We start from the raw sequence: 57,671 nt of genomic DNA, 5'->3' as shown, positions 1-57,671 counted from the left end.
TGCTATTTTCTGTTCTTCAGATTCTCCCTCCTGATTGCGGGCTATGGAGAATGTGTAGCGCATGAATATAAGGAAGAAAGCCAACAGTACAAGTCCGTCGGCACGGCCTATCACATTGCTGCTTCCACCGTCAAGCCAGATATCATTGGCCATAAAGGCAAGTACAAACGAAGAAAGAATAACCAGAGGTATCTCCTTGCTCATTGTGCCTTGTCCCACCTGTATCGGGAGTACCATAGCCGTACAGCCTATAATCATAAGTATGTTGAAGATATTGCTACCCACCACATTACCTATCGCCATTTCCGCGCTACCCTGTATTGAAGACAGGAGGCTTATTACCAACTCAGGTGCTGATGTACCGAATGCTACGATAGTAAGACCGATTACGAGGTCGGATATTTTAAATCGTTTAGCCACCGATGCGGCTCCGTCTGTCAGTGCGTTGGCCCCAACCAATATCAATGCCAGACCTGCAACCAATATAAAGATATTCCAAATCATAACTTTTAGTTTATTGTTTTTTCCGGTTGCAAAGATATAGTTTAATATTATATTCCCTCAGCCAACCACATTTTTATTGCAGTAACTTTCTCGCGGCTTATCTGTATTGAACCTTCAAACTCGGGGGATGCGCTGACTGTATGATAAGATTTTAACTTTCTGAAATGTCTTTTTGACTTACTGAAATGAATGAGGTGTTTCAGTTTTCAGAAATACAAAACTGGTCTGTCTCCACACGCTCGTGTCAAGATCTCCACACGTTCGTGCGGAGTTCTCCTCACGTTCGTGTCGAGTACTCCACACGGCCGTGTGGAGATAAACATGTAAGGTCTTTCTGCATGATGATTACGTACGAAAAAGAATAAAAACAGGTTTTTTTGAGAAAAAAAACGGGAAATGTATTGTCGGTTAAAAAAAAAGTAATACCTTTGCATCGCAATTGACAAAGAGACCTTTTCGGGCGTTTAGCTCAGCTGGTTCAGAGCATCTGCCTTACAAGCAGAGGGTCGGCGGTTCGAATCCGTCAACGCCCACTCCGATTAAATCTCTTTATCAATTTGTTTTAGGGGCGTTTAGCTCAGCTGGTTCAGAGCATCTGCCTTACAAGCAGAGGGTCGGCGGTTCGAATCCGTCAACGCCCACTCCTAAAAAATAATTGATCAAATTTCCCCCTTTCGGGCGTTTAGCTCAGCTGGTTCAGAGCATCTGCCTTACAAGCAGAGGGTCGGCGGTTCGAATCCGTCAACGCCCACTTCAAAGAAATAATTTGATCAAATATTCTCCTTTCGGGCGTTTAGCTCAGCTGGTTCAGAGCATCTGCCTTACAAGCAGAGGGTCGGCGGTTCGAATCCGTCAACGCCCACTTTAGAAGATATTCTTTCTTTAATCTAGTTTATTCTCAGAAAGTTAATTTCATTCATTTATATTTCTTTAGTATAGTATTTTGACGATTTATAATAAATCGTTATCTTTGTGTTACTCGTATTTCATTTTATAAATATATGACTATTGATATAAATATGGAACAGGATATACGTTGGCTGCAAAGATATGATAGCTATCATCGTGCGAATAAGCGTATTCTGGATTTAACAGAATCTGAAAAGAGGGCGGATGATTTGTCTGAACTGGAAATGGAAGGGTTGATACAGCGTTTTGAGTATACTTTCGAACTTGCCTGGAAGACTCTTCAGGATTTGATGAGGTATAAGGGCTACGAGTTTGTACAAGGTCCGAATGGTACACTTCAGATGGCGTTTGAGGATGGTATGATTTCAAACCATGATGGTTGGCGCAGAATGGCTAAGGCACGGATAACCACTTCGCATACTTATAATGAGGGAGATGCCATTGAGATTGTACGCAAGATATATGATGAATATTCTCGTCTGCTGAAACAGTTGGATGATAAACTCGAACAGGAGAAACTCCGCTTGGGGTTGGCTTAACTGATAAACTAAATTGATAAATACATTATGTACGGCTTGAGTGATACGGTTGTAGCGGATATATGCAGTGTCTTTCAGCGTTTTCCGAATATTGAAGAGGTGCTTATTTTTGGTTCCAGAGCCAAAGGCTCTTATTCGGAAGGGTCTGATATTGATTTGGCGGCTATAGGACATGATCTCACATTTAATCAACTGATGGATATAAATATTCAGATAGAGGATTTGGGATTGCTTTATAAGGTTGATGTGGTTGATTATAATAAGAATGTGGATACTCCTATAGGTGAGCATATAAACCGTGTGGGAAAGATTTTTTATAAGAAAGAGAGTTGATAGTATATAAGAAAAGCCTCGCATTTGCGAGGCTTTTTTGTTATCTGTCGAAAAGTTCTGTAGAGAGATATCTCTCACCTGTATCAGGTAGCAATACTACAATGTTCTTTCCTTTGTATCTGCTTTCCTGAGATAGTTTCATTGCTGCGTATGCAGCCGCTCCGGATGATATTCCGCAAAGTATTCCTTCTTTATTTGCAAGCTCGCGTGCTGTTGTCATCGCATCATCGTTTGCTACACGATATACTTTGTCAATAATCTTTGTGTCAAGTGTGTCAGGAATAAATCCTGCCCCAATACCTTGTAGCTTGTGTGGTCCGGGTTTGTCTCCTGATATAACGGCTGATGAGTCAGGTTCTACGGCTACCAGTTCTATCGCCGGATTTTTTTCTTTCAGCTTACAGCCTGTTCCGCTTATTGTTCCTCCTGTGCCAACTCCGGCCACGAATACGTCTATTTTGCCTTCAGTGTCTCTCCATATTTCTTCGGCTGTAGTATTATAGTGTGCCTCAGGATTTGCAGGATTGCAGAATTGCTGCAATATTACTGAGCCGGATATTTCCGAATTCAGTTCCTGCGCTTTTTCTATTGCTCCGCTCATTCCTTTGCTCCCTGTTGTCAGTACAAGTTCAGCACCGTATGCTTTCAGCAGGAGCTGACGTTCGCGACTCATGGTCTCCGGCATTGTCAGTATCAGCTTGTATCCTTTGAGTCCGGCAATCCATGCCAACCCTACACCTGTGTTTCCGCTTGTAGGTTCTATTATTGTTGCTCCTGGTTTGAGTATGCCTTTTTTCTCGGCATCGTTTATCATGTTGAGTGCAATCCTGTCTTTTGCGCTTCCTCCGGGATTGAACATTTCAAGCTTGGCTATAACTGTTGCTACCGAATTATGAGCTGTCTCTATATTGTTGAGTCTAAGCATCGGAGTGTTTCCTATTAGTTCTGTCAGATTGTTCTTTATGTTTTGCATGATTTTTCGGTTTTTATTGGATAAAAAAAGAGTTCATGTGTTTCAGCAAAGAAATTCATGAACTCTTTTATCTCATAAATGTTTATCTTTTATTATCGGAGTATTTCCTGTATTCATCCTTCCTTTTAGGATTCATGGGGAACCATCCTTTAATGACTCTTTCCCTTTGTTCGAAAAGTTCCTTTATCGTCCAAAAAGATGAGAAAGAAAATACACCAAGAAGTGTGGAAACAAGGATGTTGTCGGTTATAACAGAACCTGCTATACCTAATATTCCAAGAAGTAGAAAAATCCACCAGCACTTTGTACCCCAATAATATTCCGCTTTTACCACTATGGGATGGAAAAGTCCTATTATAAGGAATGTACACAGGCCGATTATAATGCCTCCTGCGTTAAGTTCGGTTATGATTTCCATTATTTATCCAAATGAATGGGGATTTCTTTCTTGATACTTTGTTCCAAAGAAATCAGTGTCTCTGTGGCGGTAACACCGGGAATTTCCTGAATGCGTGAGTTCAAGAGGTCCATAAGATGTTCGTTATCTGTTGAATACAGCTTTGTAAGCATAGTGTAAGGGCCTGTTGTAAAGTGACATTCTACAATTTCAGGTATCTTCTTTAACTCTGCTACTACGCTTTTATACATAGAACCTTTTTCAAGCTTTATACCTACGTATGTGCAAGTCATGTATCCAAGGCTCTTAGGATTTACATTATAGCCTGAACCGATGATTACACCAAGGTCTATCAAACGCTGTACACGCTGGTGAATTGCTGCACGTGATACTCCGCATTCTGCTGCTACGTCTTTGAAAGGAATACGTGCATTCTGAGAGATAATTTCCAGAATCTGTTTGTCTAATTTATCAATCTTTTCCATAATCGTGTGTATTGTTATATCATTTTGTAAGCAAATGTAGAAAAACTTTTTTATTAATTCGTTATTATAGTCAAAAAAACATTCTTTTTTTAATAAAAAGAGCATATTAACTGTTAGATAACAATATTTTTTATAGTTTTGTTTTGTAAAACATATATAAACTAACTAAATGTTATAAACATTAGTATAAGGCAAATTGTTCTTTATGTCAGAATTGTAACATATTATCATTATTTCTGTTAACTTTGCCACTGTAACTAAACTTGTGTGATTATGCACCCTTTACATCTATTCAATTATTGCCCTAAATGTGGTTCGGCTCATTTTGAAGAACATAACTTTAAATCAAAGAAATGTGCTGATTGCGGCTTTGTGTATTATTTCAATTCGAGTGCCGCGACTGTTGCCTTTATTCTTAATTCCAAAAACGAACTTCTTGTTTGCAGACGTGCCAAAGAACCTGCCAAGGGTACACTTGACCTGTCAGGAGGATTTATAGATATGTACGAAACTGCGGAAGAAGGTGTGGCTCGTGAGGTTAAGGAAGAAACGGGACTTGATGTGGTGAGAGCCGAGTATCTGTTCTCTTATCCGAATACTTATCTTTATTCGGGATTTCTTGTACATACGCTTGATATGTTCTTCCTTTGCAGGGTGGATGACGATTCGGCATTGGGAGCGATGGACGATGTGGCGGCAACTTTCTGGATGCCTATGGATAAGATAAACCCAGAGGAGTTCGGATTGGATTCTGTACGTAAAGGGGTTGAACGTTTTATTAAAGAACATACAAAATAATTATATATATGAAGAATAAGAGGAATGCATTGATGGCAGGATTGCTTCTTGTTATGCCTATGGCTGTAGGAGCGCAACAGGTCCAGCCGTTGACGGGTTCGTGCAGACTGTTTGATGATGGTAAGCAGTTATTCCTGCGTCATGATTACGCGGCGGCACGCCAGACGCTGATGCAATATGTAAATGCCGGCGACTGTTCCGAGTTTATGGACGAAGCGGAATATATGTTGGCATGTACCGCATACGAACTGAACTTGCCTGACCGTATGGAAAGGCTTGAGTCATATCTCTCCGCCCATCCTGAATCAAGATATAAGAATAGAGTACAGGCTCTTGTGGCGTCGGTCTATTTCTTCGACAATGATTACCTTAAAGCTATAGCTTCGTACAGAGGTTGTGATTTCGATGCATTGGGTAACGAGGAAAGGGATGACAATGTTTATCGTTTGGCGCAGTCGTATCAGCAGATAGGAAATACAACTGAAGCCGCGGCCTGGTTTACTGTCCTTAAATCCGGCAGCAGCAAGTATGCGGATGATGCTACATACAATTTAGCATATATAGACTATTCAAACGGCAGATACTCACAGGCGATGAAAGGTTTTGTTGCTGTTTGTGGAAATAAGAACTACGCCCAGCTTGCTCCTTATTATATGGCCGATATAAGTCTTATTACGGGAGACTATGCAAAGGCCCGTTCTGTCGCTGACGAATATCTGAAAAATTATCCTGGAAATGAGAAGACTGTAGAAATGAGGCGTATAGCAGGTGAGGCTGCTTATGCCCAAAAGAACTATAGCGATGCTGTCCGTAACCTTTCGGCATATTGCAATGAGGTGTCAAACCCTCAGCGTAATGCTCTTTATAAACTCGGAATGAGTTATTATTATACACAGGTTTACTCTGAGGCTGCGGCTTCTCTTGGCAGAGTTACCGGTCCTGATGACGATATGTCGCAGAATGCTTATCTTCACATGGGACTTGCATATCTAAATTTGAAAGAGCGTAATCAGGCACGAATGGCTTTCGAACAGGCGGCTGCATCCAACCGCAATATGCTGATAAAGGAGCAGGCTCTGTACAACTATGCTTTGTGTATCCACGATACATCGTATTCTCCTTTTGCTGAGTCGGTGACGGTTTTCGAACGTTTCCTGAATGAATTCCCTCATTCTCAATATACCGACAAGGTGAATGATTATCTTATCGAGGTGTATATGAACACTCGCAGTTATATGGCTGCCTTGAACTCCATTGCTAAAATCAGCCAGCCTGGAACGCGAATATTGGAAGCAAAACAGAAACTGCTGTTCCGTCTTGGTACACAGGCTTTTGCCCAGGCTTCGTTCGAGAATGCCATAGACTATTTCTCTCAGTCGCTTCAGCTTGGCAGATATAATGCACAGACCAAAGCTGACTCATATTTCTGGCGTGGTGAGGCAAAATACCGTCTTGACAGGTTTGCACAGGCGTCTGCCGACTATAGACAGTATATGGAATTTGCCACAGACAAGAAGAGTATGGAGTATGGTCTTGCTCTTTATAACATGGGATATACATCGTTCAAACAGAAGAATTACGATAAGGCTCTGACATGGTTCGTGAGATGTGCAGATACGGATGCTGCCATAGATGCTTCTGTTAGGGGGGATGCCTGCAATCGTGCCGGCGACTGCTATTTCTATGCACGCCGTTTTGATGAGGCTCGCGCACAGTATGCCAAGGCTGTATCTATCGAACCTTCATACGGTGACTACTCTTTGTTCCAGGAAGCTTTCGTAAAAGGATTGCAGCGTGATTATACAGGAAAGATAGAGACACTGAACACCCTTTTTTCTAAATATCCTTCATCGCAGTATATTGACGATGCTTTGTATGAACAGGGACGTGCATTCGTGCAGATGGAACAGGCGGACAATGCTATAGGACGTTATAAGATTCTTGTTGAGAAATGGCCTGAAAGCCAGTTGGCCCGCAAGGCGGCAAGCGAGATAGCATTGCTTTATTATCAGAATGACAAATTCAATGAAGCTATCGCAGCATATAAGAAGGTAATTGCAGACTATCCGGGAAGTGAAGAGGCAAGGATGGCACAGCGTGACCTGAAATCTGTATATATAGATATAAATAAGGTGGACGAATATATGTCGTATGCATCGTCTTTGCCTGGTGGGGCAAACTTCGATGTGAACGAACGCGACTCACTCACCTATACAGCTGCTGAACGTGTTTATATGCGTGGAAACATTGCTGAGGCCAAGAATAGCTTTACTTCGTATCTGCAGTCATTCCCGCAGGGCGCATTCAGCGTGAATGCTTCGTATTATCTTGGTATCATAGCATATAACGAAAAGGATTACCAGGGGGCTACAACATATCTGAACAAGGTCCTGGAATATCCTGACAGCAAATTCTCTACAGAGGCTATGACACTGTGCGCACAAATGGCTTACAACGGTAAAGAATATGGCCGATCACTGGAACTTTATAAACGCTTGGCTGACCGTGCCGGAAACCAGGAAGAACGTCTTCAGGCACAGACCGGTGCTTTGCGCAGCGCATATATGGCTGGAGATACAAACGAAACTATCAGTGCCGCATCGGCTATGATGGCTCACAGCAAGCTTGCACCTGAACTGGAAAACGAGGCAAGATACTATAGAGCAAAGGCATTCATCAAGAACGGACAGAGCAATGAAGCTCTTGCTGACCTGAAAGCCCTTGCAGGAGATACTAGAAATGTATATGGTGCCGAAGCCAAATATCTGGTGGCACAAATTTACTTCGATGAAGGAAAGACTGAGGCAGCCGAGAAGGAAATACTGCAATATATCGAGGTAAGTACACCGCACGCCTACTGGCTTGCAAGAAGTTTTGTGCTGTTGAGTGATGTGTATGTGAAACTCGGACGCAAACTGGATGCAAAACAGTATCTGTTGTCTCTGCAGCAGAACTATCAGGCAGACGATGACATAGCGGAAATGATAGAAACCAGATTGGCTAAACTTAACCAGTAACGACAATGAAGAAATATAGAAAACAGATTTTGATATGTGCCGGACTTGTCACACTGACTAATGTGGCGGCACAACAGCAACAGAAGAATGATTCTACCGTGAACCGTACGGTGGTGGTGGAGAACCAGTATAATCCGGAAGTGATGGATGCTTTCAAGGTAAATGTATTGCCCAAAATTGAAGAACCTGCTGTGGCAAAGACTCAGATTGACTATGCTTCGGCAATACATCCATTGGGAAGTTTTCCTGTAACCCACATGGATGCTATGGAAAGGGAGCTTTCACCCGAAAAGGCCAGGAGAGGTTATGTGCGTCTGGCTTACGGAAACAGAAACAATACAGACTTGAAGGGGGCGTATTTGTGGAATATCACTGATCGTGATGTGCTTGATGTGATGGCTACATTCCATGGCTATTCAGGCAATATAGGAGCAGGATATGATTTTGATCGGGTGACGGATATACCGACTCTTAATTACGATGGTGAGTGGAAACATCGTTTCTTTCGCACAGGCGCTTCGCTTAAATATACTCACGATTTCGATAAGGTGAGTATGTATGTAGGCGGTGATTTCGCATCACAGGTGTTTAGTTATATGCCAAATCTATTTGAATCATTTTTACAGAGCGAAGAAAAGACAGAAGCTCCTTCATTCGGACATCAGTTATTCATGTCAGGTGGTGGATATGTAGGTGTATCTTCAGTGAAAGATGCTCTTCCGGTGGAATTCGCTTTCCAGACTGGATATAAGATGTTCAACCGTAAACATGGAATTTATATTCCCGGAGGTATATCCGAAAGTGTTGTAAATACTAAGGGATACATCTCTGCCGGAATTGATGACAGACAGGATATTGGAGTAACATTTGGAATGGATAATGTGTTTTATGACAAATCGTTCAGTAGCTATTCATTAATCAAGCTCCGTCCTTATTATTCTGTAAAGACAGAGTCTGTATCTTTTACAGCCGGAGTGAATGTGGATTTTCAGATTTCGAACGATGGCGGACTGAAACTTTCGCCGGATGTAAAGTTTGATTATACATTTGCCGACAATTATGTGCTTTATGTTCATGTTACTGGTAATACCCGTCTGAATGATTTTGGAACAATAAACGGTTTCTCTCCGTTCTGGGTGCAATCTCCAATTTATAATTTCCCTTTGCAACTGAATACTTCATACACTCCGTATGATGCTAAAATTGGTTTAAAGGCATCGCCACTTACAAATCTTGGATTTGGAATATATGCCGGATATCGTGAGACGAGAAACGAACTCTTCTCTATGCCATATTCGGACGAAGGAGGTATTTATAATAGGATAGCACAGGCAAAGGCCCGTGTGGCATACGCAGGACTTTCTGTTGATTATTCTTTCAGAGATATTTTGGACTTTGGTCTTAACGGTAATTTCTACAGCTGGGATGTACAGAAGGAAATGGAGAAACTGTTATGGTTGAAACCACTTTACAGCATCGGATTCAATGCCCGTGCCAAGGTGTTCAAGGGCTTTCATGCAATGGCACAATATAATTACGAAGGTCGTAAAAAGACATTGGGTATAAAGGCTGATGCTGTGAATGAACTGAATTTAGGCGCGGAATATCTGTTCAACGACAGGGTGAATGTATTCCTGAAGCTGAACAATATCTTGAACAAGAATTATGTGACGGAAAGCGGATATCCTGTTCAGGGCTTCAATGTCATGGCGGGATTGAGTCTGAATTTCTGAGAATAATACTTTTATAATATGTTTATCCCCTGTTTAGATACCGTTTAGTAAACACTTGCTAAACAGTATCTAAACAGGGGATAATTGTTTTCTCTCTTTATTGGTTGTTTCTAGACTGCAGATACTCAGTCTTTATCCTTCTATGGGAAGCTGGTGTTATGCGAAACGCAGAACTGAGTTTATATCAGCTTCTGTTTCTTTAATTCCTCTGCCACATTCTCCAATTCATCATACCATGCCTGACCGAACTTTCTTATCAAAGGTTCTTTCAGAAATTTATAGACCGGCAGATTTTCTTTCTTTCCAAGCAGAACCGCAGCATTACATACGTCCCATCTGTGATAGTTTACAGCCCTGAAAGGGCCGTAATCGCCTATTCTGATAGGGTAGAGATGGCATGACACAGGCTTGTAGAAATTGCATCTGCCTTCGCGATAGGCTTTCTCTATTGCGCAATAACAGTATCCTTTCTCGTCGTAACATGTGAATACACAGTCTTTGCCGTTTACGATTGAAGTCACCAGGTCACCGTCCTGGTCTGTATAAACTACTCCCTGCTTGTCTATAACAGCACGTGCTTCCGGCGAAAGTTCGTCCCATATCACCGGAAGTACTTCCTCCAGTTTTTCTACCTCGTCGAGCTCTACCGGTGCGCCGGCATCTCCCTCTATACAGCATTCTCCCTTACATGCATCAAGATTGCAAAGGAACTTCTCGCGGAATACGTCGAGGCTTACTACTACATCGTCTATCTGAACCATAAAGTATATTTTTTATGCAAAGATAAGTCATAGTGGGTATATTCTTGTTATCATACAGAAAAAAAACTAATGCGATGCCTGCTATCCGGTTTTCACGATATTGTGCCCAAGCGCGGAATAAATGAGACATTAAATGATAAAACGATGCGATATTCACATTTTTTTTTTTTTTTGTGACATCTTAATGAAAAAACACTATATTTGCTTTTGATGTTTCATTTATAAATAAATTGAATATGAAAGCAATTACAACCTTAAACACCGAGACCATACGAGGAGCCTACGAGGCCCCCAAGTGCGAAATCATCGAGATGCAACAGGAAGGCGTGCTCTGCGGAAGCTACGGCAGCACGCACAACCCTTATGAAGAAGACCCCTTTACATGGTAATGCCTTATGAAAACACTACGTATCCTTACACTGGCCGCCGCGGTACTGACACTGGCCGCCTGCGGCAACGAAGAGTTCATCGAGAACAATCCGGGCAACGAGGCCGCAAAGCCCGTGCCCATGACCTTTACCGCCGGCATGCCGCAGACACGCACACAGCTGGCGGCCGGTAACGAAGTGCACTGGACGGCAGGCGACCAGATAGCCCTGTGGGACGGAGTAGCCAAGCGGGAATTCACCGCTACAACCATCAACGGCAGCAACGCCACCTTCACGGGCACTGCTACCCCGAGTTCCACCTATACCGCCTTCTACCCCTTGTCAGCCGTAACAGGCATGACCAAAAAGTACGTCACTTTCAACCTGCCCGCCGAGCAGACCGCCGTGGCAGGCACCTTTGCCAACCAGCTGGCGCCCTCGCTGGCCAAGGCCACAGGCGGCAGCACCGACTTGGTGTTCAACAACCTCTGTGCCCTCGTGAAGTTCACCGTGACCGCCGACATGGCCGGTGAAGGCACCTTCACCCTCGTGGGAGGCAACGGCAACGACGTGCTGGCCGGCCCGTGCCATTACGAAGACGGCGTGATATCCCCCGGCATAGAGCGTACAAATCGCGTCACCCTCAAGGGCGACTTCGTGGCCGGAAAGGACTACTACTTCGTCGTGCTTCCCTACCAGCTGGCCAACGGCTTCAGCCTGCTCTACGAAGACAGCACGGGCAAGCTCTACCGCAAGGCCACCGACAACTCCGTGACCCTCACCGCCGGACGCATCCTAAACCTGGGCACGCTGGCATTGACCGGCTTCGAAAAGGCCGTTGTCAAGGAGATATATGCCAAACTCGGAAGCGGAACTGCAACCGAGAATGCCGACGGCACAGTCACGCTGAGCGACGACGATTTGACGGCTTTGGCAGCGATGACCACGCTGGAGCTACCTTCGGGAGGTGTGACCTCGCTGGCCGGCCTCGGCTACTGCACCGAGCTGACCACACTGAAATGCGCCAACAATCAGTTGACCGAGCTGAACCTCAGCGGGCTGACCAAGCTGACCACGTTGTGGTGCCAAATGAACCAGCTGACCACGCTGGATGTCAGCGGGCTGACCCAGCTGACGGAGTTGTGGTGCTTCAGCAACAATCTGACCGCGCTGGACATCACCCAGCTGTCCGGTCTGAATAAAATTTATTGTGGCAATCAGAATGACGACCGGATACTGACCCTGACACTGACGACGGCACAGGAAGGAGGAGTGTGGAACAGCTGGAGTTACGACTCTGATAACGTAAGAGTCACCCTCGATGTGAAATAGCTGACCGCCTACTGCCATTATCTTCCATCCATCCTTTTCACTTTAGGGCACCACCGGTGGCATTATATATGTACTATGTAAGCAGTGTGAGGATTATCCCAATTTGAAAAGAGTATGCTCTTTCCGGAAAAATAACACCATTATCCGGTACAGATATCAGAGCGGAAGATTATTCTATGTATATGTAAATAACAAACGGACACGGACAGAGATTCATACAATCTCACGTCCGTGTCCGTTCGTTTTATATTAGATTAACTTAAGTTTCGCAAGTATTAAAGTACTATCAGACAGCAAGCTGTCTTAGAAGGTAAAGAAGGTAAAGCTTGATACTTTACAACTTTAATGCTTTATCTCCTGAAGCCCACATTTAGTGGGCTGATACCTCCTTTATTACTTTAATACAGCAAGTTTTGCAAATGCGAAACTTGAGTAGATTAATTACTTAATCAGGTCTTTTCCTGTCATATCAGCCGGCTGGGCCATACCCATGATGTGAAGGATAGAAGGAGCAACATCTGCCAATACACCGTTCTCAACCTTGGCGTCCTTGTTTTCTGTTACGTAAACAAATGGAACAGGGTTCAGTGAGTGAGCAGTGTTAGGAGTTCCGTCTTCGTTCAATGCGTGGTCAGCGTTTCCGTGGTCGGCGATGATGATTACTTCGTAGTCGTTAGCCTTTGCAGCTTCTACTGTATCTTTCACGCAGTTGTCGATGGCAACAACAGCCTTTTCGATAGCTTCGTAGATACCAGTGTGACCTACCATGTCACCGTTAGCATAGTTAACAACGATGAAGTCATATTTCTTGGTGTTGATAGCTTCTACCAGTTTGTCCTTAACTTCGTAAGCGCTCATTTCAGGTTTCAAGTCGTAAGTGGCAACCTTTGGAGAAGGAACGAGGATACGGTCTTCGTTGTCGTATGGAGTTTCACGTCCGCCGTTGAAGAAGAATGTAACGTGAGCATACTTTTCTGTTTCAGCAATGTGAAGCTGAGTCTTTCCGTTTGCAGCAAGGTATTCGCCAAGAGTGTTCTGTACGTTTTCCTTAGGGAAGAGGATGTGTACACCCTTGAATGAAGCATCGTATGGAGTCATACAGTAGTACTGAAGTCCTGGGATAGTCTTCATACCAGCTTCAGGCATATCCTGCTGAGTAAGAACGATAGTAAGCTCTTTAGCACGGTCGTTACGGTAGTTGAAGAAGATAACTACGTCGCCTTCCTTTATAGTACCGTCGAAGTTAGCGTTAGAGATAGGTTTGATGAATTCGTCAGTAACACCTTCATCGTATGATTCCTGCATAGCCTGAACCATGTCTGTAGCTTTCTTTCCTGTACCGTTAACGAGCAAGTCGTAAGCTTCTTTCACACGTTCCCAACGTTTGTCGCGGTCCATTGCATAGAAACGACCTACAATAGAAGCGATTTTACCTGCTGATTTAGCGCAGTGTGCAGTAAGTTCTTCGATAAATCCTTTACCGCTCTTAGGGTCAGTGTCACGACCGTCCATGAAGCAGTGGATGAAAGTATTTTCGATTCCGTATTCTTTAGCGATGTCGCAAAGGCGGAACAGGTGGTCGAGTGAAGAGTGTACACCACCGTTTGAAGTAAGACCCATGAAGTGGATGTTCTTACCGTTTTCCTTAGCGTATGTGAAGGCAGAAACAACTTCAGGGTTCTGCATGATGCTTCCGTCGGCACAAGCACGGTTGATTTTTACCAAATCCTGATAAACGATGCGTCCGGCACCGATGTTGAGGTGACCAACTTCCGAGTTACCCATCTGTCCGTCAGGAAGACCTACGTTTTCGCCGCTTGCCTGCAACTGTGAGTGAGGGTAGTTAGCCAACAGACTGTCCCAATAAGGAGTAGGAGTGTTAAAGATTACATCGTCTTTTTGATGGTCGCCGCAGCCCCATCCGTCGAGGATCATTAAAAGTGCTTTCTTTGCCATAATTGTAATATGTTTTAGAAGTTTGAAATCCAATTTGTTTTCCGCTTGCAAAAGTACAAAATATCTGCTTTTTGAGCGAATGTTTTGAGTATTTTTAATATGCCGGATTGAGGCTGTAGCTTCATCTTCAACTATTTTTCAACTGTGTGAACAGTTCTTTCTGCTTTTCGCTTAAAGATGTAGGTATATCCACATGATATGTCACAATCAAATCGCCGAATGTGCCTTCTTTTTTATATACAGGGAATCCTTTGCCACGCAGTCTGACTTTAGTGTCGTTCTGAGTGCCCGGATTTACTTTCAGTTTGACCATTCCGTCTATGGTCTTGACATTAACACTTCCTCCAAGGACGGCTGTGTAAAGGTCGATATCAACATCTGTAAACAGGTCGTCGCCCTCACGTTTGAACTCTGGATCCGGAGCTATCTGGAAGGTGATGTAAAGGTCTCCGTCAGGTGCTCCATTGCTGCCTTTTTCGCCGTGGCCTTTCAGTTTTATCATTTGTCCGTCGGCAATACCGGCAGGTATGGTTATACGCAGGTTCTCGCCGTTCACGCTGAAAGTCTGTTTGTGCGTAACGGCTGCATCGCGGAGTGAAAGGCTCATCTGTGCCTCTATGTCACCTCCGCGGCTCATCATATTGTAACTTCTTCCGCTTCTGCCTGATGAGGCTCCATGTCCGAACAACTGTTCGAAGAAATCGGAGAAGCCGCTTGCGTTTCCTCCGAATCCATGCGCGTTTCCTCCGAATCCGCCCATGAAATCGTCGCCATTCACGGAATACCAGTAGGCCGACTGTCCGCCTCTTTCCTGCGCTCTCTGGTATGCTTCACGTTCAGCCTTGAATTCATCGGCATGTTTCCAGTGTTCGCCATATTCGTCGTATTTCTTTCTTTTTTCAGGATCGCTCAAAACTTCGTTAGCTTCGTTTATCTCCTGAAACTTGTCTTTGGCGTTAGGGTCGTCTTTGTTCAGGTCAGGATGATACTTTCTGGCCATCTTACGATAGGCTTTCTTGATATCATCTTGTGTGGCATTACGTTCTACGCCTAATACTTTGTAATAATCTATAAAAGCCATATATTTTGAGTTTTTAAAGTTGGTGGTTTATAAATGTTTTCTTCACATAAAAACAGAGCCCCCCGTTGACTGTTTGCGGGAGGCTCTTATTTGGTTTACCAATGATTAATGTATCTCAATAACACGATTAACCTTAGCTTTTTCTTCAGGTGAATACTTCGGCAGTTCGATAGTCAATACACCGTCTGAAACATTAGCACTTATCTTTTCCTTATCAACATTGTCAGGCAAGTAAAGTGACTGTTGGAATTTTGTGTAAGAGAACTCACGTCGCAAGTATTTCTTGTTTTCTTTATCTTTATCTTCGTTTTCAACTTTCTTTTCCATTGAGATGACAAGTTCGTTGTCGTCTCCCAAGTGGATGTTGAAATCGTCTTTGGTCATTCCCGGAGCTGCAACCTCTACTTTGTAGTTCTTTTCGCTCTCAATTACATTGATAGCCGGAGCTGTAGCATTAGTTTTTTCCATCCAGTCATTATCAAAGAAATCGTTAAAGATACTTGGTAACCAGTTCTGATTGTAATACTTTCTAATCGGCATCATAGTTTTAATCTCCTATATTTAAGTTATACATTTTCAATTGTTTCCGAACTTTTGGTTTTGAACCTCAAGTTCACTATTGATATTGCAAACTGTATGCCGATGTTGGAAGCTTGAATTTTTGTCAGATGGTGTTTAATGTTTATAATCTGATTTTAAACCTTCAGGCCATCGTTTTAAATATGTGGAAACATTATTAATATATTAACAGGTGTTGATAAACTTATAGATTGACAAATTGTCATCTATAGGTGCTGGTTTTAATGTCAAATTGTCCTCTCGTGGACTTTGGTGTCCGTGTTTAGTGTTTATATGCTGGAAAAATGTTATAATTATTACCGGATGATTTCCAAAGAGAAAGTGCATGGAAACATGGTTATTAACAGGTCGTTAATAACGTAGGTTTTCAACATGTTGTTAATAACGTCTGTTGAAGTTAAAAATCCATGATTTGATTTAGAAATCTAATGAAAGCTGAGTGTCGCCTAAAAGGTTGTAACTCAGGCGGTGATAAGGCGAAGTGCCGAATTCCTTTATGGCTTGTCGGTGTTTCTTTGTCGGGTATCCCTTGTTCATATCCCATGCGTACATTGGATATTCACTGTGTAGCCTGTTCATATAGTCATCGCGATAAGTCTTTGCAAGTATCGAAGCGGCTGCTATTGAAAGATATTTTCCGTCGCCCTTTACTATTGTGGTATGCGGAATGTTCTTGTATTTGTTGAAACGGTTGCCATCTATCAACAGATGTTGTGGAGTTATTTTCAGTTGGTCAACTGCTCTGTGCATCGCAAGGAACGAAGCGTTCAGAATGTTGATTTTATCAATTTCTTCAGGTTCTACAATACCAATTGCCCATGCCAGTGCTTCCTTTTCTATAACTTCTCTAAGCTGATAGCGCTGTTTTTCAGACAGTTGCTTCGAATCATTCAGCATTTCATTCTTGAAGTCCTTCGGCAGGATTACGGCTGCGGCATATACAGCTCCGGCAAGACATCCTCGTCCTGCTTCATCACATCCGGCTTCTATAAGGTTTTCATTCAAGTATGGTAAAAGCATCTTTATGGGGTTTTAAAATTTCCGGGTGCAAAGGTACGCATTTTGTTTTTCATAGAGCACTATTTATATGTGGAGTTATTAATGTGTTATCCACATGCGGTGTTAAAAAGAGCAGTGTTTAAACAGCTTTTAAATACTGTTTAAACACTGCTTAAATACTGTTCAGGTGTTGAAAACCTGATAGCTTATTAGGAATATGTTTCTTTAGATCCTTCCGCTTTCAGAAATCATGTTTCTTATCTGTTCGTTGAAGTAGTCATTCTTCATAAGGTCTTCCAGAGTGATGTGCATTCTCCATCTCCAGTAGTGGCGTGGGTTTGCAGGAACGTTGATGCGTTCTATCTCAATGTCCGGATTGCGCAGGCTTTCATCAATTGAGGTCCAGTCTTGCCATGTCAGGATACATAATAGTGACGGGCAGTTCAGATGATGGCTTACAACTTCACGGCATAGCCATCCCGGTGCATCCTGTGGAACTTCACCCCAATGGCCAAGCTCATAATGATAGTAACGTTCTGTAATCTGTGCATCTTCCTTCCAGTAACCACGAAGTGTTGACATATCGTGAGTGCCTATAGTACATACGGAACGGAACGGATAGTTATAGACATGTCCGAACTCGTCTTTCGGGTCTTTAGGCATTCTCTGTATTTCGAGAGAGAGAATCTGTAACTGGTTCATTACCCAAGGAACACAATCAGGAACCATTCCCAGGTCTTCACCGCAAACAAGCATTGAAGTTGACTGAGTAAGTACAGGCAGTTTCTTCATCGCCTCGTCGTACCAGAACTTGTTGTGTCGCTGGTAGTAGTAGTGGTTATACAGTCTGTTGAATGCTTCCTGTTCCTGCCAGTTGAGTTGTCTGTATATGAAATCGTTCTGTACAGATATCCTTGGATGATACATCTCCGGGTCCTTTCTGTCCTTAACGAACAGCACATCGCTTATCAATGCATAGAGTCCCTCCTTCATGTTGAGACTTTCTTCATCAGTTTTTCCTGCAAAGTAAGCTTCAACCTTGCGCTGGGTGTCGAACTCAGGACGCATGCGGTAGATGTCATGATGAACATGTTCCACGAATGTGTTGCGTACCTCGTCACTCTTGTCGCCAAACATAGTGTTAAGCATATAGTCGTTTATAAACGGCTCAGTCATGAATTCTTTCTGGAAGTTCAATCCGAAGCCTTTTATTTCGTCCTCGCTCATTGGTAGTGCCGGAGCAAATTGTCCCAACAGTCCGTGTACGGAGTGTATAGGTATTTCCCAAATACGGAAGAATCCAAGTATGTGGTCAATACGGTAAGCTGTGAAGTATTCTGCCATTTTTGAGAAACGCTTTCTCCACCATTGGTAGTTGTCTTTCTCCATCACGTCCCAGTTGTATGTAGGTAATCCCCAGTTTTGTCCTTTGGTAGAGAAAGCATCTGGTGGCGCTCCTGCCTGGCCGTTCATATTGAAGTAATATGGCTCCACCCATGCTTCCACGCTGTTGCGGCTTATTCCGATAGGTATGTCGCCTTTAAGTATTACGCCTTTTTCGCGTGCATGGCTTGTTGCTGCTAGCAATTGTATGTGCAGAATGTACTGAATGAAATAATAGAATGCTATATTATTATATGTTTCGGATTCTGTATTGCACAATTTGTTTATTTCTTCAGCATTGTATTCCTTGTATTCAGGCCATGTATTGAAGTCGGCTGTGCCATATAAATCTCTTAGGTAGCTGAATGCAGAATATGGTTTAAGCCATTCTTCATTCTTTGCATAAAATGATTTGAAATCTTCCGATGAAAGTATGTTTTCGGCTTCTTGGGCGAATATGTCTTTCAGATATGCCCGTTTGGTGTTGTTCACTCCTTCGTAATCAACCTGCGACAAACTGTTCAATTTGACACGTTCCTTTTCGTATTCAGTAGCTTTTTCACTGTCTTTCAATGCAGGCAATTGCCTTAAATCTATAAACATAGGATGGAACGCATATATGGATATGCTGTTGTATGGATATGAGTCCGTCCATGTGTTTGTTATGGTAGTATCATTTATAGGCAATATTTGTACGGCCTGTTGGTTGGTATCGGCAGCCCAGTCGATGTATGTTTTCAAATCGCCGAAGTCGCCAACTCCGAAACTGCCTTTTGAACGGAGAGAAAATACCGGTATTGCGCTGCCTGCGATTTTTCTTTCCGGCAGGTTGAAGAATACTTCCGTTTCCATAGGGAAATATGTCTCGCCGCGCATGAGTGGCTGGATGTTGAATGTACGGTTACATCCGTTTTCCCATTCTTCTACAGCTCCGTTCTTTGAACTTACCGCAACAAACTTATATTCAAAAGGGAATGTCAGTGAGGATGAATCTATAGAGATATACCATACGTCAGGCAATACTTCCTGCATTCTGAGTGGACGGTAATATTCCCAGCTGCCGAGTATGTTGCAACTGCCTATAATTCCAAGTTCCTGTGCTTTGTGCCTCAATCCGGGACATAATGCCCTGAATGTTATACAGCTGCCTACATTGTCTTTAAGTTTTTTAGGCTCTTCGGTGTGTGGAATACCGTTGAATGCTGAACTGTATCTGTGATTTCCTTCAGGAAGATCTCTCCAGCAATCATCGAAAATAAAATGATGTTGCTGTGCATTGCCTTTTATAATAGAGTGAGGAATTGCTCCGAACTCTTTCCTTACGCATCTTTCATTTCTGAATACGGCATATCTGTATGATGCCATGTCTTCATTCTCGGGCAAATCGTAATCGAAAGTTCCTTGCCATTCTTGTCCGTCGCGGGTGAAGAGAGCTAATGAGTTTTTCTCATCGTTATTGATAATAACTCTCAGACTTTCTCCCCATACGGTACAATACTTAATACGAAATGTCAGTTTCATATCTTTCTTAGGTATTAGTTTTTTATTTAATTGTTTCTTTTTCCAAATGTAGCTATTTTATAATTATACATAATCCTTAAATATGAAAAATATAAATGTTTTATGACATGAAACCCGTTTATACGCTTTCTGGACGTGATTTATCTATGATAAAATATAATGATTTTATAAATAAAAAGCCCCGGAACTTTGTGGATTCCGGGGCTTTCCTCCGTGTAAGATGTGAGGAGGTAAAAAATTTAGTTAAACATAAACCACCTTATGCGTCAATATTGGCGTAAGTGGCATTCTTTTCTATGAACTCGCGTCGTGGAGCTACATCATCTCCCATAAGCATAGAGAAGATATAGTCCGCTTCAGCGGCATTTTCAATCTGTACTTGTTTCAGGATACGAGTTTCAGGATTCATTGTTGTTTCCCAAAGTTGTTCAGGATTCATTTCACCCAAACCTTTGTATCTCTGAGTGTGTATTCCCTGCTCGCTTCCGTCACCGTATTTCTGAATGAAAGCATGTCTTGCTTCTTCGGTGTAGCAATATTCGCTAACCTTACCCTTTGTACATTTGTACAATGGAGGAGTAGCTATATACAGGTGACCTTCCTGAATGATTTCAGGCATATATCTGTAGAACAGAGTCATGATAAGTGTGTCGATATGAGAACCATCGACGTCGGCATCGGTCATGATTATCACTTTGTGGTAGCGGAGTTTTTCGATGTTTGCCTTCTTGCTGTCTTCTTCTTCAACACCGAAACGTATTCCAAGTGCCTGGATTATGTTGTTTACTTCATCACTCTCGAATGCCTTGTGCCACATCGCTTTCTCTACGTTAAGGATTTTTCCTCGCAGAGGCAGGATAGCCTGGAACTGTCTGCTTCTTCCCTGTTTTGCAGAACCACCCGCAGAGTCACCCTCGACTAGGAACAACTCGCATTCTTCAGCTACTCGGCTTGAGCAGTCTGCCAATTTACCTGGAAGTCCGCCACCGCCCATAGGGCTCTTGCGCTGTACAGACTCGCGTGCCTTTCTTGCTGCGATACGTGCTGTTGCCGCAAGCACTACCTTGTCAACAATAACTTTAGCTTCTTTAGGATGTTCTTCAAGATAGTTTGAAAGAGCTTCACCTACAGCCTGCTGTACGGCACCGCTTACTTCGCTGTTTCCAAGTTTGGTCTTTGTCTGACCTTCGAACTGAGGTTCGGCAACCTTTACAGAGATTACTGCGATAAGGCCTTCGCGGAAGTCTTCACCTGAGATTTCAACTTTGGCTTTTTCCAGTGCCTTACTTTCTTCGGCGTATTTCTTCAATACACGTGTAAGTGCCGCACGGAAACCACCTTCGTGAGTACCGCCTTCTATAGTGTTGATGTTGTTTACATATGAATGCAGGTTTTCGCGGAATCCTGTGTTGTACATGATGGCACACTCTATAGGAACACCCTGTTTTTCAGTGTTCAGATAGATTACATCATCAAAAAGTGGAGTATTTGTAGAATTGAGGAAACGTACGAATTCCTTAACACCTTCGTCAGAGTGGAATACCTCACTCTTGTAGCTTCCGTCTTCTTCTCTTTCGCGCTTGTCTGTAAGAGTGATAGTGATACCCTTGTTCAGATATGCAAGTTCTCTAAGACGTGCCTGAAGTATGTTATATTTATATTCGGTTACGGTGAATATTGATGCATCCGGCCAGAAAGTCTGTTTCGTACCTCTCAAATCAGTGGTACCTACTTCCTTTACAGGATAGAGTGGCTTACCGCATTCATATTCCTGCTGATAAATCTTTCCGTTTCTGAATACGTTTGTTGTCATGTGAGTAGAAAGTGCGTTCACACACGATACACCCACACCATGCAAACCTCCTGAAACTTTATATGAACCTTTGTCGAATTTACCTCCGGCGTGCAGCACTGTCATAACGACTTCCAAAGCCGATTTTTTCTCTTTCTCATGGAAATCAACAGGGATACCACGTCCGTTGTCCTGTACGGTGATTGAATTATCTTCGTTTATGGTTACTTCTATATGTGTACAATATCCGGCCAGAGCTTCGTCGATAGAGTTGTCCACAACTTCATATACGAGGTGATGCAAACCTTTTTCGCTGATGTCGCCGATATACATAGCGGGACGTTTACGTACGGCTTCAAGTCCTTCAAGCACCTGAATACTGCTTGCCGAGTAGTTACTTCCGCTGTTTGGTGTCAGTTCTTCACTCATGTTTTTAAATAGTTTATTTAATCGTTCAAAGTTACGAAAAATCTGTGTAATAATCTTTCCAAATAGCCAAAAAAAAGGTGAAAATCAGCATGTTTTTTGATTTTCACCTTGCTTTCGGATGTGAAGTGTATAAACGACAAAAGGCTAGGTAAAAACCTAGCCTTAATATCTTTTTAAGGTACCAAAATTAAGCAATCTTAGCGATGTGTGCAGCTAATTTTGACTTCAAGTTAGCAGCCTTGTTCTTGTGGATAATGTTAACCTTAGCCAATTTATCCAACATTTTCTGTACTTTTGGATACAATGCTACTGCTTCAGCTTTGTCTGATGTAGCGCGAAGTTTTCTTACAGCATTACGCATAGTCTTAGCATAATATCTGTTGTGAAGTCTTCTTTTTTCTTCCTGTCTAATTCTTTTGATAGATGATTTGTGATTTGCCATCTCGACTAATCTTTAATATTGTTCGTTATACTGTTTATTTGTAGCCCGTGGGGGAATCGAACCCCCCTTTCAAGAATGAAAATCTTGCGTCCTAACCGATAGACGAACGGGCCATCCTATATCGGATTTTCCGATGTTGCCGAGGTTATTATTTCTCGATTGCGGATGCAAAGGTATGAAGTTTTTTCAAAATACCAAAACTTCTTTGCTATTTTTTTTCTAAAGAGGTGAGAATTTATGTTTTAAACTGGTTCGATGATGTCAGTTTATATTTTCAAGTGACTTTAAGCGTATTATGCAGTTCTGATTATCCGTTTTTTATGGTATTTAGTACGAATTCGGCAAAAGCTGTTGCTGATTTCTTTCTATAGCTGCCTTTGGGCCAGAACAAGTACGCCTGCGATGTTAGTGTTTCGGCTGTAAGTATAGGTATGGCCTTTAGGTCAGGTTCGTCTTTTATTGCTGCTCTAGTCAGTATTGTTCCCCAGTTTCCTTTCCTTATAAGATTAATAATAGTCTGTACGTCGTTTATTTCCATTACTGTATTTAGTGTGATGTTGTTGTTACAGCATATCTCGTCTGTCTTCATTCTTGTGGCAAACCCTACCGCAGGCAGTATTAATTCAATGTTCTGTAGCCTTTTTAATGATATTGAAGATAGATGTGCCAAAGGACTTGATTCGTGTACGATGAAATATAGTCTTGATGAGAACAGTTTTATTTTATCATATTCTTCATCGATTTCTTCCGGTTCGAATGATAGTACACAATCCACCAGCTTTTCTTCAAGGAGTTTTATCTGCTCTTTTGATGTTCCGAAATTTATAATGACTTTTATTCCTGGATATGTTTTCTTGAATTCAGTAATTGAACATGTCAGCAGATGGCTCAAACTGTAAGTTACACCTATATTAAGTGTGCCTGTCATGATGCCTTTCAAGTCTTTTATAATCTGTTTCCCGTTTTCAGCTTCAAGTATTGAGTTTCTGGCGAAAGGCAGGAAAGCAAGTCCTGCTTCAGTCGGTATGATTCTTTTGCCAATTCTGTCGAAAAGCAGAACGTTGAGTTCGTCTTCCAGTTGCTTGATCTGTTGCGACAGAGTACTTTGTGAGATATGCAGCATTCTTGATGCTTCGGAAAAGTTTTTCAGTTCGCAGGCTTTCTCAAAATATTTCAGTTGTCTTAGTTCCATTTAGGCTTTATCGTTTTTATCAATAACTGTTATCGGAAAATAGAATTTCGCAAATATAGTAAAATATCTTTTGCATATTTATATTTGTTACAAATTTTAAATGCGTATGAAAAGTTTATTGACTATTATGTTTATTGGAGTCTGTGGATATGTTTCAGCACAGGCAGGATTGAGTGTTGTAAATGACGGTTTACGTTTTTGCGAAAGTACATTACCTTATAACAATGGTATTCTTATAGCCAATTTCGGAACTGAGAATTTGAATCCGTTGAATGATGAAGGCAAGGGATATATAATGTATTATAAGGATGGAAAAACGGAGACGTTTATTCCTACTGACGGAAATCTGTCCGCTCCTAAGGGAATGCTTGCACAAGGAGACAGACTCTTTGTCTGTGATGTAAACAAGATTGTAGTTTATAGCACAGTTAATAAGACATCTAAGCCTGTAGTTATCAGGTTGCCGGAAGGGCATCTGTTCGTAAACGACCTTGTTGCTGACGGTAAATACCTGTATGCTTCTGTTACAAATTCGGACCGTATATTCAGAATCGATATCAGCGGTGACAAAGGTTATACTCCTGAAGAATGGCTGAAAGTGCCTGGCCCTAACGGTTTGCTCATTAATAACGGCAGCATGTATGTAGCATCTTATCCTGCAGATGGAAATACAACAGGAAAGAATGTTATATATAAGATAGGTGATATGGCTAATCCTAAACTTGAGAAGTTTGTCGATATTGCAGGACAGTATGACGGTATTGCAACATCTACCGACGGAAATTACATATATATCACAAACTGGGCTCCGGCTTCTGTAAGCAAAGTAAGCCTTTCCGACCGTTCCGTCGCTCCTGTCAATATCAGTCTTGACAGTCCTTTGATAGGTCCTGCAGATATTTCAGTTAAAGAGGGATACATCTATATACCTGATTTGCCAAACAGCAGGGTAATAGTAGTGAAGGAGTAATAATCATGAGGGCAACGGTTTTATATTATAGCCATACGGGTAGGACGGCTGAGTACGCCAGAGAGATAGCAATGTATCTGTGGTCGAAAGGTCTTGATGTCAGTTTATCTTCTATTTCCGATTTCGATAAGCAGCGGTTGCTGAATTCAGACATTGTGCTGTCGGGATGCTGGACGTGTGGGTGGTTTGTGATAGGTCAACATCCACATCGGAGATGGATTGATTTCAGCAAGTCTGCAGCAGATTTTGTGGACGAACGCAAAGTCATGTTTTTTACTACATATAAGATAAGGACCGGAAGTATGCACCGCAGGATGAGAAAAGCTATGAATATGACCGGAAAAGGCGTAAACGGTTTTTTGAAATCGAAAACGGCCCGTTTGACAGACGAAGACAAAACTAAACTCGATGCTTTTATAAAAAACAACATGTTAACTAAATAAAGGAGGTATTTATGGAAACAAAAAAACTGACAACAGCCCAGGGGGCACCTGTAGCCGACAATCAGAACGTGGCTACTGCCGGAAAGAGAGGACCTATGCTTCTACAGGACGTATGGTTCCTTGAGAAGCTGGCTCATTTTGACAGAGAGGTAATTCCTGAAAGGCGTATGCACGCAAAAGGTTCGGGCGCTTTCGGAAAATTCACTGTTACTAATGATATTACCAAATACACCAAAGCTGCCATCTTCTCTGAAGTAGGCAAGGAGACAGAACTGTTCGTACGTTTCTCTACTGTGGCGGGCGAACGCGGAGCTGCCGATGCGGAACGCGACATCAGAGGTTTTGCCATCAAGTTCTATACAGAGGAAGGCAATTGGGACCTCGTGGGAAACAATACTCCGGTATTCTTCTTGCGTGATCCGCTTAAGTTCCCTGACTTGAATCATGCCGTGAAGCGTGACCCTCGCACAAACATGCGCAGCGCTAAGAACAACTGGGACTTCTGGACACTGCTTCCCGAAGCTCTCCATCAGGTTACAATCACAATGAGCGACAGAGGTATTCCGTATTCTTACAGACATATGCACGGATATGGAAGTCATACATTCTCGTTCATCAATGCCGAGGGAGTACGCACATGGGTGAAATTCCATCTTCACACCATGCAGGGAATCAAGAACCTGACAGACCAGGAGGCAGAGGCAATCATAGCAAAAGACCGTGAAAGCCATCAGCGCGATTTGTACGAAAGCATTGAGAGGGGCGACTTCCCGAAATGGAAGATGTTCGTACAGCTTATGACAGAGGAGCAGGCAAGAAACTGTCCTTACAATCCGTTCGACCTGACCAAAGTATGGTCGCAGAAAGAATATCCGCTCGTTGAGGTAGGTATTATGGAACTCAACCGTAATCCTGAAAACTATTTTGCCGATGTGGAACAGGCTGCGTTCAATCCGGCAAACGTGGTTCCGGGCATCAGCTTCTCGCCTGACCGCATGCTTCAGGGACGTCTGTTCTCGTACGGCGACACCCAGCGTTACCGACTCGGCGTGAACCATCATCAGATACCTGTAAACCGTAGCCGTTGTCCGTTCCTTAATATGTATCACCGCGACGGACAGATGCGTGTGGACGGCAATCATGGTTCTACTATCGGCTACGAGCCAAACAGCTTCGGTGAATGGATGAACCAGACTGAATACAAGGAACCACCTCTGGAACTTGACGGAGCAGCATATCAGTGGGATTACCGTGAGGACGACACTGACTATTATTCACAGACAAGGGCCCTCTTCCGTCTGATGACTCCGGAACAGCAGCAGGTTTTGTTTGAAAACACAGCCAGATCTATGGGCGACATACCTGTAGAAATCAAGCGCAGACATATAGACAACTGTATGAAAGCCGATGAGGCTTACGGCCGTGGAGTGGCAAAAGCACTTGGACTGGAGATTGATTGATGCTGCGATAATAAAATAAAACGCGGCCGTGTTTTGATTCGAACGTGGTGTTATTCGAAGTCAAACACGGCCGTGTTTTTTTTAAAAGTCTTTGAAGTGCATTTTATCATATAGGAAAAGAAATACGCCAATCGTTTAAATAACTTTACAACGGGTTTCAGTGTTTCGTATTTTATTGATAACTTTGTATTGATATGTTGCAGAGATATAAAGGAATAGTATTATGTTCATTCAAGTATAATGACACAAAAAATATCGCCCATGTCTTCACGCGTGAGAATGGGCGAATGTCTTTTCTTGTGTCAGCTTCACGTTCGAAGAAGCAGGGGGCCATAAGTTTGCTGTTCCAGCCATTGGCGATGGTTGAACTTGAAGCTGATATTCGTCCCCGTTCTTCGCTGCATCCTGTTCGTGAAGCCCGGCTTTGGCATGTATTCGGTTCACTCCCATATAATCCGTATAAGTCCGGAATAGCGATGTTTCTGTCTGAGTTCCTTTTTCGTGTCTTGAAAGAAGAGGGTAGGGATGAGGCTCTTTTTTCGTATTTGTCCGGTTCGGTGATGTGGCTTGATGCCTGCGAGAAAAGTTTTTCGAATTTCCATCTTGTGTTCCTCATTCGCCTGTCGAGGTTTCTCGGACTTTATCCCAATACAGAGGATTATGCCGAAGGTGCTTATTTCGACCTTATGAATGCCTGTTTCACAATGGAGAAACCTTTTCATGGGATGTTCCTCCATCCTGAGGAGTCGGCACGTATAGTCAATCTGATGCGTATGAAGTACGACAATATGCATCTGTTTGCCATGAACCGTATGGAGAGGAACAGGTGCCTTGATATCATAAACGAATATTACAGGCTGCACCTGCCTGATTTTCCTGAACTGAAGTCTTTGCCGGTTTTGCAGGAACTGTTTATATAAGAAATACCCGTTGGCTGAATTAAGTCATTTTAAGCTTAACTATCCAACGGGTATTGTTTTCGTTTGCCGACAGCTGTCGGCAGTGATGTCGACACGTGTCTGTAATGTTGCTGACAGCTGTGGGCGGTATTGCTGACACGTGTCGGAAGAAGAATTTATTTATAGCTTATCCATCTTATCATTTCCTTTAGAGAAGGTTTCTTGCCATACATAAGTATTCCTACTCTGTAAATTTTGCCAGCCAGCCATATCAGTGTGAATGCCGATGCATAGAGAATAACGAGCGATAGAGCTGTCTGCCATCCCGGAGCATCCAGCGAAACACGTACCATGGAAACTACAGGCGAAGTGAATGGAATCATTGAGCACCAAACGGCTAGTGGACCGTCGGCATTTTCTGCACTGTAGATTGCGGCATAGAGTGCGAACACCAGAAGGAAAATTATTGGTGTCATGAACTGCTGTGAATCTTCTGCTTCATTGATAGACGCGCCTATTGCTGCAAATATTGAGGCATAAACCAGATATCCGCCTATAAAATTCAGGACGAAGATACCACCCAGTGCAGGCAGGTTAAGGTTGTGGATAGATGCAAGTATTGCATTTGCTTCCGAAGGCTCCGGCATTGGTGTCGAAGTAGCAGCCATCATTGCGTCAGGATTTGACATTGCTGATACTCCGAACATTAATCCTGCTACGGTAATTATTATGGCGAGCATTACTCCCCAAATGGCAAGCTGAAGTATTCCCACAAGGCCAATTCCTATGATTTTGCCTATCATTAGCTGGAACGGACGTACTGACGAAATCATAAGCTCTACGATACGGTTAGTCTTCTCTTCCATCACACTTTGCATTACCATACCTCCGTATGACATTACGAACATATAGATGAGGAATGTCAGTATCATACCTGCTGCTACTGCTACTCCCGCATTCGATTCGCTCTCGCTGCCATCGTCGCTCCATTTGATTGTGCGTATGCTGTAGGTCTGGTCGAAATCGTTCATAATCCTCTGCAGCTGAGGAATGTTGTAGCTTACCAGTTTGTCGTGACGGATCTGTTCGTTGATGGCATTGTTCACTATTCGCGACAGTCCTTGTGGAATCTCCTTGCGCGAATAGATGGCTGCCGCATCAGGATTCTCTATCAGGTCGGCTGTGATTTCTATTACTGCACTGTAGACTGTTGTATCTGAGCGGAATTCCTCTTTCATTTCCTCCTCAGGGTAGAAAAGATAGGATTCGTCATTAGCCATCATCGGGAAATATTTTCCTGTATGGTCTATCACGGCAATGTTTTTCTGTTCGTCGCTCTTTACCATCGAAAGCATCAGCGGTACGAATATCAGTGCTGCGAAGATGAACGGCATCAGAACAGTCAGTATGATGAATGATTTTTTGCTCACGCGGTTCATGAACTCGCGGTGAATTATAATGAATGTCTTGTTCATATTGTATAATCAATAGAGGGTTGATATTACGGTTTGCTGTTCTCTACGGTTCTGATGAAAATCTCGTTCATTGAAGGCAGGCATTCGGCGAATGAAGTTATCTCATTTTCTGCTGCGATACCGGCCAGCAGTTGTGAGTTGCTCAGGTCGCTATTCTTCTTGATAGTGAATATCTGTTCTCCGCCTTTAATTTCTGACGAAAGAATTTCGAACATACTGTTGGCTGACAACTCTTCTCCTAAGTGCAGTCCCAGTCTGTAAGTATTGGTTTTGAATTGAGAACGTACTTCGTTCACTTCCCCCTGAAGTACCACCTGCGAGTGGTTTATCAGTGCTATGTTGTCGCATATCTCTTCTACCGACGACATGTTGTGAGTAGAGAAGATAATGGTGTGGCCTTGATTCTTGAGTTCCAGTATCTCTCTCTTCAGAAGTTCCGCGTTCACCGGGTCGAAACCGGAGAACGGTTCGTCGAATATCAGCAACTGAGGTTTGTGGAGTACAGTGATTACGAACTGCACTTTCTGCTGCATACCCTTTGATAGTTCTTCGAGTTTTTTGTCCCACCACTGTGTGATCTCGAATTTGTCGAACCATTCTTTCAGGCGTTTTCTAGCTTCATGTTTGTCCAGTCCTTTCAGTTGTGCAAGGTAGATAGCCTGTTCGCCTACTTTCATTTTCTTGTACAGTCCTCTTTCTTCAGGCAGATAACCTATCTTGTAGATGTCGTCAGCCTGCGAAAGACGTCCGTCGAAATATACCTCACCCGAGTCAGGGGCTGTAATGCGGTTGATGATTCTTATAAGTGTGGTTTTTCCGGCTCCGTTAGGTCCCAGCAGTCCGAAGACCTGTCCTTTCGGAACATTTATGCTGACACCGTTAAGGGCCGTGTGGTTGGCATAACTTTTCACTATGTTATGCGCTTCCAAGAAGTATTCGCTCATAAATGTTTGATTTTAAGTTGTAAAAAACGGTATATAAATTATGCATGTGTCGTCATCTGTGTCATAATCTATATACCGTTGTCTCTTGTATTGTTTCTATTTCTGTATTTCGTGATTATTAGCCCAGAAGCTCTTTAACCTTGGCTGATATAGCCCTGCCTTCAGCAAGACCGGCAAGTTCTTTTGAAGCTACTCCCATGACCTTACCCATGTCTTTGCCGTCTTTTGCTCCTGTACGTTCGATTATCTCTTTAAGTTTAGCCTCAAGCTCTTCTGCAGAAAGTTGCTTTGGAAGGTAAGTCTCGATTACTCTTACCTGTGCCATTTCAGCTTCTGCCAGGTCAGCGCGTCCCTGTCCTTCATACACTGCTGCAGAATCTTTTCCTTGTTTCACAAGTTTCTGCATAATCTTCAGTGCGGCATCATCAGTCAGGGTATCGTTGGCTCCAGGGGCTGTTTTTGCTTCAAGGAAGAATTTTTTTACGTTACGCAAAGTTTCAAGTCTTACTTTGTCTTTAGCCTTCATGGCTTCTTTAATATCGTTGCTTATTTGTTCAAATAAATCCATATCTTTAAGTTTTAAGTTTAAAATTCCAATGTTAATATGCCTCACTCTTTTGTATGACTGGCATTCCTTTTATCAGAAGAAACTGATTACAGAACTTTCGTTGCCGTTGTTCTCGGTCATTTGTGCTGGAGTTTCCTGCATTGCGGCTTTTGACTGTATGCTTTCCAGTTCGCTCTTTGTTCTTTTGTAGGCAGGTATAGTTTCTACCATGCTTATAATGTCTTCGTTGTCAAGATCCTCCTGACTGAATACATACAGATGATGTCTTCTTTTTCTGTTTGTCCTTACTATGTTTGCCCCGTAATAGCTACTTCGACGGTCTTCTTTTTTCTGTCTGATTTCTTCCTGTTCTGCCAGACGTTCCTCTTCTTCTTTGGTATGTTTCTGTATTACATTATCCATTCCCGGTACATCCGAAATACCGAAGCCGGTGGCAAGGATAGTGAACTTGATTTTTGATTCGAGCGAACTGTCTTCGTAAAGACCCCATTTGGTTTCAAAGTCTTTTCCGAATTTGCTCATGAAGTCATGGATTTCATCCATTTCGTTCATCATTAGTTCGCTTGTAGGGCTATATGTAATGACGAAAAGTACCTTCTTGGAATTGAAGATGTCGTTATTGTTTAACAAAGGTGAGTTAAGTGCATCGTTGATGGCCTTTGTTACCCTTCCTTCTCCTTCGCCATAGCCGGTGCTCATTATAGCCACACCACCGTCCTTAAGTACTGTTTTCACATCGTTAAAGTCGAGGTTAATCTTACCTCTTAAGGTGATTATTTCTGCTATACTCTTTGCGGCTACCGACAAAGTGTCGTCGGCTCTTCCGAAAGCGTTCATTACGCTTATGTCTGAGTATACATCACGAAGTCTCTCGTTGTTGATAACCAGAAGGGCATCAACATGTTTGCTCATTTCTTCTACACCGTCAAGTGCCTGGTCTATTTTTTTGTTTCCTTCAAAGAGGAATGGAATAGTAACTATACCTACGGTAAGGATGTCCATGTCCTTTGCCGCCTTGGCAATGATTGGTGCGGCACCGGTTCCTGTTCCACCACCCATACCGGCAGTGATGAAAGCCATGCGGCATCCGTCGTTGAGCATATCTTTTACCTGTTCAATACTTTCTTCGGCTGCAGCTCTGGCTTTTTCCGGACGGTTACCGGCTCCAAGACCTTCGCTACCCAACTGTAGTTTTATAGGAACAGGTGATTCGTCCAATGCCTGATTATCGGTATTACACACTACGAAGTTTACGTCGTGTATACCTTCTCTGTACATGTGATTTACGGCGTTTCCTCCACCTCCACCTACTCCTATGACTTTTATTATATGCTGTACGTCTTTCGGAAAATCGAAAGGCATTGTTGTTTCATCTGACATATCTTTGAGTATTTAATTTAAAATTCTTATTTTATTCCGTCGAAAAACTCTTCCGAAGCTTTGCTCATACCTTGCTTTATTCTGTCGAAGATACTTCTTTTCTTGTTTTTCTGTGACTTAATAATCTTTTCTTCCAGATCTTCTATAATCAGGTTACATTCCGGAATGTTATATTTTCTTGCAGCGTCAAGTTTTTCTTTTGCAGTCTTATATTTTTCTCTGTCTATCAACTCTACGGCTTCTTCCAGAAGTTTGTCGCATACTTCTTTTCTCTGTTTTTCCTTCTGTTTCTCAGCCTGAAGCTGGGCCTCCTTGATGGCTTTTACTCTTTCAGCTTCATCAAGAAGTCTCTTTGCTTCTTTCTCAAGAGAATCAATTTCGCGTGCCTTTGCCTCTACATTCATTTCTTTTGCCTTTGCCAGAACTTCCAAAGCATCGGTATAACTTCTGCTCAATATCAGTTGTGAAGCCTCTATTACCAGTTTGTGGCATTCTTTTGTGTAGTCTATAACATCAACTGTTACAGTTTCTTCTTCTACGTTTACAGTGTCATTGTCTGCACTGTTTTCTATTATTGTATTGTCTTCGGTTTCTTGAGATTTTGAATCATCATTGAAGTCAAACTGATGACCTCTTTTAGGGTCTACTCTGCAACAATTCTCTTCGCCTGATAACAGAATACCTACAAGCGTATTCGATTTACCGTTTTTAGGAAGATTGATTTTTCCTGTAAGGTTGATTTCGCCTGTATGTGCCACTCTTACTTTCTCTATCTTTGTGATGTTTGTTATGGCCTTGTCAATGTTAGGCATGTTTGATACTCCACCGGTAACTACAATACCAGCCATTAGTCCGTCACTGTAGTTTGATAGTTTGATTTGGTTGAATACGTTAGTTATTATTTCATTAACTCGCGCTTCTACAATATCTTCCAGAGTTCTTGACATTATTGAGCATTTACCATCGATAGCGTATTCAGTATCCTGAACTTCTTCACCTTCTTTATATTCTGTATACGCAGATGCATATCTAAGCTTTATAAGTTCAGCATCATCTTCTTCTATTTGCTTACTGCAAATATCTTTCGTGATATTATTGCCTCCTAAAGGAATTACACATACATGACGTAGTATGTTGTTCTTATATATCGCAACAGTTGTTGTATCGGCACCAAGGTCAATAAGCGCGCATCCCGATCTTTTTTCATTTGTAGTAAGTACAGTGTCGGCGGTAGCCATAGGAGAAATAGTGAATCCTGCTATTTCATAACCTGTATGCGAAAGGCATTGTTTGATATTCTGCTTTACAGAGGGGCGTGCAATGATATTCAGATAGTTTCCTTCTATACTGCTAGCTGTAGTTCCCACAGGTTCTGTCAGCAGATTGTTACCTACCTTATATTCTTGAGGTTCAACTGCCAGAATTTCATAATCCAGGAGTGGAGTTTCAATGTTGGCTTCCATCATGCTGTCAATTATGGCTTGCGATATTCTGGTATCATCACCCAGTTGTCTGGTTTCAGTGTTCTTGATGCTTCTAAGTGATAATCCGCCCACACCTATATATACTTTCTTAATCCCTGCCTGAAGTTTTGTTTCCAGGTCTTTGATTATAGAAGTCAGTTTCTGTGTAGTTTTATCCAGATTATAGATAACTCCCTTTTTTATACAGTCGTCCGACTTTTCTGAAGAATATGCCAGTATGTTAATGCTGCCGTCAGCATTTTTCTTGCCGGCTATACCTGATATATCCGTCGAACCTAATTCTATTGCTACTATGAAATCTGTTGCTGCCATTGTTCTTACTCCTTTTTTGTGCAAATTATCTGGTTATTGAATTCTACGCTTATACGATTATATTTGTTCCATCCCACTTTGTTCAACCCCTCGGTATAGAAAGCTTTCAGCTTTCTGAATTTAGTTTCATATGATTCCGGTTTTCCAATGAAGAGGATGTGATTACCTACTCTAGGAACAAGTTCTATCTCCTGTTTGGGAGTTACGTTTATTTGTTCAATCTGTGCATTCCAGAACTTGTCAGTCTGGAGGAAACGTGCTAGTTCGAAAAGCTTGTCCTGTGCAAATTTTCTGTCTATATACCCTGTTGCTACAGCTACGTGTACTGGTTTGCCGCTGGCTTTCATTGCTTTTCCCTCATTGTCTATATAGTAATTGTCACCATTACTACTCATCACTCTCAATAGTGGGATTCTCTGATACAGGTCTATTTTAACTTTCCCCCCTGCAGTGATATAACATTCGGCATCTTTTACAAACGGATTCTTTTCCAAAAGAAGTTCCATTTCCCGTGTATTGATGTCCTTTTGTTTTACGTCTACAGGCAGTAGTTTCTCCCGTTTCAGTGATCCTTCTATATCATGAAGTGTTATGAACCCGTAGTCAATATCGTCCATTATTTCCAATTCCATACCCTTGCAAGTCCGTTCTAATGGCTTTGCATTAAATAAAGTGACTGCCAGAACCAGATAAACAGAAGTGGCAATCAAAGCTATGAGTATGAGAATTCGTTTTATCATCTATTTTTTAGTATGTTATATATTTGTGGAACCATATTGTCAATGTCTCCGGCACCAAGTGTAATAAGTACCTCTATTTCTCTTTTGGCTATTATATCAGTCAAATCCTCCTTTTTACACATAATGGCTGATGCTTTGTTTTCCAGACAATCGAATATCAGTTGGCTGGTAACACCATCGATAGGAAGTTCTCTTGCCGGATATATGTCGAGCAGGATTACTTCGTCTGCCAATGAAAGGCTTGCTGCAAATTCCTTATAAAAATCTCTTGTCCTGGTGTACAGGTGTGGCTGGAATACGACTGTTACCTTTTTACCTGGGTAAAGAGCTTTTATAGAAGATATGCTTTGCTTTATTTCAGCCGGATGGTGTGCATAGTCGCTCAGGAAGACCAGATTCTCTTCTTTTATCTTGAAGTCGAATCGTCTGTCTACTCCGCCGAATGTTGGCATCGCTTTTTTTATCTCCTCGTCAGTAACTCCTGCTATCTGTGCAAGCGCCATTGCTGCTACACCATTCTCTATGTTTACATACACAGGTACTCCCAACTGAATATCGTTGATATTACCTAATGGAGATATATAGTCGAATATAATTTCTCCATTCCCTATTCTGATATTTTCAGCTCTGAAGTCTCCTTCGCCTATACCGTATGTGAAAACCTTTACGCCTTCTTTTACACGTGGAGAAAGTTCAATACCCTTCTTTACTATCAGATATCCGTTCGGAGTAATCAGTGAAGTGTATTTATTGAAACTTTCCAGATATGCTTCGCGTGTACCGTAAATATCAAGATGATCAGAGTCTACTGCTGTCACTACAGTGGCAAACGGAGTCAGCCAGTGGAATGACCTGTCAAACTCATCTGCTTCTATCACAACGTACTCGCTTGTTTCTGAAAGCAGCAGGTTTGTCTTATAGTTTTTTGATATACCTCCCAGAAAAGCATTGCATCCTACGTGTGACTGATGCAGCAGATGTGCAGTCATGGTTGATGTAGTAGTCTTTCCATGTGTGCCAGCCACGCACAATCCTTTCTCTGTATGCGTAATCATTCCAAGCACCTGTGCGCGTTTCAATATCTCGAAACCGTTTTCTCTGAAGAATACCAGTTCCTTGTGCTCCTGAGGAATGGCAGGTGTGAAGATTACCAGTGTAGACTCTTTACATTTACATTCTTCAGGTATGAGTTCTATATTCTCTTCGTAGTGTATATCAGCACCTTCTTCAATCAATTTTTCAGTAAGTTCGCTAGGGGTACGGTCATATCCTCCCACTTTCTTACCTTTCGACAAGAAATATCGTACCAATGCGCTCATTCCTATACCACCCGCACCTATGAAATAAACCGATTTTATAGAATTAATGTTCATGTTCGTTCTTATATTTTTCTGCCAGTTTGCATACCTCAGCCGCAATGGTAGCTGCTGAATTGTGGAATGCAAGCTTCTTAATATTTGTACTGAGAGACTCCAATTTTTCCTTATTTTCAACTAATGAAACTGCCGCACTGATGAGTTTGCCGTCAGCTTCAGAATCTTTGATGTATACTGCAGCATCTTTGTCTACGAGTGCCATGGCATTTTTAGTCTGATGGTCTTCTGCAACGTTCGGTGAAGGAACAAGAATAACCGGCTTGCCCAAAAGACAGAACTCGGATATTGAACCGGCACCTGCACGACTCACTACCAGATCGGCTGCTGTATATGCTGCATTCATATCAGAAATGAAGTCAGTGGTATGTATCATCTTCGGACTGCCTGCTTCGGCATAGCATTTCTTTGCTTCCTCGATATAGAATTTACCGGTTTGCCAGATGAACTGCACTCCCGACTGTTTTATCTCGTCCATGGCATGCATGACACAGTTGTTGAGTGTCCTTGCTCCGAGGCTACCTCCGATTATCAGTATTGTTTTCTTTGTAGGGTCCAGTCCGAATGACTTTATAGCTTCCTCTTTTGAAAGTTTATTATCGAGCAATCCTTGTCTTACAGGATTACCTGTCATTATTATCTTGTTCTTATCGAAGAATCTTTCCATTCCAGGATATGCCACACAAATTTTTTCAGCTTTGGCTGCCAATAGTTTATTTGTCACTCCGGCATATGAATTCTGCTCCTGAATAAGTGTAGGTATTCCCATTGCACCTGCCATCTTAAGAGTTGGGCCACTGGCATAGCCACCCACTCCTACGGCTGCATGAGGATTGAAGTCTTTGATAATCTTACGTGCTATCATTTGGCTTCTTATAAGTCTTACGACTACTGCAAAATTCTTAAGCAGATTTTTCCTGTCGAATCCGGCTACCGGCAATCCTATTATTTTATATCCTGCTGCCGGAACTCTTTGCATTTCCATCCTGCCTTCAGCTCCCACGAAGAGAATCTCTGCATCAGGTCTGGCTTCCTTTATGGCGTTAGCAATGGAAAGAGCAGGAAAAATATGACCTCCTGTACCGCCACCGCTTATTATTATACGTAGATTATCGTTCATATCTCTTTAGCTGTTAGTAAACCGAAGATTAAATCTCCAACATTTTCATTTTTATCTTATTTTTCGCAAAGTTATCAATAAACTTCAAATAAATACATAATAAGAAGAAATTAATATGTATATATTACTATAATACAAATTTTTAGTTTATTTCCTTATTATTGTCTTGTGAGTCCTTTTCCGCTAATTCTAATGCTGCATTCTTTAGAATAGAAACGGCTGCGTCGTGTAGTTGTGCTTCTTTAAGTGCTTCTTCTTCCTCTTTCTTTGCCTGCATTTCATATACGTGTCGACTTATGCTTAATATAATGCCTATGTATACGGAATTAATAAGGATAGATGTACCTCCTTTACTGATTAGTGGTAATGGTTGCCCTGTTACAGGAATAATTCCTACGGCAACAAGCATATTGAACATTGCCTGTATTGACAGCAATACACCAATTCCTATAATTAGTAGTGCATAATAGGACTCGTCGCACCCTCGTGCTATTTTTCCTATTCTTAGTAGAAGGACAATATATAACATGGCTACAAAAGCGCCTCCTACCAGTCCTAATTCTTCTATTATTATTGCGTATATAAAATCGGAAAAGGCTTGCGACAGAAAGTCTCTTTGAACGCTGTTTCCCGGTCCTTTGCCAAGTATGTTACTAGTCGCAATGGCAATGTTGGCATGTGCAACCTGTGCATCATTGTCTATGTCGAATTTGGCAGCAGGAACTTGAGCTTGATTGAAGTGGTTATCAAGACGGCTTTTCCAGGTAGTAAGACGATGCAGACCTACAGCATCCCATGCCTTGTCCGGAACAAACTTGATAGCGCCAATCATCAGAAAACCTCCCAAAGCACATACTCCAAACAGTTTGCCAAGCTGTTTCATAGGAACACGGCCTATGAACATCATTATAAATACCGTAGCACACAGCAATGCGGCTGTCGACAGGTTTTCTGTAACGATAAGCATTACTGTTATACCTGTAGATATAAGTATATACTTGAAAGCTTTCCTATCTGTTCCATCTTCTTGCTGGAACTTGGCCAAGGTTATGGCAACGGAAATAATCAGTGCCATTTTTGCCACCTCAGATGGTTGGAACTGGAAGAACCCCATGTCAATCCATCTCCTCGCTCCGTTTGTCATCGCTCCCTTTATCAGTACGACCAACAGTAGCCACCATGAAATGGGGAGAAGCATATTTAGTCTTTTAAACCATCTGCATGGCATCAGGTGTGTAAAAAATACAATGATGGTACCTGCCATAATGAGTGTCATGTGGGATGTAATAGGCCTCCAGTGGTCACCTGATTTAAACGTAAGTGTACTGGATGCACTGAACACCTCTATGATTGATATAAGGCAGAATAGCATGAATATAATCCATACTATTCTGTCGCCTTTGAATAATTTCTTTAGCAAATCCATCTTTATGTCAGATTATAGTTTTTTTACACAATTCTTGAATTGTTCACCTCTGTCCTCGTAGCTCTTGAATAAGTCGAAACTTGCGCAACAAGGGCTCAGCAATACTGTTTCTCCGTCTTTAGCCATCTTGTATGCTGCGTTTACGGCATCTTCCATGCTTTGCACATCGGCAATCGGGAGTCCAAAGCCGTCGAAGAAATCATGCAGTTTTTCATTGTGTAGTCCCATGAATATAAGTCCGCTGCATTTTTCTCTTACCAGATCGGCTATTTCGTTGTAATCGTTTCCTTTATCCTTGCCTCCAAGTATTAATACAGTCTTGGTAGTCATACTCTGTAGGGCATACCAGCATGAGTTTACGTTTGTTGCTTTAGAGTCATTGATATATTCTACTCCTTTAATCCTTGCTACTTTTTCCAGTCTGTGTTCCACACCCTTGAAGTCATTCAGAGCTTCTCTTATGCACTCTTTTTTTATTCCGGCAATATTGGCCGACAGTCCGGCAGCCATTGAATTGAACAGATTGTGCTTACCAGTAAGGGCAAGTTCCTCCTGTTCCATGTTGAATGCGATAGGTTCGGTAAAGCATATTCGTTTTTCCTGGACATATGCCACTGTTCCTTCCTCTTTCGTTTCTGCGAATGGATAGTAATGGCCGTGTATTCCGTATTTATGCAATTCTCGCTGTATAATAGGATCGTCGTTCCAGAATATAAATGCGTCATTTTCTGTCTGGTTCTGTATGATTCTGAATTTTGCATCTACATAGTTCTGCATTTTGTATTCATATCTGTCTAGATGGTCAGGTGTGATGTTCATCAATACAGCTATGTTGGCATGAAAGTCATACATATTGTCAAGCTGGAAGCTGCTTAATTCTATTACATAATAGTCATAGTTGCATTCGGCTACCTGATATGCCAGACTCTGTCCTATATTTCCTGCCAGACCTACATTCAGTCCGGCTTTCTTGAATATATGGTAGATAAGCGAAGTTGTAGTAGTTTTACCATTGCTTCCTGTTATACATATCATTTTAGCGTTTGTGTATCTTCCTGCAAATTCAATTTCTGAAATTATAGGAATGTTCTTTTCCTTGATCTTTAGGATCATAGGCGCATCATTAGGTATTCCGGGGCTCTTTATAACCTCGTCAGCATTAAGTATAAGTTCTTCGGTATGCTTGCCTTCTTCCCATTCAATACCTTTGCTGTCAAGCATGTACTTATACTTGTCCTTAATCATCGACATATCCGAAACGAATGTGTCAAATCCTTGTTTCTTTGCCAGTACGGCAGCTCCCGCTCCGCTTTCACCGGCTCCTAAAATGACAATTCTTTTTGCCATGGTAAACTAGTTTTATCTTATCTTTAAAGTTATTATTGTTATTGCTGCCAGAACTATTGTAACGATCCAGAATCGGACTGTTATTTTTGATTCATGGAATACGTTGCTAGGTCCTGTAAATATATATGAACAGTTTGGGTCAAGCTGTGCCATTGTTGTCCTGAAATGGTCATGAATAGGGGTACGTTTGAAAATTCTTTGTTTCACCCCTTTCTTTTTACCTCTTTGGAAGTATTTCACCTGTAGTATGACCGATAAATTTTCTACCAGGAATACTCCACACAAAATAGGTATAAGCAGTTCTTTGTGTATAATAATAGCAAAAACCGCAATGATGCCACCTATGGTTAAGCTTCCTGTATCTCCCATGAATACTTGTGCTGGAAATGCGTTATACCAGAGGAAACCTATCAGTGCACCAATGAATGCACATATAAAAATAACCAGTTCTTCACTTCCTGGAATATACATTATATTCAGATATGAAGCATATTCAATATGACTGGAAACGTAAGCCAATATACCTAGTGTGACACCTATGATGGCCGAGTTCCCAGCTGTCATACCGTCCATTCCATCGTTCAGATTTGCACCGTTTGATACAGCCGTTACTACGAAAATGGTTATTATGACGAAAACCACCCAACCTGCGGCTTGGGCATGTTCTCCCATAAATCCGACAAAATCAGCGTAATCTAAATTGTTATTTTTAAAGAATGGAATTGTTGTTTTTGTGGATTTTTCGTCATGTGCTTTGTGAATTACATCTACAATTTCACCATTCTTTTGAATTTCCACATTTTCGCGGATTACGACATTGGGGCTCAAATACAATGTCAGACCAACTATGAATCCCAAGCCTACCTGTCCTATGATTTTAAACTTGCCATGTAATCCTTCCTTATCTTTCTTGAATACTTTTATATAGTCGTCAAGGAAACCAAGAGTTCCCAGCCATACTGTAGTAATCAGCATTAGTATCATGTAAACATTGTGTAGTTTACCAAGTAGTAGACATGGAATGAGTATTGCTACTATTATAATAATACCTCCCATTGTCGGAACTCCCTTTTTGTTTACATTGAAAGGGTCTATCGAAGCATCTCTTTGTGTTTCTGTTATCTGTTTTTTCTTAAGTGCTCTTATAAAGAATTCACCGAAAATGGCAGAGATCAATAGCGATAGTATAACCGCTATAAGAGCTCTGAAAGATACGTATCCGAACATTCTTGCGCCTGGGAAATCAAACTGTTCCAGATATTTGAATAGATAGTATAACATTTTAAATTTTTGTTATTCGTTACTGAAAATTTCTTTTACTATTTCTTTATCGTCAAAGTGATATTTTACTCCTTTTATATCTTGGTAGTTTTCATGTCCCTTACCGGCTATCAGTATCACATCACCCTGATTTGCCAGCATGCAGGCTGTACGTATAGCTTCTTTCCTGTCTGTTATAGCCAATACTTTCTTCATCTCTTCCTTGTTTAGTCCTGCAAGCATGTCGTTAATAATGTCTTGAGGCTCTTCAAAACGAGGATTGTCCGATGTAATTATTACCTTATCACTTTGTTTTACTGATTCCTGTGCCATTATTGGCCTCTTGCCTTTATCTCTATTTCCACCGGCACCTACTACAGTAATAACATTTCCTCTACCTTTAAGTACGTCATGTATTGCATTCAATACATTTACAAGTGCATCCGGCGTGTGTGCATAGTCTACTATTGCTGTATAACCTTTAGGTGAACGCATTGAATCGAATCTTCCGTTTACAGGTCGTAAAGTACTAAGCTGAAGTAATATATCTTCAGGCTTCTTGCCCAAAAGATAAGTTGCACCATAAACGGCAAGCAGGTTATATGCGTTGAATTTGCCTATAAACTGGACGTTAACCTCTGTGTTATTTATATCCATAAGCATCCCCTCAAAACCGTCTTCAAGTACTTTCCCCTTGAAATCTGCCATTGTTCGTAGAGAGTAAGTGGCGATTTTTGCTTTTGTATTTTGTACCATTACCAGCCCATTCTTGTCATCGGCATTTGTAAGTGCAAATGCGGTTTTAGGTAATCCGTCGAAGAATGCTTTTTTTGCTTTCAGATAGTTCTCTACAGTCTTGTGGTAATCCAGATGGTCTCTTGTAAGATTTGTGAATATGCCTCCAGCAAATTTAAGTCCTCCTATTCGTTTTTGTGCTACAGAATGTGAACTTACTTCCATGAAAGCATATTTACATCCTTCATCTGCCATTTTGCCAAGTAGCTTGTTAAGTGTTATAGGGTCTGGAGTAGTATGTTCCGTAGGAATTGCTTCATTATCTATATAGTTGCATACAGTTGAAATCAGTCCTACTTTATAGCCGAACGCTCTGAACATATTATATAATAATGTGGCGATGGTAGTTTTACCGTTTGTTCCTGTCACTCCGACTAGATCTAGCTTGTCAGTGGGATTTCCATAAAATGTGGTTGCTATTTTCCCTACAGCATCTTCTGTATCGTTTACTGTAACGTAAGTAACACTATCTGCAGTTGTTTCCGGCAATTTTTCACAAATAATAGCTGTTGCACCTAGTTCAACGGCTTTTCCTATATAATTGTGTCCGTCAGCTTGAGTCCCTTTAATAGCTATGAAGGCATTTCCTTCCTTTATATTTCTGGAATCAATTTCTATTCCGTTTATTTCAATTTCCTCACTGCCAGTTATTTCATATTTACCGACAGGTTTTAGTAATTCTTTTAGAAGCATGGATTTTGTATTTTTAAGTTCTTTAATGTTTCAATGTTAATAATATCGTCTGACCTTTTTTTACTGTACTTCCCGGAATTATACTTTGCGAAACAACTTTTCCCATTCCGCTTAATCTTACTTTTAAACCTTTCTCCTCAAGTAGGAATACGGCATCTTTTGCGCCCATCCCTCTCACGTTAGGAACAAGTTTGTCGTTAACGTTTAATTCTGTTAGTCGTACATTATTTATCTCTCCGGCAGCTTTACACCATTCTATTCCGTTTCCTGGCTCATTGAAGTTTATGTCAAGTTCGCCAAGAATATATTTGGTCTCGTTTATACTACCGTTCTTTGTATCGGGAATCATTACTGAAGTTGAATCTTTTGCTTGTGCCAGATCAAAAAACAGATGTTTAGCATAAACTCTTTCTGCTATTTTGCTGAATACGCTACCAGCCTGTACACCTCCGGAAGGGCTAGCCTTTGGAGCTTGAATTGCAACATAACAGCTGTACATAGGATTTTCGGAAGGGAAATATCCGCAAAAACTAACCAAATGTTTTGTTCCTCCACTCTTGTATCCGGCTTTACCTTGTGAAATTTGTGCAGTACCTGTTTTCCCTGAAACACTGAACAATTTGCTACCAGCTGGTTTTGCAAGGCCATTGGCTACTACACTTTTGAGTATCATCCTTATCTGTTCAAGTGTTTTATCCGAGCATATCTTTTCGTTTACAACTTCAGTTGGAAAGTCTTTTATGATATTACCATCCTTAGTAATAGCCTTAACAAACTTTGGCTTTATCATTTTTCCATCATTCGCTATAGCATTGTAAAAATTGAGTATATATATAGGAGGAATCTGAGTTTCATAACCTATACTCATCCATGGTAAAGTGGTTTTTGCAAAATATCTTTCCTTTGGACCAAGTATTCTTGGACTTGCTTCGCCTATAAATCCAAGATCCAAAGGTGTATCAATACTCATTCTTTTAATGCCATCAATGAATCTTTGTGGATTATCTCCATAAAAATTGTCTATGATTTTAGAGACACCTATATTGGAAGATACTTCAAGTATTTTCGTAACATTAATTACTCCATATCCACCTTTATACCAGTTCCAATCTCTCATCCTGCTGCCGTGCATATTTACTATTCCCTGTTCGGTATCAACCTCATAATCAGGTGTGATGTATCCATCTTCCATTGCTACCATTATAGAAGCTGTCTTAAAAGTGGAACCGGGTTCCATAAGATTGCTTACAGCCAGATTTCTCATTTCATAATATTTACCGTCTCCGGCTCTTGTCATATTAACATTAGCCTTTACGTCTCCGGTTTTTACCTCCATAACTATGGCAACTCCAGCTTCTGCCTGTAAGCTGGTTAGTTGGTCCACAAGAGCTTTCTCAGCTATATCCTGCATATCAACATCAATTGTTGTTATGAGGTCGCATCCGTCTACAGGCTCTTTATCTGTTATATTAAGATACATATTACGGACTTTCTGTCGGTGAGTAATACCTACTTCACCTTTTAGATATTTGTCGTATGTAAGTTCCAGACCGTTTTTTGCTCCCAAAGCTGTGTCTGGGTATAAGTCACCTAAAGTTCTCATTGCTAGTGAACCAAATGGTTTTTTACGTTGGTTATATGCCAACTCATGAAGTCCGCTGGTATATCTGTTAAGTGAGAATAACGGTAGTTTCTTTACTTCCTTATATTCTATGTATGAAATTCTGTTTGGATATAGCAGGTAATTCCTACTACCCAGTTTCCTACCCCTTAAGATAGTTTTTCTGAATTCAGCAGCACTTTTGTCTGGGAAGATTCTGTGAAGCCCTTCGCATATTTCCTGCAAATGGTTCATTAACATAGTGTCTTTTTTCACTCCGCCGGCTTTGAAGTCCATATATATTCTGAATTCCGGCAAGCTGCTGGCCATAAGCTTCCCGTCTGCAGAAATTATATTACCGCGTGTAGGGAAGACTATTACGTTTTCACGTACAAATCTGTCAGCTACATCTTTCCAATACTGCCTTTCTGCAAACATGATAATACCTGCCTTGACGATTACTGCAATGGCCAGTAAAGCCATTATCAGCACGAAAAAGGTGTATCTAAGAGTTATGTTCTTGTGTCCTGGTATCATTAATAATCCTCCTTAATCAAATATGGTGGTTTGGCAGAAGTCTCAAGTGGAGTGCCTTTCTCTGATATGTAGGTCTCTATTCTCGATTGGCGACTCTTTTCTGTCAGTTCGGATGAAATAGTCAGGGCATCGTATTTAATATCCGTCAGCTCTTTCTTAAGCTTATCTATTTCAATCATTTCTCTTTGGCTGGAATATCTGTTGTCGATATATACTATAGTCAGTACTACAATCAGACATAGCAGATTTACCTGTCTTCTAAAGAAATCATGGGCTAGAATATCACCTCCAAGAATACTTTTCCATGTTATACCGGAATTTTTCTGTCCGTTGTTTGAATTATCTTTGTTACCCATATTCTATCTATTTATTTCTTTTCCGCTATCCTTAGTTTTGCACTTCTCGATCTTGGATTTGTCTCTATTTCATTGTCTGTCGGTACTATGACTTTATTGTTTATAATCTTGAACGGAGTTTTCACGTTCCCGAAAAAGTCTTGTTCCGTTTTCCCTTCTATATTCCCGGTTTTCATAATGTTTTTAACCATCCTGTCTTCCAACGAATGATATGTGATAACCGAAAGTCTTCCACCTGGTTTTAAAATTTCCGAAGCAGCCATAAGCATTTCTTTTAATGCTTCCATTTCATGGTTCACTTCTATCCTGAGAGCTTGGAAAACTTTTGCCAATTCTTTTTTTTCTCTCTCTCTTCCATAAAGAGGCTTTATTACATCCAAAAAGTCTCCTATAGTTTCAAACTGTTTTGTAGTTCTTCTTTTTACAAGAGTAGCAGCCAGCTTCCTACTGTTCTTTAATTCTCCGTATAAATAAAAGATATCAGCCAGCTTCTCTTCTTCGTAAGTGTTTATTATATCGGAGGCGGTCATGCCGGATCTTTTGTTCATTCGCATATCCAGTTTGCCTTCAAAACGGAATGAAAATCCTCTTTCAGAGTCGTCGAAGTGATGTGACGAAACTCCTAAATCTGCCAAAATTCCATCCACTTCAGTAATTCCATAGTATTTTAAAAAGTTTTTTAGATACCTGAAATTACTTCTTACGAATGTGAATCTACTGTCATTGACGATGTTACTTTCTGCATCTTCATCCTGGTCAAAACTGTAAAGTTTGCAGGTCTCGTCCATCCTTTTTAAAATCTCTTTCGAATGTCCTCCACCACCAAAAGTGACATCAACATAAATACCTCCTTTTTTCAAGTCCAGGCCGTTTATGCTTTCGTCAAGTAGTACCGGTATATGATATGTCTGTTTTACATCGTCCATAAATGTCTTTTTTTTAGCTTTATACCTTATTATCCAAATTAGGCGTAAAATTATAAATTTACTTACAAAATCAACGTATGAAAATCTGAAAATCTTTCCAAAAGTTATCAACAGGTATGATGATATGATTTCAAAAATGAATATTGTTTAAAACAAATGTAAAAAAAGTGTCTGAAAATGTGTTGTCATATATTTTTTAGCATGTTATTGTGTATTTTTTCCACTAAAATGTAACTTTTTGCAAAAGATACACTATTTTTGCGCTGAATAACCCGAAAAAACAAGAAGGCTTATGTCAGACAATTCCGTATTTCTGATTGATATAGACAAAATTTTAAAGGATAAGGCAGGCAAGAAAGCTCGCCGTGTTCCTCGTTTTGTAGTTTCTTATCTTAAGCGTATAGTTCATCAGGATGAAATAAACAGTTTTTTATCAAGTGTTTCTGATAAGACAGGAGTCGATTTCCTTGAAGCTTGTATGGAGTATCTTGATATTAAACTTGAAGTGGAAGGTGTTGAAAACTTGCCTGAAACGGGATTGTGTACTTTTGTTTCAAACCATCCTCTAGGGGGACAGGATGGTATTGCCTTAGGTTATGTTTTAGGTAAACATTACAATGGTAGAATTAAATATCTGGTAAACGATTTATTGATGAATCTTCATGGATTGGCTCCTCTGTGTATTCCAATAAATAAAACAGGTTCTCAATCAAGAGATTTTCCACGCATGGTTGAAGCAGGTTTTCGTTCCAATGAACACATTATAATGTTCCCCGCAGGATTATGTTCCAGAAGGAATAATGGCGTAATAAGAGACTTGGAATGGAAGAAAACATTCATTTCAAAAAGTATAGAAACTCATCGTGACGTAGTTCCTATTCATTTTGAAGGTCGTAATTCAGATTTCTTTTACAATTTGGCCAACTTATGTAAGTTCTTTGGGATAAAATTTAATATAGCTATGTTGTATTTGGCTGACGAAATGTATAAAAACAGGCATAAAACTTTTAAGATAACGATCGGAAAACCAATACCATGGCAGACTTTTGATAAAACCCGTTCGCATGCGGGATGGGCTGAATATGTACGCGATTTGGTATATAAATTATAGCTTTACAGAGAAAAAACAAGAATATAGAGGAAATATATGGAAGATATTATTGCTCCGATTGATAAAGAAATATTGAAATCGGAATTGACAGAGGAAAAACGTTTAAGATTTACAAATAAGAGTCATAACGAAATATATATTGTTACTTGGAAAGATTCTCCTAATGTATTGAAGGAGATTGGACGTCTGCGTGAAATAGCATTTCGCGAAGCTGGGGGGGGTACAGGTAAGTCTCTTGATTTGGATGAATATGATTTGATGGAGAATCCATACAAGCAGTTGGTCGTATGGAATCCTGACGCAGAAGAAATTTTGGGAGGTTATCGCTATTTGTTTGGTGATGAAGTGGAATTTGATGAACACGGAAAACCTGTGTTGGCTACAGCTCACATGTTTAATTTTTCAGAGAAATTCCTGAAAGAATATATGCCTTATACGGTAGAGTTGGGACGTTCTTTCGTTACATTGGAATATCAGTCTAGCCGTGCCGGTTCTAAAGGACTTTTTGCCTTGGATAATCTTTGGGATGGTCTTGGTGCATTGACGGTTATAAATCCTAAGATGAAATATTATTTCGGTAAGATGACTATGTATCCAAGTTATAACCGTTACGGACGCGATATGATTCTTTATTTCCTTAATAAGCATTTCAGCGATCCAGATGCTTTGATTACTCCGGTTCAGCCTCTTGAGATTGAAACTGATGTTAAACAGTTGGAGAAGCTTTTCTGCTGTAATACTTTTAAGGAAGATTATAAGATATTGAATACTGAGGTCCGCAAATTAGGATATAATATACCTCCATTGGTAAATGCATATATGAGTTTGTCGCCTACAATGCGTATGTTCGGTACTGCTATTAATTATGGTTTTGGAGATGTGGAAGAAACAGGTATACTTATAGCGGTAGATGAAATATTGGAAGAAAAACGTGTACGTCATATAGAATCATATATTAAAGAACATCCGGAAGCTTTGAATATAACATCAGGTGCAAATCCGGTGGTTAGCTGAAATCATGAATTGGCAACAATTAATTTCAAATAAAAGATTTGGTCTTGAACATCTTCATGAAGCTAGAAAAGATGACAGAACTGAATTTCAGCGCGATTATGACCGTCTGATTTTTTCGGCTCCTTTTCGGCGCCTGCAAAACAAAACTCAGGTGTTCCCGTTGCCGGGGAGCATCTTTGTTCATAATCGTCTTACCCACAGTTTGGAAGTTTCGTGTGTAGGACGTTCTTTAGGCAATGAAGTTTCACAAAGACTGCTTCGCAAACATCCGGAACTATCTGATACTCATATTAGCGAAATAGGAGCTATCGTTTCGGCTGCGTGTCTGGCCCATGATTTGGGTAATCCTCCTTTCGGACATTCCGGAGAGAAAGCTATAGGTACATATTTTTCTGAAGGTAATGGCTTGATTCTAAAGGATTTGCTCACTTCTGAAGAATGGAATGATATAATCCATTTCGAAGGTAACGCTAATGCCTTCCGTCTGCTTACACATCAGTTTAAAGGGCGACGTCAGGGAGGTTTCGTTATGACATATTCTACATTGGCTTCAATAGTCAAATATCCTTATTCATCCACACTAGCCGGTGCTAAGCAGAAATTCGGCTTTTTCCTGACTGAAGAAGATTCTTTCAGAAAAATTGCTGAAGAACTGGGTATAATTCGTCTGAGTGGCGAAGGTGAACCTGTCAGGTATGCCCGTTATCCACTGGTTTATCTTGTTGAAGCTGCCGATGATATATGCTACCAGATGATGGATATAGAAGATGCACATAAACTGAAGATATTGACAACAGAAGAAACAAAACAGCTGTATAGAGGATTCCTATCCAAGGAAAGGCTGGAACGTACTGATATGATATGTTCTATGGTTACTGATACTAACGAACAGATAGCCTATCTTCGCAGTACGGCTATTGGTATCCTGATAAAAGAATGTACACGTGCCTTTGTTGAAAATGAAGAAAATATACTTGCCGGTACATTCTCCGGGCCGCTTATTAATCACATGGATGAACATGTGAGAAAAGCATATGAGGCATGTTCGCGTACAGCATTCAGCCGTATATATTGCTCGAAGGATGTTGTTGATATTGAGTTGGCCGGTTACAAGGTTATGTCTACACTGACAGATTTGATGATAGATGCGGTACGTTATCCGGAAAAAGCCTATTCCCAACTCCTTATAAATCGAGTTTCTACTCAATACGATATATCAGCTCCGTCACTTTACGGAAGGATTATTGCGGTTCTGGATTATATATCCGGAATGACTGATGTTTATGCACTTGATTTGTATAGAAAGATTAATGGTAACAGCCTGCCGGCAGTTTGATTTTGAGAAATAAAATATTTCTATTTACTTTGTGTCCATAAAAACATCAACAGTATGAAAATTAAAATTATCAATAAGTCAAAACATCCGTTGCCGCAGTATGCAACTCCTCTTTCGGCAGGTCTTGATCTTCGTGCCAATCTTGATACTCCTATAACTCTTCAACCTCTTCAGCGTTGTCTTGTTCCTACCGGTTTGTTTATGGCTCTGCCTGCAGGATATGAGGCTCAGGTTCGTCCGCGCAGTGGTCTTGCAATAAAGAAAGGAATTACAGTATTGAACAGTCCCGGCACTATTGATGCCGATTATAGAGGTGAGATATGTATTATTCTTGCAAATCTGTCGGCTGAACCTTTCATTATAGAGGATGGTGAACGTATAGCCCAAATGGTAATAGCTCGTCACGAACAGGCTGAATGGGAAGAGACTGATACATTGGATGATACTGAACGCGGAACCGGTGGTTTCGGACATAGCGGAAGGAGGTGAAAAATGCCATATCTACTCCTAATAGTTATCCTTTTATTATCGTCTTGTGGAACATTGAAAAACAAGTCTTCAGTAAAGGATAATGCTTCATTGGAACTTAAGGATCCATTGACATACGAGCAGCGTCGTAAGTTTGATTACTATTTTCTCGAAGCTGTACGTATGAAGCAGAAAGGTGAATACGACGCTGCCTTTCAGCTGTACAGTCATTGCCTGGATATTTATCCCGGGTCGGCTGCCGTACTTTATGAAATATCTCAATTCTATATGTTTCTTGGGCAGGAATCGAAAGGAGAAGAGGCACTTAAACAGGCTGTACGTTCGGATGATACCAATTTTTGGTATAAACAGACATTGGCATCATATTATCAGTCAAAACAGAACTGGCTAAAGGCCATTTCCGTTTATGAAGATATGGCACAGATATTTCCTTCACGTCTGGAACCTTTGCTTTCGCTGGCCGATCTTTACAGTCGTACAAAGAGCTATGAGAGTCTGGTCACAACATTGGACCGCATAGAGGAACTCGATGGTAAGTCCGAGCAGATAAGTATGGAGAAATTCCGTGCTTATCTTCAGCTTGACAATATGGAAAAAGCTTTTAGTGAGATACAGTCACTGGTGGATGAGTATCCTTATGATATGCGTTATCGTACTGTACTTGGCGATGTGTATCTTAGTAATGGTCGCAATGATGAAGCTCTGAAGGTATATCAGGATATTTTGAAAGAAGAGCCCGATTATGCTCCGGCTATGGTATCATTGGCTTCCTATTATCAGAAAACCGGACAGGACAGCCTTTATGACATGCAGATTGATTCAATCCTTGTTAATGAAAATGTTGATACCAAATTAAAGTTGGATTTCATGCGTCAGCTGATAATGAAGTCTGAACAGACAGACAGAGACAGTACGAAGATAATACGTCTCTTTGAAACTATTCTTACTAGGAAACAGCCTAATGCTGATGTTCCTATGCTTTATGCTCAGTATCTGATTACAAAGAAGATGGAGAAGGAATCTGTTCCTGTACTCAATAAGGTCTTGAGTCTTGATCCTGAGAACAAACCTGCAAGGCTCCAGCTTCTTAGTTATGCGATAAGGGATAATAATCTGGATGAGGTTATACGTGTGGCAACTCCTGCTACTGTCTATAATCCTGATGCCATGGAATTTTATTACTATCTTGGACTGGCTCATTATCAGAAGGATCAGACTGACAAGGCACTTGAAGTGTTCAATAAAGGAGTACAGCAGATAAATGAAAAGAGTGACAAGAATATTGCTTCCGACTTTTATTCTATTCTCGGCGATTTGTACCATTCACGAGAGATGAAGGCTGAGGCATATGCAGCTTACGATTCGTCATTGGTATATAATCCTAATAATATAAATACGCTTAACAATTATGCGTATTATCTTTCTGTGGAACGTACCAATCTTGACAAAGCGGAAGAGATGAGCTTTATTACGGTCAAGGCTGAGCCAGAGAATTCTACATACCTTGACACATACGCATGGATATTGTTTGAGAAAGGAAGATATACTGAAGCCCGTATATATATAGAACAGGCAATGAAAAATGGTGGCGATAGCAGTCAGGTAATAGTGGAACATTGTGGTGATATTTACTATAAGCTTGGAGAAAAAGATAAGGCTTTGGAATTGTGGAAGAAAGCATTAAACATTGAGGCTTCGCCAGATGACGGTTCAACTCCGCGTCCGGAAAAAGAAATAAAAAGACTGAAGCAGAAAATTGCTTTACGCAGATATATTGAATAATAGTATGTTATGAAACAAATCAAATATTTATTCCTGTTAATATTAATCCTGACTTCATGTTCTACTTCCAGAAACACGCTGCGTAACACAATGATAGGCGGACTTTCTGGAACCGAATATATGGAGAAGGTGATAGAGTGGACTCCATCGCGCCAGAATCTTACAGCGCGTACTCGTTTGGAACTCAATACCGGTTCAGCATCACCAATAAGCGTGAATGCCAATATGCGTATACGCCGTGGCGAAATAATCCGTATCACAGTTGCTCCTTTTCTTGGCATAGAAGTGGCAAGAATAGATATTACGCCTGAAAAGGTTCTCGCTATCAACCGTATGAATAAGCAATATGTTGAGCTGGGGTTTGGAGAACTGAGCAGTATGCTTAATACAGAACTCGACTTTAATATTCTTCAGTCCCTGATTTTGAATGAAATATTTATTCCAGGAAGAGAAAAACTGTCGGAGTCGGATGCTGAGAAATTTAATCTTAGTCCGTATGGTAACCAGGCAAAATTGCAGGTGAAAGGTACAAAACGTATAGGATACAGCTTTTTTACATCAGCAACCGACGGTCGTCTGGAAGAGACAGTGATATCTCTAAAAGGTTTGCCATATTCACTTCATTGTCGTTATGCGGATTTTACAGTGTTGGGAAATGACGTTTTTCCGCAATCAGTCGAAATGCAGTCCGAAGGTACAGACAAGACGTATTCTTTGTCGATGAAACTGTCACGTATAAGAACAGATTCTGACTGGGATGCGAAGTCGGAGATTTCTTCTAAATATAGGAAAATATCTATTCAGGAGTTGTTACAATTGATTATAAAACAATAAGATAAATATGTCAATGTCTTTAAGGTTCATATTATTATTGGTTTTCACTCAACTGTTGCAGTTGGTGTGTGCTCAGTCTACACCCAAAATCAGACAGTTGGAGAAGGAACGTAATGAACTTCACCGGCGTATAGATGAATCCGAGACATTGCTTCAGTCGACAGGTAAGGATGTAAAAAGCCAGTTGGAGAATTTGGCTTTGATAAGTGGGCAAATAGCAGAAAGACGTCGATATTTATCTGCTGTCCAGAGAGATGTAAATACTATTCAGCAGGAGATAAATCGTTTGAAGAGTGAAATGAAAATATTGGATGAGGAGCTGAAACATAAGCGTGTCAGTTATGAGAAATCGCTTAAATATCTTCATCGGAACAGTAGTATTCAGGAAAAGCTTATGTTTATTTTTTCGGCCGATAATCTTAGCCAGATGTACAGACGCCTGCGTTATGTGCGTCAATATGCTGAATTTCAGCGTCTCAAAGGTGAGGAAATAAAGACTAAGCTATCAGAAATACAGGAAAAGAAGAAGGTTACTGAAGAAACATATCAGGCGAAAATAGCGTTGCTTAAGCATCAGGAATCAGAAAAAAAGAAACTGGAAGCTCAGGAAGCAGACAGAAAGAAATTGCTTGCATCTATGCAAAAGAAGCAGTTGCAGATTCGCAGTGAGTTGGACAGGCAGCGCAAGGCGGCAAACAGACTTAATGCTGAAATTGATCGTTTGATAGCTTTAGAAATAGAGGCAGCACGAAAAAGAGCAGAGGAAGAACGTCGTCGCAAAGAGGCACAGACAAAAAAACAGTCTGGTGAAGAAAAAGTCAAGAAAGAAAAAGAGCAGATGGATGTTTATAAGGTGGATGACTCTGACCGTAAACTGTCCGGAACTTTTGAACGCAACAAAGGAAAACTTCCTGTTCCAGTTACAGGTCCATACGTAATTGTAGGCCGCTATGGACAGTATCAGGTAGAAGGCCTTAGAAATGTTCGTCTTGATAATAAAGGTATAGACATCAAAGCTAAATCAGGCGCAATGGCTCGTACTATTTTTGATGGAGAGGTTACTGCCGTATTCCAGTATAACGGACTTGCCAATGTTTTGGTGCGCCACGGGAGCTATATATCTGTTTATTGCAATCTTGAGTCTGTAATTGTTAAACAGGGCAGTCAGTTGAAAACGCGTGATGTTTTGGGACAGATTAATACTGATGCAGATGGAAATACAGTGCTTCATTTCCAGCTGCGAAAAGAAAAGGAAAAATTAAATCCTGAACTCTGGATAGCGAGATAGTAATATTACTCAGCTGGCATTATCATCTATGACGCGTATGGCGTTGATAGCTGTTTTTATTATTATATGGGCATGGGTCAGTGCAGTTTCAGAATCTGTGCTCTTTTCTTTATGTTCGTCAAGCCATTGAAGGGATGGAATAGCCTCACGTGCTTCTATCATTATAAACGTAGGAAGCATCTTATGAGCTATGGCACATATTTCTTTGATGTCATTTCTACTGATAGCATCATCCATCTTAGTGATATTTTTTCTGGTTTCATCTGCAAATGTGGTGAGTATACAACGGGCAGCTTCTACATCGTCCATTGAGAATTCTGTGAGGCGAGAGAAATTGAATTCAGAACTAGTGACAGAGCTCTCTTCTGATATGGTTTTGTTTTCATTACAAGTTGTTATTACAATGTCATTTTTATCGGCATTAAATTCCGTAATATCTGTTGAAGTTTTATTGAGTGCAAATCCAATGGCATTAATAATGTCTTTGCGGCTGAAAGGTTTGCGTAATACGGCAGCAAAACCTCTGGCCCGGAAACCTTCATCATCAGGTATCGCACGTGCGGTTATGGCTACAACCGGAATATCTTGAGCTTGCTTGCATGGAATATTGCGGATAGCTTCAAGAAGATGGAATCCGTCCATTGCCGGCATCTGGATATCCGTGAATATGATATCGAACTCTTCTTCATTTATCCGTTCAAATACTTCTTCAGGATGCTGGCAGCACACTATAGTTCTTATTACATTTTTTTCAGATGATGTCAGGCTGAGTAGCATGTCTTTTGTAAGCTGGAGCTGTATGCTGTCATCATCTATTATCAATATACGGATATTTGAAATAGTGGGATTAGGATTTTCCGTTTCTGGTTCCTCTGTGTCCTTCTCATGTGTATATGATGGTAACGGGATTATTACGCTGAAGCAACTTCCATGCCCGGGAGTACTTTCAACACTTATCTGTCCGTTTTGAAGTTCTACCAGTTTACGGGTTATGGATAAACCTAAACCGAAACCTTCTTGTCCCTGTGCTCCAGGCAGGCGAGTGAATTCTGTGAATATTTTTTCCTGCTCGGCTTTGCTCATACCGCATCCTGTATCTTCCACGCTAAATCTTAAGCGTACTCCGGAATAGGATACAGTTAGCGTGATACAACCTTCGTTTGTAAATTTAAGTGCATTTGACAGCAAATTCTCCACTATCTGTCTTATACGGAACGGGTCGCCTTCCAAGGTAAGATTTTGTTCCAGTTCAGGAGAGTAGTTAAGGTTTATGTTTTTTTTCTCTGCTAGCGGAAGGAAACTGTTGTATATGTCTTCCATCAGTCTGAACGGACGGAAGGCCACAGGGTTCAGATCCATTTTCCCTGCTTCCAGGCGATGATAGTCCAGTAGTGAAGTAACCAAAGCCAACAGATGTTGGGCTGAGTTCTTCATACTATCTAGATAGAACTTCTGACGTTTGTCATTTATTAGACGTTCCAGCAGGTCAGTATATCCTATTATTGACCCGGCAGGAGCCTTAATGTCATGGGTTATTGTCAGCATGAGTTTCTCGCGGGCACGTAGCAAGTCTTCGGCATAATCGCGTGCTTTTTCAAGTTCATTGCGGTAGTGATTGCTTCGTGTCAAGTCGCGCCATATTATTGTAAAGAACACCAGTACCAGGATTATTGCGACAACTGATATCGCTGCCATGGCTATGGCCGCGTCGCGACGGATAGACTGTTCGTGATACATTCGTGCAGCCAAAGCAGCCTGCTCATCTTCTTCAATGCTTTCAAGCAGTTGGTTCACACGCTGGCTTAGGTGGCTTCCTGCTATTTTAAGGCGATTAATCCTATAGCTTAGCGTGCGCAGTTCGTCCTGACGGGTTTGAAAAACTTTGTCCTGAATACCGGACAGCATAGATGCTATTGTGTCTATTGGACTGAAAACCTGATCTATAGTATCTGTAAAAACTTCTTCTACAACATTGCTTACTTCGGTAGAATCTGCTTTGCCAGGAGCAAAAACATCTGCCAGTCGGCGGAAAAATCCTTTAGGTTCGTGGTGGATGGTATATGTATTGTGGTGTGTTACCACGCGTCGGCGGACATGACTTTCATTAATGAGAGAGTCATGCTCATGTAAAAGACTGTCCAGTTGCTTGCGGTAGATTATGTCTGTTGGAGTTGTGCTTAAAGCCTCCAATACCGCCAGCATATTACGTTCTTTATCACGTAGTAGCATATTGACAGTATCTATACGCGCCTGCTGGATGGTATCGGTGAGCTGGCTTCGCAATGTATCCAGCGACAGATGTACTTTTTTCATGGCTTTGGTGTATAGCCATATTTCGTCAGAACTACCGGTACGTAATGCCTGTCCAATAACCTCCGTTTCGTACAGTCTGCTTATGATGCTGTGAGTAGTACGACGACGGTTATATATGCTTTCCTCCAACCCGGTAGGCTGAGTAAGGAGAGTCATCTGTTTATATACGTATCCTATTGCTCCCAGGAGTAGGATTATGAGGATGATATATCCGAATGCCAGTTTGGTTTTGGTGGAAAACATGATGGTATAAAATTAATAATTAGTAATTAAGAACTCGTTTTTTTTCTGAAACGTAGCCAGTACATTATTCCTGCGCTGGTCAGTCCGAAAGGGAATGCCATCCATACTCCGATGAGCCCTCCATCGAGAACGAAACCAAAGATGTATCCTGCAGGAAGAGATATTACGAAGTAGGCTATAAATGCATAGAGGAGCATAGGCTTGACATCAGCTATACCACGCAGTGAATTTGCAAAGTTTATTTGTAAGGCATCACCAAATTGGTAGAGTAGAAATGGATAAATTACGCTAGCTACCATACGGCTTACTTCTTCACTGTCAGTAAACCAGCCTCCTATGTGGTTTCTTAGCAGAAATATTGGAATACCAGTCATAAAAAGCATTACCAATATGATGTGGAAACCATAATTTGCAGTCCGACGTACATTTTCAATGTCTCCCTGACCATAGAAATTACTTATTCTTACAGAAACAGCTGCTCCCATTCCATAGTACATCATGAAACAGACCTGTGATACTGCTATCATAATTTGATATGATGCCAGTTCCATACTTCCAAGCCAGCCTATCATGATAGCACTGAGACTGAATGATGCTGTTTCCATTCCCATTTGTCCTGCAATAGGCCATCCCAGTTTATTCAGTTCGGTGAATTCTGCTTTGTTGATTTTCCCTTGTTTGAATCCTTGCTTGAAATCCTTATATCTGTCAGTCATAAAAAACAGTAATACAAAGGCTATTACCATCAGGATTCTTGATATTAGGGTAGATAGTCCTGCTCCGGAAAGTCCCATTTCTGGTAATCCCAACTTTCCGTATATAAGAATGTAGTTGCCGATGATATTAAGAACATTTCCTCCAAGTAGAATCCACATGGAGACTTTGGTATCTGTTATTCCATCGGCAAATTGCTTGAAACCGTTGAACCATAATACAAAAGGTATGGATGCAAGCAATATAAGGAAATAGGGACGGATATAGGGTATCAGCTCCTCCGGCTGTCCCATACTTGGGATAGCTGCGTATAAACATGCCATAACTCCACATACCAATACGGCAAGCAGTGTGTTGGCTGCAAGGCTATTCTTTAGTACACGTCCTACATCGTTGCGTAGTTTGCGCCCGAACAGACTGCCTACTATTGGAGTAAGTCCATAAGAAAAGCCAGTACTGAATATTATAGCCAGATTGAACATGTTATTTACAAAACTTGCAGCTGCCAGTTCTGTAGTGCTGTGATGTCCAATCATCAGAGTGTCAGCAAAGCCAAGAACTATAACTCCTATCTGTCCTATTACAATAGGAATTCCCAAACTCAGGAGTGTACGGTAATGTTGTTTCATTCTGTTTAGCTAGATGCTTTTTGTAGTATAAAATGTTACAATTGGAGTTTATGAAGCATTCCTTTGCCGTTTTGGCTATCTGTTCATGCGATACGGAACGGTATTTCTGTACTTCATTATTTATATCTTCGGCTTTACCTATTAATTCGAAGAATGCCAGATTGGTAGCTACAGATAAATAGTTTATGTTACTGAAAATCTGTTCGCTTTCGTACCTGTTCTTTACCTTTTCAAGTTCTGTCTCTTCAACAGGGCAGTGTTTCAAATTTTCCAGTTCCTCCCAAACA

The 57,671-nt window shown here is 41.1% G+C and carries 48 protein-coding genes, 5 tRNA genes and 1 pseudogene (2 of these 54 cut by a window edge); 22 read left to right on the top strand and 32 right to left on the bottom strand.

Going from position 1 to position 57,671, the window contains the following annotated elements; translation table 11 throughout:
- Positions 1 to 504: the 5' portion of a calcium/sodium antiporter gene (locus I6E24_RS00485; RefSeq protein ID WP_204401683.1), read on the bottom strand. It extends 465 nt beyond the left edge of the window; the window shows 504 of its 969 coding nt (coding positions 1-504); it begins with the start codon at positions 502 to 504; the stop codon falls past the left edge of the window.
- Positions 505 to 962: 458 nt separating this feature from the next.
- Between I6E24_RS00485 and I6E24_RS00480 the strand changes: the two genes are divergently transcribed.
- From I6E24_RS00480 to I6E24_RS00455, 6 genes are all read left to right on the top strand, one after another.
- Positions 963 to 1,037, top strand: a tRNA-Val gene (locus I6E24_RS00480).
- A 33-nt stretch (positions 1,038 to 1,070) separates the two neighbouring features.
- Positions 1,071 to 1,145: transfer RNA gene (locus I6E24_RS00475), tRNA-Val, on the top strand.
- Between the two features lie 35 nt (positions 1,146 to 1,180).
- Positions 1,181 to 1,255, top strand: a tRNA-Val gene (locus I6E24_RS00470).
- 36 nt (positions 1,256 to 1,291) lie between these two features.
- Positions 1,292 to 1,366: transfer RNA gene (locus I6E24_RS00465), tRNA-Val, on the top strand.
- Between the two features lie 157 nt (positions 1,367 to 1,523).
- Positions 1,524 to 1,952, top strand: a complete 429-nt coding sequence (locus tag I6E24_RS00460) for an HI0074 family nucleotidyltransferase substrate-binding subunit (RefSeq protein WP_235325367.1) — start codon at positions 1,524 to 1,526, stop codon at positions 1,950 to 1,952.
- A gap of 27 nt (positions 1,953 to 1,979) precedes the next feature.
- The gene (locus I6E24_RS00455) at positions 1,980 to 2,285 is read left to right on the top strand and encodes a nucleotidyltransferase domain-containing protein (protein WP_204390334.1); all 306 of its coding nucleotides are present in this window, start codon (positions 1,980 to 1,982) and stop codon (positions 2,283 to 2,285) included.
- 40 nt (positions 2,286 to 2,325) lie between these two features.
- Here the strand turns inward: I6E24_RS00455 and cysK are convergent, their stop codons facing one another.
- From cysK to I6E24_RS00440, 3 genes are all read right to left on the bottom strand, one after another.
- Entirely contained in the window at positions 2,326 to 3,258 is a 933-nt protein-coding gene (gene cysK, locus I6E24_RS00450; RefSeq protein ID WP_204401685.1) for a cysteine synthase A, read from the bottom strand.
- An 82-nt stretch (positions 3,259 to 3,340) separates the two neighbouring features.
- A complete protein-coding gene (locus I6E24_RS00445) occupies positions 3,341 to 3,676 on the bottom strand; it encodes a DUF4491 family protein (protein WP_204401687.1) in 336 nt (111 codons plus the stop codon).
- Positions 3,676 to 4,140 carry an Lrp/AsnC family transcriptional regulator gene (locus tag I6E24_RS00440; RefSeq protein WP_204401689.1) on the bottom strand — a complete coding sequence of 155 codons (465 nt, stop codon included), beginning with the start codon at positions 4,138 to 4,140 and terminating at the stop codon, positions 3,676 to 3,678. Before I6E24_RS00440 ends, I6E24_RS00445 begins: the two co-directional genes overlap by 1 nt.
- 273 nt (positions 4,141 to 4,413) lie before the next feature.
- On the opposite strand from I6E24_RS00440, the gene I6E24_RS00435 reads away from it, so the two are divergent.
- From I6E24_RS00435 to I6E24_RS00425, 3 genes are read left to right on the top strand one after another with little or no spacing between them, the layout of a single operon-like run.
- Positions 4,414 to 4,938: an NUDIX hydrolase gene (locus I6E24_RS00435; RefSeq protein WP_235325357.1), complete on the top strand. Its 525-nt coding sequence runs from the start codon at positions 4,414 to 4,416 to the stop codon at positions 4,936 to 4,938.
- A gap of 8 nt (positions 4,939 to 4,946) precedes the next feature.
- A complete protein-coding gene (locus tag I6E24_RS00430) occupies positions 4,947 to 7,955 on the top strand; it encodes a tetratricopeptide repeat protein (protein ID WP_235325355.1) in 3,009 nt (1,002 codons plus the stop codon).
- A gap of 5 nt (positions 7,956 to 7,960) precedes the next feature.
- Positions 7,961 to 9,688 carry an outer membrane beta-barrel protein gene (locus tag I6E24_RS00425; protein ID WP_235325353.1) on the top strand — a complete coding sequence of 576 codons (1,728 nt, stop codon included), beginning with the start codon at positions 7,961 to 7,963 and terminating at the stop codon, positions 9,686 to 9,688.
- Between the two features lie 179 nt (positions 9,689 to 9,867).
- Here I6E24_RS00425 and I6E24_RS00420 read toward each other — a convergent pair whose 3' ends face one another.
- The gene (locus I6E24_RS00420) at positions 9,868 to 10,449 is read right to left on the bottom strand and encodes a DUF3109 family protein (protein ID WP_235325351.1); all 582 of its coding nucleotides are present in this window, start codon (positions 10,447 to 10,449) and stop codon (positions 9,868 to 9,870) included.
- A 236-nt stretch (positions 10,450 to 10,685) separates the two neighbouring features.
- On the opposite strand from I6E24_RS00420, the gene I6E24_RS00415 reads away from it, so the two are divergent.
- Together I6E24_RS00415 and I6E24_RS00410 are read left to right on the top strand one after the other, a co-directional pair.
- A complete protein-coding gene (locus I6E24_RS00415) occupies positions 10,686 to 10,838 on the top strand; it encodes a hypothetical protein (RefSeq protein WP_235325349.1) in 153 nt (50 codons plus the stop codon).
- A 6-nt stretch (positions 10,839 to 10,844) separates the two neighbouring features.
- The gene (locus tag I6E24_RS00410; protein ID WP_235325347.1) at positions 10,845 to 12,149 is read left to right on the top strand and encodes a leucine-rich repeat domain-containing protein; all 1,305 of its coding nucleotides are present in this window, start codon (positions 10,845 to 10,847) and stop codon (positions 12,147 to 12,149) included.
- Positions 12,150 to 12,590: 441 nt separating this feature from the next.
- Here I6E24_RS00410 and gpmI read toward each other — a convergent pair whose 3' ends face one another.
- From gpmI to I6E24_RS00365, 9 genes are all read right to left on the bottom strand, one after another.
- Positions 12,591 to 14,105, bottom strand: coding sequence for a 2,3-bisphosphoglycerate-independent phosphoglycerate mutase (gene gpmI, locus I6E24_RS00405; protein WP_235325345.1), 1,515 nt, complete (start codon positions 14,103 to 14,105; stop codon positions 12,591 to 12,593).
- Between the two features lie 127 nt (positions 14,106 to 14,232).
- Positions 14,233 to 15,186 (bottom strand): DnaJ C-terminal domain-containing protein, encoded by a 954-nt coding sequence (locus I6E24_RS00400; protein WP_235325343.1) that lies wholly within the window; start codon positions 15,184 to 15,186, stop codon positions 14,233 to 14,235.
- Between the two features lie 105 nt (positions 15,187 to 15,291).
- A complete protein-coding gene (locus I6E24_RS00395) occupies positions 15,292 to 15,729 on the bottom strand; it encodes an Hsp20/alpha crystallin family protein (protein ID WP_204401705.1) in 438 nt (145 codons plus the stop codon).
- Between the two features lie 453 nt (positions 15,730 to 16,182).
- On the bottom strand, positions 16,183 to 16,785 hold the full coding sequence (locus tag I6E24_RS00390; protein ID WP_235325341.1) for a ribonuclease HII: 603 nt from the start codon (positions 16,783 to 16,785) through the stop codon (positions 16,183 to 16,185).
- Positions 16,786 to 16,989: 204 nt separating this feature from the next.
- A complete protein-coding gene (locus I6E24_RS00385; protein ID WP_235325339.1) occupies positions 16,990 to 19,668 on the bottom strand; it encodes a 4-alpha-glucanotransferase in 2,679 nt (892 codons plus the stop codon).
- A gap of 259 nt (positions 19,669 to 19,927) precedes the next feature.
- Entirely contained in the window at positions 19,928 to 21,889 is a 1,962-nt protein-coding gene (gyrB, locus tag I6E24_RS00380) for a DNA topoisomerase (ATP-hydrolyzing) subunit B (protein ID WP_235325337.1), read from the bottom strand.
- Positions 21,890 to 22,076: 187 nt separating this feature from the next.
- Entirely contained in the window at positions 22,077 to 22,331 is a 255-nt protein-coding gene (gene rpsT / locus I6E24_RS00375; protein WP_204507762.1) for a 30S ribosomal protein S20, read from the bottom strand.
- A gap of 41 nt (positions 22,332 to 22,372) precedes the next feature.
- Positions 22,373 to 22,444: transfer RNA gene (locus I6E24_RS00370), tRNA-Glu, on the bottom strand.
- A gap of 194 nt (positions 22,445 to 22,638) precedes the next feature.
- Positions 22,639 to 23,523: a LysR substrate-binding domain-containing protein gene (locus tag I6E24_RS00365; protein ID WP_235325335.1), complete on the bottom strand. Its 885-nt coding sequence runs from the start codon at positions 23,521 to 23,523 to the stop codon at positions 22,639 to 22,641.
- Positions 23,524 to 23,629: 106 nt separating this feature from the next.
- Here I6E24_RS00365 and I6E24_RS00360 point away from each other — a divergent pair, with 106 nt between their 5' ends.
- The 4 genes from I6E24_RS00360 (at position 23,630) to recO (ending at position 27,316) form a co-directional block, all read left to right on the top strand.
- Complete coding sequence (locus I6E24_RS00360) at positions 23,630 to 24,493, top strand: YncE family protein (protein ID WP_204401717.1); 864 nt, start codon at positions 23,630 to 23,632, stop codon at positions 24,491 to 24,493.
- Positions 24,494 to 24,498: 5 nt separating this feature from the next.
- Positions 24,499 to 24,936 (top strand): flavodoxin family protein, encoded by a 438-nt coding sequence (locus I6E24_RS00355; RefSeq protein ID WP_235325333.1) that lies wholly within the window; start codon positions 24,499 to 24,501, stop codon positions 24,934 to 24,936.
- Between the two features lie 11 nt (positions 24,937 to 24,947).
- Positions 24,948 to 26,396, top strand: a complete 1,449-nt coding sequence (locus tag I6E24_RS00350) for a catalase (RefSeq protein WP_235325331.1) — start codon at positions 24,948 to 24,950, stop codon at positions 26,394 to 26,396.
- Between the two features lie 194 nt (positions 26,397 to 26,590).
- Entirely contained in the window at positions 26,591 to 27,316 is a 726-nt protein-coding gene (recO, locus tag I6E24_RS00345; RefSeq protein WP_204507764.1) for a DNA repair protein RecO, read from the top strand.
- Positions 27,317 to 27,471: 155 nt separating this feature from the next.
- On the opposite strand, the gene I6E24_RS00340 is transcribed toward recO, so the two are convergent.
- The 15 genes from I6E24_RS00340 to rsmH all read right to left on the bottom strand — a co-directional run bounded on the left by I6E24_RS00340 (position 27,472) and on the right by rsmH (position 45,631).
- The gene (locus I6E24_RS00340; RefSeq protein WP_235325328.1) at positions 27,472 to 28,770 is read right to left on the bottom strand and encodes an ABC transporter permease; all 1,299 of its coding nucleotides are present in this window, start codon (positions 28,768 to 28,770) and stop codon (positions 27,472 to 27,474) included.
- 26 nt (positions 28,771 to 28,796) lie between these two features.
- The gene (locus I6E24_RS00335; RefSeq protein WP_235325326.1) at positions 28,797 to 29,714 is read right to left on the bottom strand and encodes an ABC transporter ATP-binding protein; all 918 of its coding nucleotides are present in this window, start codon (positions 29,712 to 29,714) and stop codon (positions 28,797 to 28,799) included.
- A 118-nt stretch (positions 29,715 to 29,832) separates the two neighbouring features.
- On the bottom strand, positions 29,833 to 30,282 hold the full coding sequence (locus I6E24_RS00330) for a GatB/YqeY domain-containing protein (RefSeq protein ID WP_235325324.1): 450 nt from the start codon (positions 30,280 to 30,282) through the stop codon (positions 29,833 to 29,835).
- 72 nt (positions 30,283 to 30,354) lie between these two features.
- Positions 30,355 to 31,662, bottom strand: coding sequence for a cell division protein FtsZ (gene ftsZ / locus I6E24_RS00325; RefSeq protein WP_235325322.1), 1,308 nt, complete (start codon positions 31,660 to 31,662; stop codon positions 30,355 to 30,357).
- 26 nt (positions 31,663 to 31,688) lie between these two features.
- A complete protein-coding gene (gene ftsA, locus I6E24_RS00320; protein ID WP_235325320.1) occupies positions 31,689 to 33,458 on the bottom strand; it encodes a cell division protein FtsA in 1,770 nt (589 codons plus the stop codon).
- A gap of 5 nt (positions 33,459 to 33,463) precedes the next feature.
- Positions 33,464 to 34,198, bottom strand: a complete 735-nt coding sequence (locus I6E24_RS00315) for a cell division protein FtsQ/DivIB (protein ID WP_235325318.1) — start codon at positions 34,196 to 34,198, stop codon at positions 33,464 to 33,466.
- On the bottom strand, positions 34,195 to 35,571 hold the full coding sequence (gene murC / locus I6E24_RS00310) for a UDP-N-acetylmuramate--L-alanine ligase (RefSeq protein WP_235325317.1): 1,377 nt from the start codon (positions 35,569 to 35,571) through the stop codon (positions 34,195 to 34,197). The genes I6E24_RS00315 and murC overlap by 4 nt, the downstream gene beginning before the upstream one ends.
- Positions 35,561 to 36,691, bottom strand: a complete 1,131-nt coding sequence (gene murG, locus I6E24_RS00305) for an undecaprenyldiphospho-muramoylpentapeptide beta-N-acetylglucosaminyltransferase (RefSeq protein ID WP_235325316.1) — start codon at positions 36,689 to 36,691, stop codon at positions 35,561 to 35,563. Before murG ends, murC begins: the two co-directional genes overlap by 11 nt.
- A 142-nt stretch (positions 36,692 to 36,833) precedes the next feature.
- On the bottom strand, positions 36,834 to 38,117 hold the full coding sequence (locus tag I6E24_RS00300) for an FtsW/RodA/SpoVE family cell cycle protein (protein WP_235325315.1): 1,284 nt from the start codon (positions 38,115 to 38,117) through the stop codon (positions 36,834 to 36,836).
- Between the two features lie 12 nt (positions 38,118 to 38,129).
- Positions 38,130 to 39,464, bottom strand: coding sequence for a UDP-N-acetylmuramoyl-L-alanine--D-glutamate ligase (gene murD / locus I6E24_RS00295; protein WP_235325313.1), 1,335 nt, complete (start codon positions 39,462 to 39,464; stop codon positions 38,130 to 38,132).
- A gap of 12 nt (positions 39,465 to 39,476) precedes the next feature.
- The gene (locus I6E24_RS00290) at positions 39,477 to 40,745 is read right to left on the bottom strand and encodes a phospho-N-acetylmuramoyl-pentapeptide-transferase (protein WP_235325310.1); all 1,269 of its coding nucleotides are present in this window, start codon (positions 40,743 to 40,745) and stop codon (positions 39,477 to 39,479) included.
- A gap of 12 nt (positions 40,746 to 40,757) precedes the next feature.
- The gene (locus tag I6E24_RS00285; protein ID WP_235325308.1) at positions 40,758 to 42,212 is read right to left on the bottom strand and encodes a UDP-N-acetylmuramoyl-L-alanyl-D-glutamate--2,6-diaminopimelate ligase; all 1,455 of its coding nucleotides are present in this window, start codon (positions 42,210 to 42,212) and stop codon (positions 40,758 to 40,760) included.
- Between the two features lie 22 nt (positions 42,213 to 42,234).
- Positions 42,235 to 44,349 (bottom strand): penicillin-binding protein, encoded by a 2,115-nt coding sequence (locus tag I6E24_RS00280; RefSeq protein ID WP_235325306.1) that lies wholly within the window; start codon positions 44,347 to 44,349, stop codon positions 42,235 to 42,237.
- Positions 44,349 to 44,705 carry an FtsL-like putative cell division protein gene (locus I6E24_RS00275; RefSeq protein WP_235325304.1) on the bottom strand — a complete coding sequence of 119 codons (357 nt, stop codon included), beginning with the start codon at positions 44,703 to 44,705 and terminating at the stop codon, positions 44,349 to 44,351. The genes I6E24_RS00280 and I6E24_RS00275 overlap by 1 nt, the downstream gene beginning before the upstream one ends.
- A gap of 11 nt (positions 44,706 to 44,716) precedes the next feature.
- Positions 44,717 to 45,631: a 16S rRNA (cytosine(1402)-N(4))-methyltransferase RsmH gene (gene rsmH / locus I6E24_RS00270; protein WP_235325302.1), complete on the bottom strand. Its 915-nt coding sequence runs from the start codon at positions 45,629 to 45,631 to the stop codon at positions 44,717 to 44,719.
- A 292-nt stretch (positions 45,632 to 45,923) separates the two neighbouring features.
- Here rsmH and I6E24_RS00265 point away from each other — a divergent pair, with 292 nt between their 5' ends.
- From I6E24_RS00265 to I6E24_RS00235, 7 genes are read left to right on the top strand one after another with little or no spacing between them, the layout of a single operon-like run.
- Positions 45,924 to 46,742 carry a 1-acyl-sn-glycerol-3-phosphate acyltransferase gene (locus tag I6E24_RS00265; RefSeq protein WP_235325300.1) on the top strand — a complete coding sequence of 273 codons (819 nt, stop codon included), beginning with the start codon at positions 45,924 to 45,926 and terminating at the stop codon, positions 46,740 to 46,742.
- Positions 46,743 to 46,778: 36 nt separating this feature from the next.
- On the top strand, positions 46,779 to 47,756 hold the full coding sequence (locus tag I6E24_RS00260; RefSeq protein WP_235325298.1) for a GNAT family N-acetyltransferase: 978 nt from the start codon (positions 46,779 to 46,781) through the stop codon (positions 47,754 to 47,756).
- A gap of 4 nt (positions 47,757 to 47,760) precedes the next feature.
- Positions 47,761 to 49,092, top strand: a complete 1,332-nt coding sequence (locus tag I6E24_RS00255; RefSeq protein ID WP_235325296.1) for a deoxyguanosinetriphosphate triphosphohydrolase — start codon at positions 47,761 to 47,763, stop codon at positions 49,090 to 49,092.
- A gap of 54 nt (positions 49,093 to 49,146) precedes the next feature.
- The gene (dut, locus tag I6E24_RS00250; protein ID WP_235325294.1) at positions 49,147 to 49,581 is read left to right on the top strand and encodes a dUTP diphosphatase; all 435 of its coding nucleotides are present in this window, start codon (positions 49,147 to 49,149) and stop codon (positions 49,579 to 49,581) included.
- 3 nt (positions 49,582 to 49,584) lie between these two features.
- Positions 49,585 to 51,363 (top strand): tetratricopeptide repeat protein, encoded by a 1,779-nt coding sequence (locus I6E24_RS00245; RefSeq protein ID WP_235325292.1) that lies wholly within the window; start codon positions 49,585 to 49,587, stop codon positions 51,361 to 51,363.
- Between the two features lie 9 nt (positions 51,364 to 51,372).
- Positions 51,373 to 52,197: a DUF4292 domain-containing protein gene (locus tag I6E24_RS00240; RefSeq protein WP_235325290.1), complete on the top strand. Its 825-nt coding sequence runs from the start codon at positions 51,373 to 51,375 to the stop codon at positions 52,195 to 52,197.
- Between the two features lie 13 nt (positions 52,198 to 52,210).
- Positions 52,211 to 53,485, top strand: a complete 1,275-nt coding sequence (locus I6E24_RS00235) for a murein hydrolase activator EnvC family protein (protein WP_235325365.1) — start codon at positions 52,211 to 52,213, stop codon at positions 53,483 to 53,485.
- 9 nt (positions 53,486 to 53,494) lie between these two features.
- Here the strand turns inward: I6E24_RS00235 and I6E24_RS00230 are convergent, their stop codons facing one another.
- The 3 genes and pseudogenes from I6E24_RS00230 to I6E24_RS00220 form a co-directional block, all read right to left on the bottom strand.
- Entirely contained in the window at positions 53,495 to 56,041 is a 2,547-nt protein-coding gene (locus I6E24_RS00230; protein WP_235325288.1) for an ATP-binding response regulator, read from the bottom strand.
- Between the two features lie 26 nt (positions 56,042 to 56,067).
- A complete protein-coding gene (locus I6E24_RS00225; protein WP_235325286.1) occupies positions 56,068 to 57,384 on the bottom strand; it encodes an MATE family efflux transporter in 1,317 nt (438 codons plus the stop codon).
- Between the two features lie 10 nt (positions 57,385 to 57,394).
- A pseudogene (locus I6E24_RS00220) lies at positions 57,395 to 57,671 on the bottom strand (M16 family metallopeptidase) (its annotated part continues 959 nt past the right edge of the window); the annotation flags it as partial.

The organism is Bacteroides caecigallinarum (assembly GCF_021530995.1).
GTDB lineage: Bacteria > Bacteroidota > Bacteroidia > Bacteroidales > Bacteroidaceae > Phocaeicola > Phocaeicola faecigallinarum.
Note: the sequence above shows the minus strand (reverse complement) of the source record. Positions and strands in the feature narration are given on the sequence as shown.

Coding starts and splice junctions, on each gene's coding strand:
- I6E24_RS00460 (WP_235325367.1), top strand. CDS start 1,524: ATGGAACAGGATATACGTTGGCTGCAAAGATATGATAGCTATCATCGT.
- I6E24_RS00455 (WP_204390334.1), top strand. CDS start 1,980: ATGTACGGCTTGAGTGATACGGTTGTAGCGGATATATGCAGTGTCTTT.
- cysK (WP_204401685.1), bottom strand. CDS start 3,258: ATGCAAAACATAAAGAACAATCTGACAGAACTAATAGGAAACACTCCG.
- I6E24_RS00445 (WP_204401687.1), bottom strand. CDS start 3,676: ATGGAAATCATAACCGAACTTAACGCAGGAGGCATTATAATCGGCCTG.
- I6E24_RS00440 (WP_204401689.1), bottom strand. CDS start 4,140: ATGGAAAAGATTGATAAATTAGACAAACAGATTCTGGAAATTATCTCT.
- I6E24_RS00435 (WP_235325357.1), top strand. CDS start 4,414: ATGCACCCTTTACATCTATTCAATTATTGCCCTAAATGTGGTTCGGCT.
- I6E24_RS00430 (WP_235325355.1), top strand. CDS start 4,947: ATGAAGAATAAGAGGAATGCATTGATGGCAGGATTGCTTCTTGTTATG.
- I6E24_RS00425 (WP_235325353.1), top strand. CDS start 7,961: ATGAAGAAATATAGAAAACAGATTTTGATATGTGCCGGACTTGTCACA.
- I6E24_RS00420 (WP_235325351.1), bottom strand. CDS start 10,449: ATGGTTCAGATAGACGATGTAGTAGTAAGCCTCGACGTATTCCGCGAG.
- I6E24_RS00415 (WP_235325349.1), top strand. CDS start 10,686: ATGAAAGCAATTACAACCTTAAACACCGAGACCATACGAGGAGCCTAC.
- I6E24_RS00410 (WP_235325347.1), top strand. CDS start 10,845: ATGAAAACACTACGTATCCTTACACTGGCCGCCGCGGTACTGACACTG.
- gpmI (WP_235325345.1), bottom strand. CDS start 14,105: ATGGCAAAGAAAGCACTTTTAATGATCCTCGACGGATGGGGCTGCGGC.
- I6E24_RS00400 (WP_235325343.1), bottom strand. CDS start 15,186: ATGGCTTTTATAGATTATTACAAAGTATTAGGCGTAGAACGTAATGCC.
- I6E24_RS00395 (WP_204401705.1), bottom strand. CDS start 15,729: ATGATGCCGATTAGAAAGTATTACAATCAGAACTGGTTACCAAGTATC.
- I6E24_RS00390 (WP_235325341.1), bottom strand. CDS start 16,785: ATGCTTTTACCATACTTGAATGAAAACCTTATAGAAGCCGGATGTGAT.
- I6E24_RS00385 (WP_235325339.1), bottom strand. CDS start 19,668: ATGAAACTGACATTTCGTATTAAGTATTGTACCGTATGGGGAGAAAGT.
- gyrB (WP_235325337.1), bottom strand. CDS start 21,889: ATGAGTGAAGAACTGACACCAAACAGCGGAAGTAACTACTCGGCAAGC.
- rpsT (WP_204507762.1), bottom strand. CDS start 22,331: ATGGCAAATCACAAATCATCTATCAAAAGAATTAGACAGGAAGAAAAA.
- I6E24_RS00365 (WP_235325335.1), bottom strand. CDS start 23,523: ATGGAACTAAGACAACTGAAATATTTTGAGAAAGCCTGCGAACTGAAA.
- I6E24_RS00360 (WP_204401717.1), top strand. CDS start 23,630: ATGAAAAGTTTATTGACTATTATGTTTATTGGAGTCTGTGGATATGTT.
- I6E24_RS00355 (WP_235325333.1), top strand. CDS start 24,499: ATGAGGGCAACGGTTTTATATTATAGCCATACGGGTAGGACGGCTGAG.
- I6E24_RS00350 (WP_235325331.1), top strand. CDS start 24,948: ATGGAAACAAAAAAACTGACAACAGCCCAGGGGGCACCTGTAGCCGAC.
- recO (WP_204507764.1), top strand. CDS start 26,591: ATGTTGCAGAGATATAAAGGAATAGTATTATGTTCATTCAAGTATAAT.
- I6E24_RS00340 (WP_235325328.1), bottom strand. CDS start 28,770: ATGAACAAGACATTCATTATAATTCACCGCGAGTTCATGAACCGCGTG.
- I6E24_RS00335 (WP_235325326.1), bottom strand. CDS start 29,714: ATGAGCGAATACTTCTTGGAAGCGCATAACATAGTGAAAAGTTATGCC.
- I6E24_RS00330 (WP_235325324.1), bottom strand. CDS start 30,282: ATGGATTTATTTGAACAAATAAGCAACGATATTAAAGAAGCCATGAAG.
- ftsZ (WP_235325322.1), bottom strand. CDS start 31,662: ATGTCAGATGAAACAACAATGCCTTTCGATTTTCCGAAAGACGTACAG.
- ftsA (WP_235325320.1), bottom strand. CDS start 33,458: ATGGCAGCAACAGATTTCATAGTAGCAATAGAATTAGGTTCGACGGAT.
- I6E24_RS00315 (WP_235325318.1), bottom strand. CDS start 34,198: ATGATAAAACGAATTCTCATACTCATAGCTTTGATTGCCACTTCTGTT.
- murC (WP_235325317.1), bottom strand. CDS start 35,571: ATGAACATTAATTCTATAAAATCGGTTTATTTCATAGGTGCGGGTGGT.
- murG (WP_235325316.1), bottom strand. CDS start 36,691: ATGAACGATAATCTACGTATAATAATAAGCGGTGGCGGTACAGGAGGT.
- I6E24_RS00300 (WP_235325315.1), bottom strand. CDS start 38,117: ATGGATTTGCTAAAGAAATTATTCAAAGGCGACAGAATAGTATGGATT.
- murD (WP_235325313.1), bottom strand. CDS start 39,464: ATGGCAAAAAGAATTGTCATTTTAGGAGCCGGTGAAAGCGGAGCGGGA.
- I6E24_RS00290 (WP_235325310.1), bottom strand. CDS start 40,745: ATGTTATACTATCTATTCAAATATCTGGAACAGTTTGATTTCCCAGGC.
- I6E24_RS00285 (WP_235325308.1), bottom strand. CDS start 42,212: ATGCTTCTAAAAGAATTACTAAAACCTGTCGGTAAATATGAAATAACT.
- I6E24_RS00280 (WP_235325306.1), bottom strand. CDS start 44,349: ATGATACCAGGACACAAGAACATAACTCTTAGATACACCTTTTTCGTG.
- I6E24_RS00275 (WP_235325304.1), bottom strand. CDS start 44,705: ATGGGTAACAAAGATAATTCAAACAACGGACAGAAAAATTCCGGTATA.
- rsmH (WP_235325302.1), bottom strand. CDS start 45,631: ATGGACGATGTAAAACAGACATATCATATACCGGTACTACTTGACGAA.
- I6E24_RS00265 (WP_235325300.1), top strand. CDS start 45,924: ATGTCAGACAATTCCGTATTTCTGATTGATATAGACAAAATTTTAAAG.
- I6E24_RS00260 (WP_235325298.1), top strand. CDS start 46,779: ATGGAAGATATTATTGCTCCGATTGATAAAGAAATATTGAAATCGGAA.
- I6E24_RS00255 (WP_235325296.1), top strand. CDS start 47,761: ATGAATTGGCAACAATTAATTTCAAATAAAAGATTTGGTCTTGAACAT.
- dut (WP_235325294.1), top strand. CDS start 49,147: ATGAAAATTAAAATTATCAATAAGTCAAAACATCCGTTGCCGCAGTAT.
- I6E24_RS00245 (WP_235325292.1), top strand. CDS start 49,585: ATGCCATATCTACTCCTAATAGTTATCCTTTTATTATCGTCTTGTGGA.
- I6E24_RS00240 (WP_235325290.1), top strand. CDS start 51,373: ATGAAACAAATCAAATATTTATTCCTGTTAATATTAATCCTGACTTCA.
- I6E24_RS00235 (WP_235325365.1), top strand. CDS start 52,211: ATGTCTTTAAGGTTCATATTATTATTGGTTTTCACTCAACTGTTGCAG.
- I6E24_RS00230 (WP_235325288.1), bottom strand. CDS start 56,041: ATGTTTTCCACCAAAACCAAACTGGCATTCGGATATATCATCCTCATA.
- I6E24_RS00225 (WP_235325286.1), bottom strand. CDS start 57,384: ATGAAACAACATTACCGTACACTCCTGAGTTTGGGAATTCCTATTGTA.